General features: G+C 64.7%; 61 protein-coding genes (2 of these 61 running past the window's edge). 35 read left to right on the top strand and 26 right to left on the bottom strand.

What is annotated here, in order from left to right:
• The 11 genes from lptB to ACODSD_RS05315 form a co-directional block, all read left to right on the top strand.
• Positions 1–77, top strand: the 3' portion of a protein-coding gene (gene lptB / locus ACODSD_RS05265; RefSeq protein ID WP_227107056.1) for an LPS export ABC transporter ATP-binding protein. Its footprint begins 652 nt before the window's first position; 77 of the gene's 729 nt are visible here — the last part of the coding sequence; the start codon falls outside the window, past its left edge; it ends in the stop codon at positions 75–77.
• A 3-nt stretch (positions 78–80) separates the two neighbouring features.
• The gene (locus tag ACODSD_RS05270; RefSeq protein ID WP_235084266.1) at positions 81–1,502 is read left to right on the top strand and encodes an RNA polymerase factor sigma-54; all 1,422 of its coding nucleotides are present in this window, start codon (positions 81–83) and stop codon (positions 1,500–1,502) included.
• 67 nt (positions 1,503–1,569) lie between these two features.
• Positions 1,570–1,884: a ribosome hibernation-promoting factor, HPF/YfiA family gene (gene hpf / locus ACODSD_RS05275; protein WP_019104259.1), complete on the top strand. Its 315-nt coding sequence runs from the start codon at positions 1,570–1,572 to the stop codon at positions 1,882–1,884.
• Positions 1,885–2,005: 121 nt separating this feature from the next.
• Positions 2,006–2,467: a PTS IIA-like nitrogen regulatory protein PtsN gene (ptsN, locus tag ACODSD_RS05280; protein ID WP_107798242.1), complete on the top strand. Its 462-nt coding sequence runs from the start codon at positions 2,006–2,008 to the stop codon at positions 2,465–2,467.
• Complete coding sequence (gene hprK, locus ACODSD_RS05285) at positions 2,460–3,416, top strand: HPr(Ser) kinase/phosphatase (RefSeq protein WP_019104261.1); 957 nt, start codon at positions 2,460–2,462, stop codon at positions 3,414–3,416. Before ptsN ends, hprK begins: the two co-directional genes overlap by 8 nt.
• Positions 3,397–4,239, top strand: a complete 843-nt coding sequence (rapZ, locus tag ACODSD_RS05290) for an RNase adapter RapZ (protein ID WP_488876929.1) — start codon at positions 3,397–3,399, stop codon at positions 4,237–4,239. Before hprK ends, rapZ begins: the two co-directional genes overlap by 20 nt.
• A 34-nt stretch (positions 4,240–4,273) precedes the next feature.
• Complete coding sequence (locus tag ACODSD_RS05295) at positions 4,274–4,909, top strand: flavin prenyltransferase UbiX (RefSeq protein ID WP_107798240.1); 636 nt, start codon at positions 4,274–4,276, stop codon at positions 4,907–4,909.
• A gap of 45 nt (positions 4,910–4,954) precedes the next feature.
• Positions 4,955–6,445 (top strand): NAD(P)H-hydrate dehydratase, encoded by a 1,491-nt coding sequence (locus ACODSD_RS05300; RefSeq protein ID WP_107798239.1) that lies wholly within the window; start codon positions 4,955–4,957, stop codon positions 6,443–6,445.
• A gap of 115 nt (positions 6,446–6,560) precedes the next feature.
• Positions 6,561–7,478, top strand: coding sequence for a DMT family transporter (locus ACODSD_RS05305; protein ID WP_488876930.1), 918 nt, complete (start codon positions 6,561–6,563; stop codon positions 7,476–7,478).
• Positions 7,479–7,555: 77 nt separating this feature from the next.
• Positions 7,556–9,100, top strand: coding sequence for a sensor histidine kinase (locus ACODSD_RS05310; RefSeq protein WP_107798237.1), 1,545 nt, complete (start codon positions 7,556–7,558; stop codon positions 9,098–9,100).
• On the top strand, positions 9,097–10,695 hold the full coding sequence (locus ACODSD_RS05315; protein ID WP_107798236.1) for a DUF3369 domain-containing protein: 1,599 nt from the start codon (positions 9,097–9,099) through the stop codon (positions 10,693–10,695). The genes ACODSD_RS05310 and ACODSD_RS05315 overlap by 4 nt, the downstream gene beginning before the upstream one ends.
• A 108-nt stretch (positions 10,696–10,803) precedes the next feature.
• Here ACODSD_RS05315 and trhA read toward each other — a convergent pair whose 3' ends face one another.
• From trhA to ACODSD_RS05350, 7 genes are all read right to left on the bottom strand, one after another.
• A complete protein-coding gene (gene trhA, locus ACODSD_RS05320) occupies positions 10,804–11,421 on the bottom strand; it encodes a PAQR family membrane homeostasis protein TrhA (RefSeq protein WP_019100472.1) in 618 nt (205 codons plus the stop codon).
• A 181-nt stretch (positions 11,422–11,602) separates the two neighbouring features.
• On the bottom strand, positions 11,603–12,259 hold the full coding sequence (gene adk, locus ACODSD_RS05325) for an adenylate kinase (RefSeq protein WP_107798235.1): 657 nt from the start codon (positions 12,257–12,259) through the stop codon (positions 11,603–11,605).
• A 70-nt stretch (positions 12,260–12,329) separates the two neighbouring features.
• Entirely contained in the window at positions 12,330–13,103 is a 774-nt protein-coding gene (kdsB, locus tag ACODSD_RS05330) for a 3-deoxy-manno-octulosonate cytidylyltransferase (protein ID WP_486636578.1), read from the bottom strand.
• Positions 13,100–13,282 carry a Trm112 family protein gene (locus ACODSD_RS05335; protein WP_048408720.1) on the bottom strand — a complete coding sequence of 61 codons (183 nt, stop codon included), beginning with the start codon at positions 13,280–13,282 and terminating at the stop codon, positions 13,100–13,102. Before ACODSD_RS05335 ends, kdsB begins: the two co-directional genes overlap by 4 nt.
• Complete coding sequence (gene lpxK / locus ACODSD_RS05340) at positions 13,272–14,294, bottom strand: tetraacyldisaccharide 4'-kinase (RefSeq protein ID WP_488876931.1); 1,023 nt, start codon at positions 14,292–14,294, stop codon at positions 13,272–13,274. The genes ACODSD_RS05335 and lpxK overlap by 11 nt, the downstream gene beginning before the upstream one ends.
• Positions 14,295–14,298: 4 nt before the next feature.
• Entirely contained in the window at positions 14,299–14,712 is a 414-nt protein-coding gene (locus ACODSD_RS05345) for an ExbD/TolR family protein (RefSeq protein ID WP_107798232.1), read from the bottom strand.
• A 2-nt stretch (positions 14,713–14,714) separates the two neighbouring features.
• Positions 14,715–15,329 carry a MotA/TolQ/ExbB proton channel family protein gene (locus tag ACODSD_RS05350; RefSeq protein ID WP_107798231.1) on the bottom strand — a complete coding sequence of 205 codons (615 nt, stop codon included), beginning with the start codon at positions 15,327–15,329 and terminating at the stop codon, positions 14,715–14,717.
• Between ACODSD_RS05350 and ACODSD_RS05355 the strand changes: the two genes are divergently transcribed.
• Positions 15,316–15,627: a hypothetical protein gene (locus ACODSD_RS05355; RefSeq protein WP_488876932.1), complete on the top strand. Its 312-nt coding sequence runs from the start codon at positions 15,316–15,318 to the stop codon at positions 15,625–15,627. The genes ACODSD_RS05350 and ACODSD_RS05355 overlap by 14 nt on opposite strands.
• Before the next feature lie 89 nt (positions 15,628–15,716).
• Here the strand turns inward: ACODSD_RS05355 and ACODSD_RS05360 are convergent, their stop codons facing one another.
• The 3 genes from ACODSD_RS05360 to ACODSD_RS05370 are packed head-to-tail and all read right to left on the bottom strand — an operon-like array spanning position 15,717 to position 18,182.
• Positions 15,717–16,406 carry a histidinol-phosphatase gene (locus ACODSD_RS05360; RefSeq protein WP_107798230.1) on the bottom strand — a complete coding sequence of 230 codons (690 nt, stop codon included), beginning with the start codon at positions 16,404–16,406 and terminating at the stop codon, positions 15,717–15,719.
• Positions 16,403–17,077: a DnaA regulatory inactivator Hda gene (gene hda / locus ACODSD_RS05365; protein WP_043591991.1), complete on the bottom strand. Its 675-nt coding sequence runs from the start codon at positions 17,075–17,077 to the stop codon at positions 16,403–16,405. Before hda ends, ACODSD_RS05360 begins: the two co-directional genes overlap by 4 nt.
• 10 nt (positions 17,078–17,087) lie before the next feature.
• Positions 17,088–18,182: an AI-2E family transporter gene (locus ACODSD_RS05370; RefSeq protein ID WP_107798229.1), complete on the bottom strand. Its 1,095-nt coding sequence runs from the start codon at positions 18,180–18,182 to the stop codon at positions 17,088–17,090.
• 86 nt (positions 18,183–18,268) lie between these two features.
• Here ACODSD_RS05370 and purM point away from each other — a divergent pair, with 86 nt between their 5' ends.
• The 11 genes from purM to ACODSD_RS05425 all read left to right on the top strand — a co-directional run bounded on the left by purM (position 18,269) and on the right by ACODSD_RS05425 (position 27,973).
• Positions 18,269–19,306, top strand: a complete 1,038-nt coding sequence (gene purM / locus ACODSD_RS05375) for a phosphoribosylformylglycinamidine cyclo-ligase (protein ID WP_107798228.1) — start codon at positions 18,269–18,271, stop codon at positions 19,304–19,306.
• A complete protein-coding gene (locus tag ACODSD_RS05380; protein WP_146176566.1) occupies positions 19,275–19,502 on the top strand; it encodes a hypothetical protein in 228 nt (75 codons plus the stop codon). Before purM ends, ACODSD_RS05380 begins: the two co-directional genes overlap by 32 nt.
• Positions 19,499–20,128, top strand: a complete 630-nt coding sequence (gene purN / locus ACODSD_RS05385; RefSeq protein WP_488876933.1) for a phosphoribosylglycinamide formyltransferase — start codon at positions 19,499–19,501, stop codon at positions 20,126–20,128. Before ACODSD_RS05380 ends, purN begins: the two co-directional genes overlap by 4 nt.
• 4 nt (positions 20,129–20,132) lie before the next feature.
• On the top strand, positions 20,133–21,299 hold the full coding sequence (locus ACODSD_RS05390) for a DUF3108 domain-containing protein (RefSeq protein WP_488876934.1): 1,167 nt from the start codon (positions 20,133–20,135) through the stop codon (positions 21,297–21,299).
• Positions 21,295–22,545, top strand: a complete 1,251-nt coding sequence (locus tag ACODSD_RS05395) for an RsmB/NOP family class I SAM-dependent RNA methyltransferase (protein WP_370646610.1) — start codon at positions 21,295–21,297, stop codon at positions 22,543–22,545. The genes ACODSD_RS05390 and ACODSD_RS05395 overlap by 5 nt, the downstream gene beginning before the upstream one ends.
• Before the next feature lie 111 nt (positions 22,546–22,656).
• Complete coding sequence (locus ACODSD_RS05400) at positions 22,657–24,039, top strand: chloride channel protein (RefSeq protein ID WP_107798223.1); 1,383 nt, start codon at positions 22,657–22,659, stop codon at positions 24,037–24,039.
• Positions 24,040–24,118: 79 nt separating this feature from the next.
• Complete coding sequence (gene grxD, locus ACODSD_RS05405; protein ID WP_107798222.1) at positions 24,119–24,430, top strand: Grx4 family monothiol glutaredoxin; 312 nt, start codon at positions 24,119–24,121, stop codon at positions 24,428–24,430.
• Positions 24,431–24,554: 124 nt separating this feature from the next.
• Positions 24,555–25,367, top strand: a complete 813-nt coding sequence (locus ACODSD_RS05410; RefSeq protein ID WP_107798221.1) for an EAL domain-containing protein — start codon at positions 24,555–24,557, stop codon at positions 25,365–25,367.
• 137 nt (positions 25,368–25,504) lie between these two features.
• The gene (gene upp / locus ACODSD_RS05415; RefSeq protein WP_227107045.1) at positions 25,505–26,137 is read left to right on the top strand and encodes a uracil phosphoribosyltransferase; all 633 of its coding nucleotides are present in this window, start codon (positions 25,505–25,507) and stop codon (positions 26,135–26,137) included.
• A 74-nt stretch (positions 26,138–26,211) separates the two neighbouring features.
• Positions 26,212–26,724, top strand: a complete 513-nt coding sequence (locus ACODSD_RS05420) for a GNAT family N-acetyltransferase (protein WP_158274227.1) — start codon at positions 26,212–26,214, stop codon at positions 26,722–26,724.
• A 4-nt stretch (positions 26,725–26,728) separates the two neighbouring features.
• Entirely contained in the window at positions 26,729–27,973 is a 1,245-nt protein-coding gene (locus tag ACODSD_RS05425; RefSeq protein WP_107798218.1) for a uracil-xanthine permease family protein, read from the top strand.
• Positions 27,974–28,174: 201 nt separating this feature from the next.
• Here ACODSD_RS05425 and ACODSD_RS05430 read toward each other — a convergent pair whose 3' ends face one another.
• On the bottom strand, positions 28,175–29,074 hold the full coding sequence (locus ACODSD_RS05430) for a LysR family transcriptional regulator (protein WP_107798217.1): 900 nt from the start codon (positions 29,072–29,074) through the stop codon (positions 28,175–28,177).
• A 194-nt stretch (positions 29,075–29,268) separates the two neighbouring features.
• On the opposite strand from ACODSD_RS05430, the gene ACODSD_RS05435 reads away from it, so the two are divergent.
• From ACODSD_RS05435 to ACODSD_RS05450, 4 genes are all read left to right on the top strand, one after another.
• Positions 29,269–29,436, top strand: coding sequence for a hypothetical protein (locus tag ACODSD_RS05435; protein WP_199225799.1), 168 nt, complete (start codon positions 29,269–29,271; stop codon positions 29,434–29,436).
• Positions 29,437–29,468: 32 nt separating this feature from the next.
• The gene (locus tag ACODSD_RS05440; RefSeq protein ID WP_488876935.1) at positions 29,469–29,627 is read left to right on the top strand and encodes a hypothetical protein; all 159 of its coding nucleotides are present in this window, start codon (positions 29,469–29,471) and stop codon (positions 29,625–29,627) included.
• Between the two features lie 152 nt (positions 29,628–29,779).
• Positions 29,780–29,965 (top strand): hypothetical protein, encoded by a 186-nt coding sequence (locus ACODSD_RS05445; protein WP_227107036.1) that lies wholly within the window; start codon positions 29,780–29,782, stop codon positions 29,963–29,965.
• Between the two features lie 243 nt (positions 29,966–30,208).
• Positions 30,209–30,373 (top strand): hypothetical protein, encoded by a 165-nt coding sequence (locus tag ACODSD_RS05450; RefSeq protein ID WP_199225797.1) that lies wholly within the window; start codon positions 30,209–30,211, stop codon positions 30,371–30,373.
• A gap of 40 nt (positions 30,374–30,413) precedes the next feature.
• On the opposite strand, the gene ACODSD_RS05455 is transcribed toward ACODSD_RS05450, so the two are convergent.
• Positions 30,414–30,917 carry a GNAT family N-acetyltransferase gene (locus tag ACODSD_RS05455; RefSeq protein WP_488876936.1) on the bottom strand — a complete coding sequence of 168 codons (504 nt, stop codon included), beginning with the start codon at positions 30,915–30,917 and terminating at the stop codon, positions 30,414–30,416.
• Positions 30,918–31,087: 170 nt separating this feature from the next.
• On the opposite strand from ACODSD_RS05455, the gene ACODSD_RS05460 reads away from it, so the two are divergent.
• Complete coding sequence (locus ACODSD_RS05460) at positions 31,088–31,639, top strand: hydrolase (RefSeq protein ID WP_488876937.1); 552 nt, start codon at positions 31,088–31,090, stop codon at positions 31,637–31,639.
• Between the two features lie 464 nt (positions 31,640–32,103).
• A complete protein-coding gene (locus tag ACODSD_RS05465; RefSeq protein WP_488876938.1) occupies positions 32,104–32,439 on the top strand; it encodes a DUF2322 family protein in 336 nt (111 codons plus the stop codon).
• Between the two features lie 80 nt (positions 32,440–32,519).
• Here the strand turns inward: ACODSD_RS05465 and rplI are convergent, their stop codons facing one another.
• From rplI to ACODSD_RS05510, 9 genes are all read right to left on the bottom strand, one after another.
• Complete coding sequence (gene rplI, locus ACODSD_RS05470) at positions 32,520–32,969, bottom strand: 50S ribosomal protein L9 (protein WP_048410928.1); 450 nt, start codon at positions 32,967–32,969, stop codon at positions 32,520–32,522.
• 22 nt (positions 32,970–32,991) lie between these two features.
• Positions 32,992–33,219, bottom strand: a complete 228-nt coding sequence (gene rpsR, locus ACODSD_RS05475) for a 30S ribosomal protein S18 (RefSeq protein ID WP_011137185.1) — start codon at positions 33,217–33,219, stop codon at positions 32,992–32,994.
• Positions 33,220–33,224: 5 nt separating this feature from the next.
• A complete protein-coding gene (gene priB, locus ACODSD_RS05480) occupies positions 33,225–33,524 on the bottom strand; it encodes a primosomal replication protein N (RefSeq protein ID WP_048415985.1) in 300 nt (99 codons plus the stop codon).
• Positions 33,525–33,541: 17 nt separating this feature from the next.
• Positions 33,542–33,919 carry a 30S ribosomal protein S6 gene (gene rpsF, locus ACODSD_RS05485; RefSeq protein ID WP_048410930.1) on the bottom strand — a complete coding sequence of 126 codons (378 nt, stop codon included), beginning with the start codon at positions 33,917–33,919 and terminating at the stop codon, positions 33,542–33,544.
• A 314-nt stretch (positions 33,920–34,233) separates the two neighbouring features.
• Positions 34,234–34,536: a hypothetical protein gene (locus ACODSD_RS05490; RefSeq protein ID WP_048415984.1), complete on the bottom strand. Its 303-nt coding sequence runs from the start codon at positions 34,534–34,536 to the stop codon at positions 34,234–34,236.
• Between the two features lie 25 nt (positions 34,537–34,561).
• Positions 34,562–34,888: a metal-sensitive transcriptional regulator gene (locus ACODSD_RS05495; protein WP_043632821.1), complete on the bottom strand. Its 327-nt coding sequence runs from the start codon at positions 34,886–34,888 to the stop codon at positions 34,562–34,564.
• Positions 34,889–34,979: 91 nt separating this feature from the next.
• Positions 34,980–36,482: a multicopper oxidase family protein gene (locus tag ACODSD_RS05500; RefSeq protein ID WP_488876939.1), complete on the bottom strand. Its 1,503-nt coding sequence runs from the start codon at positions 36,480–36,482 to the stop codon at positions 34,980–34,982.
• Between the two features lie 178 nt (positions 36,483–36,660).
• Positions 36,661–37,416: a 23S rRNA (guanosine(2251)-2'-O)-methyltransferase RlmB gene (gene rlmB, locus ACODSD_RS05505; RefSeq protein WP_107798213.1), complete on the bottom strand. Its 756-nt coding sequence runs from the start codon at positions 37,414–37,416 to the stop codon at positions 36,661–36,663.
• Positions 37,417–37,484: 68 nt separating this feature from the next.
• Positions 37,485–40,697: a sensor domain-containing protein gene (locus ACODSD_RS05510; RefSeq protein WP_227107029.1), complete on the bottom strand. Its 3,213-nt coding sequence runs from the start codon at positions 40,695–40,697 to the stop codon at positions 37,485–37,487.
• A gap of 363 nt (positions 40,698–41,060) precedes the next feature.
• Between ACODSD_RS05510 and mfd the strand changes: the two genes are divergently transcribed.
• On the top strand, positions 41,061–44,465 hold the full coding sequence (mfd, locus tag ACODSD_RS05515; RefSeq protein ID WP_235084306.1) for a transcription-repair coupling factor: 3,405 nt from the start codon (positions 41,061–41,063) through the stop codon (positions 44,463–44,465).
• Between the two features lie 87 nt (positions 44,466–44,552).
• Here the strand turns inward: mfd and ACODSD_RS05520 are convergent, their stop codons facing one another.
• Positions 44,553–44,849, bottom strand: a complete 297-nt coding sequence (locus tag ACODSD_RS05520) for a hypothetical protein (protein ID WP_488876940.1) — start codon at positions 44,847–44,849, stop codon at positions 44,553–44,555.
• A gap of 166 nt (positions 44,850–45,015) precedes the next feature.
• Here ACODSD_RS05520 and xseA point away from each other — a divergent pair, with 166 nt between their 5' ends.
• Positions 45,016–46,368: an exodeoxyribonuclease VII large subunit gene (gene xseA, locus ACODSD_RS05525; protein WP_107798211.1), complete on the top strand. Its 1,353-nt coding sequence runs from the start codon at positions 45,016–45,018 to the stop codon at positions 46,366–46,368.
• A gap of 80 nt (positions 46,369–46,448) precedes the next feature.
• On the opposite strand, the gene ACODSD_RS05530 is transcribed toward xseA, so the two are convergent.
• Positions 46,449–47,006, bottom strand: coding sequence for a GNAT family N-acetyltransferase (locus tag ACODSD_RS05530; RefSeq protein WP_107798210.1), 558 nt, complete (start codon positions 47,004–47,006; stop codon positions 46,449–46,451).
• A gap of 151 nt (positions 47,007–47,157) precedes the next feature.
• On the opposite strand from ACODSD_RS05530, the gene ACODSD_RS05535 reads away from it, so the two are divergent.
• Positions 47,158–47,925, top strand: a complete 768-nt coding sequence (locus ACODSD_RS05535; protein WP_474455717.1) for a hypothetical protein — start codon at positions 47,158–47,160, stop codon at positions 47,923–47,925.
• A 42-nt stretch (positions 47,926–47,967) separates the two neighbouring features.
• Positions 47,968–48,309, top strand: a complete 342-nt coding sequence (locus ACODSD_RS05540) for a hypothetical protein (RefSeq protein ID WP_488876941.1) — start codon at positions 47,968–47,970, stop codon at positions 48,307–48,309.
• A gap of 88 nt (positions 48,310–48,397) precedes the next feature.
• Here the strand turns inward: ACODSD_RS05540 and ACODSD_RS05545 are convergent, their stop codons facing one another.
• The gene (locus ACODSD_RS05545; protein ID WP_227107020.1) at positions 48,398–48,739 is read right to left on the bottom strand and encodes a DUF6616 family protein; all 342 of its coding nucleotides are present in this window, start codon (positions 48,737–48,739) and stop codon (positions 48,398–48,400) included.
• Positions 48,740–49,159: 420 nt separating this feature from the next.
• On the opposite strand from ACODSD_RS05545, the gene ACODSD_RS05550 reads away from it, so the two are divergent.
• Positions 49,160–49,603, top strand: a complete 444-nt coding sequence (locus tag ACODSD_RS05550) for a hypothetical protein (RefSeq protein WP_227107018.1) — start codon at positions 49,160–49,162, stop codon at positions 49,601–49,603.
• Between the two features lie 53 nt (positions 49,604–49,656).
• Here ACODSD_RS05550 and ACODSD_RS05555 read toward each other — a convergent pair whose 3' ends face one another.
• Positions 49,657–51,054 carry an amino acid permease gene (locus tag ACODSD_RS05555; protein WP_227107016.1) on the bottom strand — a complete coding sequence of 466 codons (1,398 nt, stop codon included), beginning with the start codon at positions 51,052–51,054 and terminating at the stop codon, positions 49,657–49,659.
• A 484-nt stretch (positions 51,055–51,538) separates the two neighbouring features.
• On the opposite strand from ACODSD_RS05555, the gene ACODSD_RS05560 reads away from it, so the two are divergent.
• The gene (locus ACODSD_RS05560) at positions 51,539–52,936 is read left to right on the top strand and encodes a methyl-accepting chemotaxis protein (RefSeq protein ID WP_227107014.1); all 1,398 of its coding nucleotides are present in this window, start codon (positions 51,539–51,541) and stop codon (positions 52,934–52,936) included.
• Between the two features lie 60 nt (positions 52,937–52,996).
• Here the strand turns inward: ACODSD_RS05560 and adhE are convergent, their stop codons facing one another.
• Positions 52,997–54,762 carry the 3' portion of a bifunctional acetaldehyde-CoA/alcohol dehydrogenase gene (adhE, locus tag ACODSD_RS05565; protein ID WP_107798203.1) on the bottom strand. It continues 904 nt past the right edge of the window, so 1,766 of the gene's 2,670 nt are visible here — the last part of the coding sequence; its start codon lies off the right edge, out of view; its stop codon occupies positions 52,997–52,999.

Genomic DNA, 54,762 nt, shown 5'->3' on the forward strand with positions numbered 1-54,762 from the left:
CCTCCGGCGAGCCGGAAGAACTGGTCAACAACGAGAAGGTGCGCGAAGTTTACCTTGGCGAACACTTCCACCTGTAAGCGATGAAACAGACACTTCAGCTCAAGGTATCGCAGCAGCTGACCCTGACGCCGCAACTGCAGCAATCGATCAAGCTGCTGCAGATGTCCACCCTCGACCTGCAGACCGAAGTCGAGCGCTTCTTGCTGGACAATCCCTTGCTGGAGCGCGGCGACGAAGCGCCGCAGGGCGAGGCGCCGGACGCCGCCGCCCAGGAACCGGAGGCCCCGGCGGAAAGCCGCGACGACGCCTCCGGCGACGACGGCGAACGCGGCGCGGAGACCGGCGAACTGAGCGACTGGGGCAGCGGCGGACGCCGCGGCGACGGCGACGACGAGCTGGACCCGATGCTGAACGTGCCCTGTCCTATCAGCCTGCGCGAGCACCTGCTGGCGCAGTTGGGCGAAGTGGCGCTGCCTACGCGCGATCAGGCCATCGTCCAGCTGCTGATTGAAGAGCTGGACGACGACGGCTATCTGGGCCAGACGCTGGAAGACATCGCCAGCCACCTGCCGCTGGAACTGGAAATCGAGGCCGACGAGCTGATGATAGGCCTGCGCCTGCTGCAGCAGTTCGACCCGCCCGGCGTCGGCGCGCGCTCCTTGCCGGAAGCGCTGGCGCTGCAATTGCAGCGGCTGGACCCGGACGAGCCGCAGCGCGGCTTGGCGCTGGCCATCGTCCGCGACCACCTGGCCCTGCTGGGCAACCGCGACTACACCCGGCTGAAAAAACAGCTGGGCGTGGACGACGCCGCGCTGCGCGCCGCCCAGGCGCTGATCGCCCGCCTCAACCCCCGCCCCACCGCCGGTTTCGGCGCCAGCGACACCCAGTACGTGATCCCCGACGTCTCGGTCAGAAAACGCAAGGGACGCTGGGTGGCCGCCCTCAACGGCGGTGCCGTGCCTCGCTTGCGCGTCAACCAGATGTACGCGCGGCTGCTGGCGGAAAACCGCGGCGGCAACGGCGAAATGTCCTCGCGGCTGCAGGAGGCCAAATGGCTGGTGAAGAACATCCAGCAGCGATTTGACACTATCCTGAAAGTGGCGGAAGCTATCGTTGAACGGCAGCAATCGTTCTTTGAACACGGCGAAGTGGCCATGCGCCCGCTGATTCTGCGCGACATCGCGGACGAGCTGGGCCTGCATGAATCCACGGTGTCCCGGGTCACCACCCAGAAATACCTGCTCTGCCCGCGCGGCCTGTTCGAGCTCAAGTATTTCTTCGGCAGCGCGCTGGAAACCGACAGCGGCGGCGAGTGCTCCGCCACCGCGATCAAGGCCCACATCCGCAGCCTGATCGACGCCGAATCGCCGAGCAAACCGCTGTCCGACAGCGCCCTGGTCGAAGCGCTGGCCAAACAGGGAATACAAGTTGCCAGACGCACGATAGCCAAGTATCGTGAAGCCATGCAGATACCGCCGGTCAACCAGCGCAAGACGCTGTGACCCAGGCGGCGGAATACAGCGATCCGGCCGACCCGACCGGACTGTCAACACCAGAAGGAGCTAGGGTATGAACCTCAAAGTAACTGGACTGCATCTGGAAGTAACTCCCGCCCTGCGCGAATACGTTGAAACCAAAATGGAGCGCGTTACTCGACATGTCGACCATGTGATCGACATTTCCGTTACTCTGTCTGTTGATAAACTGGTGCAAAAGGCCGAAGTCAACGTGCATCTGTCCGGCAAGGACATCCACGTGGAAGCCACCGAATCCGATATGTACGCCGCCATCGATCTGCTGATCGACAAGCTGGACCGTCAAGTGCTGAAACACAAGGAAAAGCAGTCTGAACACCGTGCTCCGGCGCCTGAAGCCAGCCTGTAATCCCTTGAATTGGAAGGCGGGGGCCTGCGGGTTCCCGCTTTTCTTTGCACTTGCCCGTTTTCAGTACTATCAAGGCAACGTAGAATTGCCGGGTTTTTCTCAGCCGCATGCATAATCCAATATGAACCTCATCGGCAAAATCCTGACACCCGAACACGTCCTGCTGGATCTGGACGTCGCCAGCAAGAAGCGCGTGTTCGAGCAAGTCGGCCTCTTGGTTGAAAATACCCGGGGCATCGCGCGCAGCGAAATCTTCGATTGCCTGTTCGCCCGCGAAAAGCTCGGCTCCACCGGCCTTGGCCAGGGAGTGGCGATTCCGCACGGCCGCGCGCGCGGCCTCAAGGACGCGATGGGCGTGTTCATCCGTCTGAAGACCCCGATTCCCTTCGACGCGCCCGACGGCAAGCCGGTGCAGTGCCTGTTCGTGCTGCTGGTGCCGGAACAGGCCACGGACCTGCACCTGCAAGTGCTGTCCGAACTGGCGCAGCTATTCTCCAGCCGCCAGATGCGCGAGCAGATGCTGGGCATCCCCCTGCGCGACGAGCTCTATCAGCTGCTCAATAATTGGGTGCCCAATGCCTAGCATCAGCGTCCGCCGGCTGTACCAGGAAAACCAGCAGAAGCTCAACCTGACCTGGGTCGCAGGCACCGGCGGCGCCGACAATATGATAGGCAACGACGAACAGCGCCCCACGCAGGCGCTGGTCGGCCACCTCAATTTCATCCACCCCAACCGGGTCCAGGTGCTGGGCCTCGCCGAGGTGGACTACCTGAACCGGCTGGAGCAGTCCGCCGCCAAGACCGCGCTGGACCAGCTGTTCCACAAGAGCATGTCGGTGGTGATGGTGGCCAACGACCAGCCGGTGCCCAAGCTGCTGCGCGACTACTGCCACACCCACAACGTCCCGCTGATGACCACCAAGCTGGAAAGCCCCTACCTGATGGATGTGCTGCGCATCTATCTGGCGCGGGCGCTGGCGGTGTCCACCGTGCTGCACGGCGTCTTCCTCGACGTGTTCGAGATCGGCGTGCTGATCATGGGCGATTCGGCGATGGGCAAGAGCGAGCTGGCGCTGGAACTGATTTCCCGCGGCCACGGCATGGTGGCCGACGACGCGGTGGAGCTGTACCGCATCGGCCCCGACACGCTGGAAGGCCGCTGCCCGCCCTTGCTGCGCGACTTCCTGGAAGTGCGCGGCCTGGGCATCCTCAACATCCGCACCATCTTCGGCGAAACCGCCGTGCGGCCGAAGAAGGTGCTGCGGCTGATCATCCACCTGGTCAAGGCCAACGACCAGGCGATGCAGGCGCTGGACCGCCTCAACATCCAGTCGGAAACCCAGGACATCATCGGCGTCACCATCCGCAAAGTGGTGCTGCCGGTGGCCGCCGGCCGCAACCTGGCGGTGCTGGTGGAAGCCGCGGTGCGCAACTACATCCTGCAGCTGCGCGGCATAGACAGCACCCGCGAATTCATCGAACGCCACACCAACTTCCTCAGAGACCAGGAAAATGCGCCTGATATTGATTAGCGGCCTGTCCGGTTCCGGCAAGTCGGTGGCGCTGCGCGCGCTGGAAGACGCCGGCTTCTACTGCGTGGACAATCTGCCGGCCACCATGCTGCACGAGGCGATGTCGCTGTACGCCGACTACGGCTATGAACAGATCGCCATCAGCGTGGACACCCGCTCCGGCCCGTCGCTGGGCGCCTTGCCGGCGGAAATGGAAAAGCTGCGGGCCCAACATGTGGACGTGCGCCTGCTGTTCCTGGAAGCCACGCCCGCCACCCTGGTCAAGCGCTTCTCCGAAACCCGCCGCCGCCACCCGCTGTCCGGCGCCGACGTCACGGTGGAGGAAAGCATTCTGCTGGAACAGGACATGCTGGCCGAGATCATGGAGCTGGGCACCCGCATCGACACCAGCGAGCTGTCCGCCAACGCGCTGCGCAGCTGGGTGCGCGAGCTGGTGGACGCCGACAGCAGCCGGCTGACCCTGATCTTCGAATCCTTCGGCTTCAAGCACGGCCTGCCGCGGGACGCCGACTTCGTTTTCGACGTCCGCTGCCTGCCCAATCCCTATTACGACCCGCAGCTGCGCCCGTTCACCGGCCGCGACCAGCCCATCATCGACTTCTTCCAGCAAACGCCGGAAGTGCAGCAGATGGTGGACGACATCCAGCAGATGGTCAGCAAATGGCTGCCCTGTTTCAGCATGGAAAACCGCAGCTATCTGACCGTCGCCGTCGGCTGTACCGGCGGTCAGCACCGCTCGGTCTACATCACGGAACGCCTTGCCCGCCTGTTCGCCGCCGAACAGGTGCTGGTGCGCCATCGCCAGCTCTACCGCCAGAACTGAACGCATTCGGGCCGCCCGCCTACAGGAGACATTCATGCGCCCGATCCAAACCGTCACCGTCGCCCTGACCGGCGCCTCCGGACTGCCCTACGGCCTGCGGCTGATCGATTGCCTGATCGCCGCCGGCGTCCGCGTCTGGGTGCTGTATTCGCAGGCCGCGCAAGTGGTGGCCAAACAGGAAATGGACCTGACCCTGCCCTCGCGCCCGGCCGAAGCCCGGCAATGGCTGATGCAACGCAGCGGCGCGCGCGACGGCCAGCTGGCAGTCTTCGGCCGCGAAGAGTGGTTCGCGCCGGTGGCCTCAGGCTCCAACCCGGCCGACGCCATGGTGGTCTGCCCGTGCTCGATGGGCACGCTGGCCGCCATCGCCCAGGGCAGCAGCGACAATCTGATCGAACGCGCCGCCGACGTCAGCATCAAGGAACAGCGCAAGCTGGTGCTGGTGCCGCGCGAGGCGCCGTTCTCCGCCATCCATCTGGAAAACATGCTCAAGCTGGCTCGTCTCGGCGTTGTCATCCTGCCGCCGTCTCCGGGGTTCTATACTCATCCCAAGACCGTGGACGATATGATCGACTTCGTGGTGGCGCGAATTCTGGATCAGCTCCGCATCGACAATCAATTGACGCCGCGCTGGGGCGAGCCCGCCCCGGACCGCCCCGCGGCCCCCTAGCCAGCCGCCGCGCCGCTTGCGGCCCGGTCAAAGAGGAATCTTGGGATGCCGACACAAGACCAAAGCATTCTCAGCCTGGACGCCTTGCGCCAACTGGAGCGCCAAGCCACCGACGCCGGCTACAACCTGATGCAGCGCGCGGCGATGGCCACCGCGGACTGGGTCAGCCACCACCTGCCCAGCGCGTCCCGGCTGTTGATTTGCGCCGGCCCCGGCAATAACGGCGGCGACGCGCTGTACGCGGCGCTGGAACTGATGCGCCGTCGTTTCCGCGTCGACGTGCTGGTGCCCACCCAGCCCACTAGCCCCGCCACCTCGGAAGCCCTGCATGAGCTGGAGCAGGCCCAGGGCCATGTGATGTTCGATCTGCCGCGCGACTACCGCGCGCCGCAACTGGTCATAGACGGCCTGTTCGGCGTGGGCCTGAGCCGGGACTTCGACCTGGAATGGACCACGTTGATCGACCGCATCAACCAGCTGGGCAGCCCCATCCTGGCGCTGGACTGCCCCAGCGGCCTGGACGCCTATACCGGCGTGCCGGCCAACACCGCGATCCAGGCCAGCCACACCCTGACCTTTTTGTGCCAGAAGCCCGGTCTGTTCAGCGCCTCCGGCGCCGATCTGGCCGGCAATGTGGAACTGGAACTGCTGGACTGCCCGCCCAGGCTGATCCCCGCGGCGGACGGCAGCATCAACCAGCCGGACGTCCGCGCGCTGCTGCGGCCGCGCAACAGCCACAAGGGCCTGTTCGGCACCGTCTGCGTGATAGGCGGCGCACCGGGCATGCTGGGCGCGGCGCTGCTGGCCGGGCGCAGCGCCTTAGCCTGCGGCGCCGGCAAAGTCCATGTCTGCCCGCTTGACGACCGGCTGCCGGTGGACCCGGTGGTGCCGGAACTGATGATTTCCGCGCTGGACGAAGCGGCCGGCCTGCCCGACGCCGACGTGCTGGCCGTCGGCCCCGGCCTGGGCCAGCAAGAACGGGCCGGCCGCCTGCTGGACCAAGTCATCCAGCTGCCGCAGGCGCTGGTATTGGACGCCGACGCGCTGAACCTGCTGGCCAACGACCACGCCGCCGCCGCCCTGATCGCCAAACGCCAGGCCGGCACCGTGCTGACCCCGCATCCGGCGGAAGCCGCGCGCCTGCTGGGACAAAGCACCGAGACGGTGCAAAAGGACAGGCTGATGGCCGCGCGCCGGCTGGCCAACCACTTCAACTGCGTGGTGGTGCTCAAGGGCGCCGGCAGCCTGATCGTCGGCCCGGACGGCTTCTACCATCTGAACACCAGCGGCGGCCCGGCGCTGGCGGTGGCCGGCCAGGGCGACGTCCTGACCGGCATCATCGCCGCGCTGCTGGCCCAGCGCATGGAGCCGTTCGAAGCCGCCAGCCTGGCCGTGCACATCCATGGCCTGGCCGGCGACGATTTCGAAATGGAAACCGGCGGCCCCATCGGTCTGTCCGCCTCCGACACCGCCTGGCGCGCCAGCCTGATGCTGAACCGCCTGATCCAGGAACGCGCGCAGGAACAGGCCACCTAGATCCAAGACCCTGCAAGCCCCCGGGGAAATCCATTTGCATTAGAATGGGTCATCGGCGCGCGGGCCGGCGGCATGGCCGTCCCGCGGCCCCTCATCCGTCACCCTGGGGATTACCTTGCAGTCACAATCTAAAGCTTACGCCTACGGACTCGCCGCCGTCCTGGCCTGGTCCACGGTGGCCAGCGCCTTCAAGATCAGTCTCGCCCACCTTAGCCCGGCCCAGCTGGTGCTCTACGCCAGCGCCGCCTCTCTCTTCTGCCTGCTGGGCTTGCTCGCCGTCCAGGGCAGGCTGCCGGAGCTCGCCCCGGCCCTGCGCCGCCACTGGCGCGCCTCCCTGATCTTCGGCGCGGTCAATCCGGCGCTGTATTATCTGATCCTGTTCCAGGCCTACGCGCTGCTGCCGGCGCAGGAAGCCCAGGCCATCAACTACACTTGGGCCTTGACCATGAGCTTGCTGGCGGTGCCGCTGCTCAAACAAAAGCTGCAACGCTGCGACATCGCCGCCGCGCTGGTCTGCTATCTGGGCGTGCTGGTGATCGGCACCCGCGGCCAGGTGCTGGAACTGCGCTTTTCCGACTCGCTGGGCGTGGCGCTGGCGCTGGCCTCCACCCTGCTGTGGGCCGGCTACTGGATTTTCAACGCCCGCGACGCGCGCGAGCCGGTGATAGGCCTGACGCTCAATTTCGCCTTCTCGCTGCCGCTGAGCCTGGCCTGGTGCGCCTATACCGGACAGCTGGGCCCGGTGGCCTGGCAGGGCCTGGCCGGCGCCGCCTATGTCGGCGCCTTCGAGATGGGCTTCACCTTTGTTCTGTGGCTGACGGCGATGAAGCTGACGCCGAGCACCGCCCGCATCGCCAACCTGATTTTCCTGTCGCCGCTGCTGTCGCTGGCGCTGATTCATTTCCTGATCGGAGAGGCCATCCTGCCCTCCACCCTGGTCGGTCTGGGCCTGATCCTGAGCGGGCTGGCGCTGCAAAAACTGGCCCCGCGCGCCAAGCCCGCCGCGGCGCTGAGCGCCGACGGCGGCGGCTAGCTCCGCGCGCATCCGGATTTGGTATTCGCGCCAGAACTGCCTAGGATTCAGTGTGGGCACTTGGAACTGTGAACATAATGAAAAGCATAAAAACCAAATTGATGTTCTGGTTGATGGCCTGGATCACCGCCATTCTGGGGACGACGGGCCTGTTTTCCTATTTGCACAACCAGGAACGCAATGAGGCCGATTACCAATCCCAACGCGCCGCGGTCAAAGCCCGCCTGGCGATGTCGCTGCCGCACAGCGTCTGGCAGCTGGACGATGAAAACGTCAGGCTGACGCTGGACAGCGAGCTGAGCTGGCCATCCATCATCGCCATCAGCGTCAAGGGGGAGTCCGGGCTCAGCCTGGGCCGCAGCCATGACAGCGACGGCAGCATCCGCGACATGCCGCCGTCGGAGGAGCCGCGTTCCGACGACATGCTCAACATTCCCATCGTCTACCAGGGCAAGGAGCACTTGGGCAACGCCACCGTCTATCTGTCGCGCCAGGCGCTGGCCAAGCATCAGCGCGACCAGTTGATCGAACTGTCCGCCCAGATCCTGCTGCTGGACGTGATGATCTTCATGATCATGTCCTTCAATCTGCAACGCTTCCTGTTCCAGCCGCTGGCGCGGCTGCAGCAGGCCTTGAACACCGCCATCCGCGCGCCGGACGCCAGCGGCGCCCAAGTCACCCACGTCGCCGACGACGAGATCGGCGGCATCGTCAACGGCTTCAACCGCATCGTGGCCCGCACCGCCGGCGATCTGGCCAAGCGCACCGAGGCCGAAGCGGTGGCCCGCGCCGAGCGCGACCGCGCGGAAGAAGCTTACCGCCAGTTGATGGAAGCGCAGCAAACCCTGGTGGAAACCGAGAAGATGGCTTCGCTGGGCAGCCTGGTGGCCGGCGTCGCCCACGAGATCAACACCCCGGTGGGCATCACGCTGACCACCGCTTCCCATCTGGGCACCGCCACCAGCCACATCATAGAAAAGGTGGACGGCGGCACCGTCAAGAAAAGCGACTTCCAGGCTTATCTGGACACCGCCAAGGAATGCAGCGATCTGATCCTGTCCAACGCCGAGCGCGCGGCCAACCTGATCCACAGCTTCAAGCAGGTGGCGGTGGATCAGACCAGCGAGGCGCGGCGCAGCTTCCAGTTGCAGGATTATCTGAACGAGGTGATCACCAGCCTGAAGCCGCGCTTCAAGCACGCCAACACCACCATCAGCGTGCAGTGCGAGGAAGACATCCTGCTGGACAGCTATCCGGGCTCCTTCGCCCAGGTGGTCACCAATCTGATGGTCAACTCCCTGGTGCACGGCTTTGAAAACCGCAGCAGCGGCAAAATCCTGATCGAGGCCAGGCGCAACAATCCGCATTACATCACGCTGACGCTCAGCGACGACGGCAAGGGCATTCCGCCGGAAAACCTGAGCCGCGTGTTCGACCCCTTCTTCACCACCCGCCGCGGCAGCGGCGGCAGCGGTCTTGGGCTCAACATCGTCTACAACATCGTACGGCAACGCCTGGGCGGGTCGATCGAGGTGCACAGCGAAGTGAATAAAGGCACCACCTTCACCATCACCATGCCCTGCTCCGCCCCGGTCAATCAGAGCAAGGAGAACATAGCATGAGCGACATCACCAACCAGGAAGACGACTGGCTGCTGGACGATGATGACGCTCCGTCTGCGTCCTCCCCAGCCTCCGCCGCCGGCGACGGCCGCCACCCGTGGAAAATCCTGATCGTCGACGATGAGAAGGACGTGCACACCGCCACCCGCATCGCGCTGCGCAACATCCGCTACAAAGAACGGCCGCTGGAACTGCTCAGCGCCCACTCCGGCAAGGAAGCCTACGAAGTGGTGCGCCAGCATCCGGACATCGCGCTGATCATGCTGGACGTGGTGATGGAGAGCGAAGACGCCGGCCTGAAGCTGGTGCACCAGATCCGCCAGGACCTGAAGAACGGCCTGGTGCGCATCGTGCTGCGCACCGGCCAGCCCGGACAGGCGCCGGAGCAGGAAGTCATCCTCAACTACGATATCAACGACTACAAGACCAAGACCGAGCTGACGGTGCAAAAGCTGTTCACCACCATCATCTCCTCGCTGCGCGCCTACGAAAACCTGCTGTCGCTGGAGAAGAACCGCCAAGGCCTGTCCAAGATCCTGGAAAGCGCGTCCGACCTGTACCAGCTGTATTCGCTGCGCGAGTTCGCCTCCGGCGTGCTGCGCCAGATCAGCGCGCTGCTGGACATCGGCAGCGACGGCATCCTCTGCGTGCGCAACGACAGCAGCAACGGCCGGCCGGAACTGGAAATCCTGGCCGCCTCCGGCAATTACGAACCTCTGGGGCAAAGCGGCGACCTGAGCCCCTTCCCCGAGCTGGAGCAGGTGATCCTGCGCTCCTTCGCCGAGAAGCGCAGCATCTACCAACACCCCTACGACGTGCTCTACATCACCTCGCGCAACGGCCGCGAGTTCATCATCCACTTCACCCCGCAATGGCCGCTGGAAGAAGTGGAGCGCGATCTGCTCGACGTGTTCTGCCAACGCATTTCCGCCGCTTACGACAATCTCTACCTCTACAGCCAGCTGCGCAGCGCGCAGGAGGCCACGGTGGTGGCGCTGGCGGATCTGGCGGAATTCCGCGACACCGACACCGGCAACCACGTGCTGCGCGTGCAGCGGCTGACCGACGCCATCGCCGGGCAGATGCGGGACAACGGCGCTTATCCGGAACTGATGGGCAAGGAGTTCATGGACATGGTGGGCATGGCCAGCATCCTGCACGATGTCGGCAAGGTAGGCACGCCGGACCACATCCTGTTCAAGCCGGGCAAGCTGGACCCGGACGAGCGGGTGATCATGGAGCAGCACGCCACCATAGGCGCGCAGATTCTGGCCAGATCGGCCAGCATGGTGGAGGGGATGAGTTATCTGTCGCTGGGCTCGGAAATCGCCGGCGGCCACCACGAGCACTTCGATGGCAACGGCTACCCCAGGAAGCAGAAAGCGCACGAAATCCCGCTGTCGGCGCGCATCGTCGCGGTGGTGGACGTATTCGACGCCCTGCTCAACAAACGGCCCTACAAGGAGCCGTGGACGCTGCACGACACCATGGAATACATTTCCGGCCGCTCCGGCAGCCAGTTCGATCCGGAAGTGGTGCGCGCGCTGGAAACCCTGGTCAAGGAGCGCCGGCTGCAGGACTTGCCGGACGCCTGAGCGAACGCCAGCGTCCACGCCGCAATAAAACAGGGCGAAAGCAGCGTTTGCGCTGGTTTCGCCCTTCTTCTTCGTCCCGCCGCGGCGCGGAGGACTTCAAGCCTCGGCTCAGGCCACGTAGAACAAGACGCTGACAAACTGGCAGACGCTGCCGCCCAGCACGAACAAATGCCAGATGCCGTGGCCGTGGCGGATTTTCTCGTCGTTGAGAAACCAATAGATGCCGACACTGTACAGAATCCCGCCCAAGGCCAGCCAGAACAGGCCGCCGCTGGGCAAGGACTCGATCAAGGGCGGCAAGGCCACCAGCACCAGCCAGCCCATCACCACGTAAAGAATCATCGACAGCAAACGGGTGCGCCGGCCCAGGGTCAGTTCCTGGATGATGCCGAACACGGCCAGGCCCCAGCTGACGCCGAACAGGCTCCAGCCCCAGGCGCCGCGCAAAGTCACCAGCGCGAACGGCGTGTAGCTGCCGGCGATCAGCAGATAGATCGCCGAATGGTCGCACTTCTGCAGTACCGCCTTGGCGCGGCCGCGGAAGCTGTGATACAGCGTGGAAATCAGATACAAGGCCACCAGCGTGGCGCCGTACAGGCTGAAGCTGACCACCTTCCAGGGGTCGCCCTCGCGCGCGGCCATGGTCACCAGCACCACCAGGCCGGTAATGGCCAGCAAAGTGCCGATCAAATGGGAAATCCCGTTGAAACGTTCCCCGTGATACATAGGTATTATCCTTGCGCCGGCATCGCGCCGGCTTGACGCACAAAAACTTTTGGAGCCGCTCGCGGGCTCCGGGTTCAATTGTCCGCCTGTTGCCGCCGCCGCGCCAGCCCTTTCTCTACACGTCAAAAGACAAGCGGGCCATAAGGCCCGCTTGTCTTCTTGGAGAACCCGGAACAGGTTCTCAGGCGCCCAGCGCCTTCAGCACCTCGTCGCGCACCACTTCCACCGCGCGGGTGCCGTCGATCTTGACGTATTTCGGCGCCTTGGCGTCGCCGCTGGCGGCGCGCTCGCCGTAGAAGCCCACCAGCACCGCGGTCTGTTCGTGGTAAACCGACAAACGCTTCTTCACGGTTTCTTCGCGGTCGTCGTCGCGCTGGACCAGCTCTTCGCCGGTCACATCGTCCTTGCCGGCCACTTTGGGCGGATTGAAGCTGATGTGGTAGGTGCGGCCGGAGGCCATATGCACGCGGCGGCCGGCCATGCGCTCGACGATGGCCGCGTCCGGCACGTCGATCTCCACCACGTAATCGATGTCCACGCCGGCGGCGATCATCGCCTCGGCTTGCGGAATGGTGCGCGGGAAGCCGTCGAACAGGAAACCGTTGGCGCAATCCGCGTCGGCGATGCGCTCCTTGACCAGGCCGATGATGATGTCATCACGCACCAGGCCGCCGGCGTCCATGATCGCCTTGGCTTCCAGGCCCAGCGGCGTGCCGGCCTTGACCGCGGCGCGCAGCATGTCGCCGGTGGAGATTTGCGGGATGCCGAATTTTTCCTTGATGAAATTGGCCTGGGTGCCTTTGCCGGCGCCAGGCGCCCCCAACAGGATCAGTCGCATGAAGATCGCTCCGTCAATTTGAATAAGATGATTTGATATCGAAATCCGGGCCGCGCCGACGCGGCCCGGCTTATGAGTTCCGTCCGGCGCCCAGCAAGCGGCGCACCCGCTCCAGGTCCTCCGGCGTGTCCACGCCGGCCGGCGGCGCGGACTCGACCACCGCCACCTTGATAGCGAAGCCGTGCCACAACACCCGCAACTGCTCCAGCGCTTCGAAACGCTCCAGCGGCGCCGGTTCCAAACGGTTATAGGTCTTCAGAAAACCCGCCTGATAGGCGTACATGCCGATATGCCGCAGCACCGGTAGGTCCGCGGGCAGCGCGCTCGCATCCTGTGCGAAGGCGTCGCGGGCATAGGGAATCGGCGCGCGGCTGAAATACAATGCGCGGCCGGCGTGGTCCAGCACCGTCTTGACCACATTGGGATTGAACATGTCGGCGGCGTCGCGGAACGGATGCGCCAGCGTCGCCACCGGCGCGTCGCCGGCGGCCAGGAGCGCCGCCAGCTGATCGATCAGCGCCGGATCGATCAGCGGCTCGTCGCCCTGGACATTGACCACGATCTCATCGTCGGCCAGGTTCAAGGCCTGCGCCACTTCGGCCAGCCGGTCCGTGCCGCTGGCGTGGTCGGCGCGCGTCATCAACGCCTCGACGCCGTGAGCGCGACAGGCGTCCAGCACATCGGCGTGGTCGGTGGCCACGATCACCCGCGTCGCGCCGCTCTTGGCCGCCTGCTCGGCGACCCGCGCCACCATGGGCTTGCCGGCGAGATCGGCCAGCGGCTTGCCCGGCAAGCGGCTGGACGCCAAACGCGCCGGGATCACCACGCAAAAGCCGCGGCTCATTTTATTTCTTCTTCCGGCGCCAGCTCGCGGGCTTCGGCTTCCAGCATCATCGGGATGCCGTCCTTGATCGGGTAAGCCAGTCGGTCGCCCTTGCAGACCAGTTCCTGCTTGGCCTTGTCGAAAACCAGCGGGCCCTTGCACAGCGGGCACACCAGAATATCCAGGAATTTAGCATCCATGTTTTATCTTCAGTCGATCCAGAATCCAAGCGCTCAGATCAGGCTCCAACTCCGCCTGAACCGGCAAAACCCATAGTCTAGCACGCTGCGCTGCATCATGAATCACCCGCCGCAGCTTGACCGCGTCCTTGCTGGTGACGATCACCGCGTCCATGTCGGCCGGCAGGTCCGCCGCGGCGAATTGATGATGGTCGGGCCAGGCCAGGCAAAGCTCAGGCCGCAGGCCCAGGCCGGCCAGCGTGTCGAAGAAGCGCTGCGGGTGGCCGATGCCGGCCATCGCCGCCAGCCGCAAGCCGGCGAAATCCGCCGCCGCCCGCGTCTCCTCGGGCCGGTCCAGCCGCTGCAGCGCGGCCGGACGCAAACGCATGGCAAAACGCCGCGGCCCGGCCGGCAAGGCCAGGCCGGCGGCGTCCCCGCCGTTGATCACCACCGCGCCGACGGAGCACAGCCGAGACCACGGCTCGCGCAGGGGACCGGCCGGCAGCAGCCGCCCGTTGCCGCCGCCGCGCGCGCCGTCCAGCACCACGATCTCCAGATCGCGGCTTAAGCGGTAATGCTGCAGACCGTCGTCGGTCAGTATCAATTCCAAATCGGGATGCAGCGCCAGCAGATGACGGCCGGCGGCGACCCGGTCGCGCCCCACCACCACCGGCGCACCGGCGGCGGCCAGCAAGAGCGGCTCGTCGCCCACTTCTTCCGGCGAGCTGTCCGGCCGCACCAGCGTGGGCTGGCGGTGGCTGCCGCCGTAACCGCGACTGATCACCCCCGCCTTGACGCCGCCTTGTTGCAAATCGCGCAACAGGGCCAGGGTCAGCGGCGTCTTGCCGACGCCGCCCACATTGATGTTGCCGATCACCGCCACCGGCGCGGCCAGGCGCTCCGCGCGCAGCCAGCCGCGGCGGTAAGCCAGCCGCCTGGTCGCCGCCGACAGGGCAAACAGCCCTTCCAGCGGAGCCAGAAGGGCCGTCAGCCACCAGCGCGGCCGATACCATTGCCGTTCTATCCAATGCATGCGGCTACTGCGAACGGGTGGCGAAGGTCAACTGGTTCAGACCGGCCTCGCGCGCCGCCTCCATCACCGTCACCACCGATTGGTGGGTGGCTTTGGCGTCGGCGTTGACGATGACGATCACATCGCTCTTGCCCGCGGCGTCGTCCTTCAGCTTGCTCAACAGCGCCGCCTTGTCGCCGGCGGCCAACTTGGCCTCGCCCACCGCCATTTCGCCGTTGGCGGCCACCGCCACGGTGATTTCCGACGACTTGGTCTTGGCCTGCTCGCCCTGGGCGGCCGGCAGATTGATCTTGAGTTCGGCGAACTTGGAATAAGTGGTGGTGACCATCAGGAAGATCAGGATCACCAGCAGCACGTCGATCAGGGGAATGAAGTTGATCTCGGGCTCTTCGCGGCTGCGGCCTCGGCGGAAATTCATGCTCAACCCCCGTTTTTACGCTCGCCGTGCAGCACTTCCACCAGCTTGACCGCTTGCGACTCCATCTCCACCAGCAGGCCGTCCACCTTGGAGCGGAAATGGCGATAGAACATCATGCTGGGAATGGCGACGATCAGGCCGAAGGCGGTGTTGTACAGCGCGATGGAAATGCCGTGCGCCAATGCTTGCGGGTTGTTGCCCGCCGGCGACTGCGAACCGAAGATCTCGATCATGCCGATCACCGTGCCCAGCAGGCCCAGCAAGGGCGCCATCGCGGCGATGGTGCCCAGCGTGGTCAGCAAGCGCTCCAGTTGATGCGCCACCACACGGCCCTCGTCCTCGATCGCTTCCTTCATCACTTCGCGATTGCCGCCGACATTGCGCAGGCCGGCGCAGAACAGGCGGCCCAGCGGCGAATGCTCCTGCAGCTTGCGCAACAGCTCCTCGCTGGCGCCGGCGCGGCGGTACTCCTGCAAAGCCTGCCCCAGCAGGCCCTCCGGCGCCACGCTGCTCTTCCTCAGGCTGAACAGGCGTTCAAAGATAATCGCCAGCGACACGACCGAGGCGGCGATGATGGTCCAGATCGGCCAGCCGGCCGCTTCAATGATTGACCACACGAGGAGGTTCTCCGAAAAACGATTGCAAACGCTGAACTTTAGCGGCATCCATGCCGGTTCAGCAACCGGCTCCGCTACGCGCCGCCGCCGCCGCGCCCTCAAACAGGCGCTTAGCGGCGAAAACTACGCAGAGTTGTCAACAAAGCCGTCTAAACCCATCTTTTATAAAGGCTTTCGAATGCTGGCCCCATTTCATCGGCGCCGCTCGAAACTCAAGCCGGCGAAAGCCGCGCCAGGCAAGGCTTTCAACCCAGACTATCAAGATCCGCGCCATGATTGGAGGCTGCCGCTTTTTTAACCTTTGCCAGCAAAAGCCAAGCCCTGGCAAGCGATCCACACAGTTATCCACAAGGTTATTCAGCCGCCGCTGTGGATAATTTCCGCGCCTCAATCGCGCAGCGAAATCACCCGCCAGCCCTCTTGCTCGGCGTGGGCGCGCAGGGTGTCGTCCGGGTCCACCGCCACTGGATGATCCACCAGCTTCAGCAAGGGCAGATCGTTGTGCGAGTCGCTGTAGAAAAAACTCTGGCCGTAGCTGTCCATGCTCAGGCCGCGCTCGTCCAGCCACTGCTGCAAACGGGTGATCTTGCCCTGCTGAAAGCTGGGCACGCCGCTGACGCGGCCGGTGAAGCGGCCCTGCTCGTCTTCCTCCAGCTCGATGGCGATCAGATGCTCCACGCCCAGCTCGCGGGCGATAGGCCCGGTAATGAAGCGGTTGGTGGCGGTGATGATGATGATCTCGTCGCCCTGGGCCGCGTGCGCGGCCAGCAAATCGCGCGCCTTGCGGGTGATGATGGGCTTGATGTGTTGTTCCAGGTAGTCCGCATGCAAGGCGTCCAGTTCGGCGCGGCTGAAACGCTTCAAGGGCTCCAGCGCGAACACCAGGTATTCGTGGATGTCCAGCGTGCCCTGCTGATACTGCCGGTAGAAATAATTGTTGCGCTCGTCGTAATGCGCCTGCTCCAGAATGCCGCGCTGGATCAGGAAGCGCGGCCATTCGAAATCGGAATCGCCGGCGATCAGGGTGTGGTCTAGGTCGAACAGCGCCAGATTGCGCAATGCAGAAGTGTCGGTCATGGTTCCGGGCTTGCGGTTTGCAAAACGTTTTTCACCAGCGGCACGGTGATCGGCCGCCTCATGGCCAGAGAATAGCGGTCCAATATGTCAATCATGCCGATCAGGCTGGACAGGTCGCGCCGCCAATGGGTCAGCAGGTAGCGGTAGACATCGTCCGGAATCGACAGCTGGCGGCTGGCGGCGTGGCTGCGCAAGGCGGCCAGCTTGTCCTCGTCCGACAGCGCCTTGACTTCGAACACCAGGCCCCAGCCCAGGCGGGTGCGCAGATCGTCGCGCACCGCCAAGGCCATCGGCGGCTGGCGGCCGGCCATCAACAGCCGCGACTCCCCGCTCTCTTTCAGCGAGTTGTAGAAGGAAAACAGAGTGATCTGGTCGTCCGGCGCCAGGTCGTCGACATGGTCGACGGCGATGAAGCTGGCTTCGCGCGCGAAGTCCGGCAGATGCTCGGTCTTGCCGTCCAGATAGATGGAGGCGCGCCCCAGCCGCTCGGCGTGGGCGATCCAGGCCTGCAACAGATGCGTCTTGCCGCAGCCGGGCTCGCCCCACAGATAGATGAAGCGCTCGCCGGCCTCGGCCGTCAGCGCGGTAATCACCTCGCGGTTGCGTTCGGCCAGGAAATTGTCGAAGGCCGGCAAGGGGGTGGGCGTCAAATCAAGTATTAACTGGTCCAAGTGAAGGCGATCAAACTAGGTTTTGATGTCTATTCCTGATTTTACGCTGATAAAAGCGTGTGTTGAAATAAGCGCGCGCCAGAAAGCGGCAGATCACCAAGGTGGCGGCCGCCATCGGCAAGGCCAGCAGCAGGCCGGCGAAGCCCAATAACTGCCCGAAGGCGAGCAGGGAAAAGATCACCGCCACCGGCGACAGGCCGATGCGCTCGCCCACCAACCAAGGCGTGATCAGCAGGCTTTCCAGCAATTGTCCGGCGCCGAACACGCCCAGCACCAGCAGCACCTCGCCGGCGGAATCGAACTGCAGCGCGGCGGCCAGGCCCGCCAGCGCGAAACCGAGAAAAGTGCCCAGATAGGGAATGAACACCAGCAGGCCGGCCACCACGCCGATGGCGATGCCGGACTCCAGGCCCAGCAAGGCCAGGCTGGACGCGAAGATCACCGCCATGATCAGCATCACCGACAGCTGGCCGCGCAGGAATTCGCCCAGCACCCTATCCAGCTCCCGCGCCAGGGCCGTCACCTCGTCCGCCCAGCGCCGCGGCACCAGCGTGGCCAGCGTCGCCGCCATCCGCGGCCCGTCCTGCAGGAAATAAAACAGCAGCACCGGCAGCAACAAGAGATTGAACAACAGGCCGGCCAGCATGAAACCGCTCTGGGTGGCGCGCAGGGCCACCGCCGACAGCGCGCTCTTCAAGGCGCCGGCGTTGGCGGCCAGCACCCGCTTCCAGCCGGCGGCGTCCAGCTCCAGCTGGATGGCGAACTCGGCGCGCAGCCAGGGCAGCACCCGGCCCTGGGCGAAATCCACCAAGACCGGCAGGCGGTCGATCAGGCCCTGGGTCTGCTTGAACAGCATGGGCGCCACCACCAGCAGCAAGGCGAAGGTGGCGGCCATGCCGGCCAGCGTCACCAAGCCGGCGGCCAGCGGCCGCGGCAGGCCTTTGCCGGCCAGATAGCGCATCGCGGGATTGAGCACATAGGCCAGCACCGCGGCCACCGCGAACGGCGTCAGCGCGGCCGCCAACTGCTGCAACAGCCAGCCGGCGAACAGCAGGGCTGTTGCGCCGATGACCCAGGGAATCAGACGGTTTTGGGAGCGTTTCATCGCGACTTCAGTTAAAATGTGCTGCTTTCGCGTCGGCGAAAGCTTGATGTAAAAATACTTCAAGATTTGCAGAAAGCGAGTTTACCTTGAACACCACTTCCCTCAGTTACCGTGATGCCGGCGTCGACATTGATGCCGGCGACGCGCTGGTCGAGAACATCAAGCCTTATGCCAAGCGCACCATGCGCCCGGAGGTGATCGGCGGCATCGGCGGTTTCGGCGCACTGGTGGAGATTTCCAAGAAATACAAGGAACCGGTGCTGGTTTCCGGCACCGACGGCGTCGGCACCAAGCTGAAACTGGCCTTCGACTGGAATCGTCACGATACCGTGGGCATCGACCTGGTGGCAATGAGCGTCAACGACATCCTGGTGCAAGGAGCGGAACCGCTGTTCTTCCTCGACTATTTCGCCTGCGGCAAACTGGACGTGCCCCAAGCCACCGACGTGATCAAGGGCATCGCCGCCGGTTGCGAACAGGCCGGCTGCGCGCTGATCGGCGGCGAGACCGCGGAAATGCCCGGCATGTACCCGACAGGCGAATACGATCTGGCGGGCTTCGCCGTCGGCGTGGTGGAGAAGAGCGCCGTGATCAGCGGCCGCGACATCGCCCCGGGCGACGTGGTGCTGGGCCTGAAATCCAACGGCGTGCACTCCAACGGCTACTCGCTGGTGCGCAAGATCATCGACCGCGCCCAGCCGGACCTGGACGCGCCGTTCGAGGACGGCCGCAGCCTGCGCGACGCCATCATCGCCCCCACCCGCATCTATGTGAAGCCTCTGCTCAAGCTGATGCAGGCGCTGCCGGTCAAAGGCATGGCCCACATCACCGGCGGCGGCATCACCGAGAACACGCCGCGCGTGCTGCCGGAACATGTCGTCGCCCAGATCGACGCCGCGGCCTGGCCCCAGCCCAAGCTGTTCCAGTGGCTGCAACAGGAAGGCAAGGTCGATAGCCAGGAAATGTACCGAACCTTCAACTGCGGCATCGGCATGGTGGTGATCGTGGCGGCGGAACAGGCGGAACAGGCCGTCGCCCTGCTGCAGGCCGAAGGCGAGACCGCGTACCGGATCGGCGCGGTGCGCGCCCGCAATGGAGACGAACATCAAACTCAGATCGCCTAAAGCGCTGCGTTGGATGCTACTGGCGCCGCTGGCCCTGCTGGCGGCGTTTGTCATTTATCGCGAGGCCGCCATCCTGGCCGACCTCGATCGCTGCCTGGACCTGGGCGGCGGCTGGCACGAACAAGAGTTGCGCTGCATCACCGATGCCGCCGACTGGGAACACTATCTGGCAAAGTCTCCGTCGATTCCATCATGAAGAATATCGTCATCCTGATTTCAGGCCGCGGCTCCAATATGCAGGCCATCGTCGACGCCAAGATCGCCGGCGCGCGCATCGCCGCGGTGATCTCCAACCGACCCGACGCCGCCGGCCTCGCCTGGGCGGCCGAGCGCGGCATCGCCACCGCGGCGCTGGACCATAAAGCCTTCGCCAGCCGCGAAGACTTCGACACCGCGCTGGCGCAGCTGATAGACGGCCACCAGCCGGACCTGGTGGTGTTGGCCGGCTTCATGCGCATTCTCAGCGCCGGCTTCACCCGCCGCTACGAAGGCCGCATGCTGAACGTGCACCCCTCGCTGCTGCCGGCCTTCACCGGCCTCAACACTCACCAGCGCGCGCTGGAAATGGGCTGCAAGGTGGCCGGCTGCACTGTGCACTTCGTCACCGCCGAGCTGGACCACGGCCCCATCGTCGCCCAGGGCGTGGTGGAAGTGCTGGACGGCGACAGCGCCGACACGCTGGCCCAACGCGTGCTGCAACTGGAACACCAACTCTACCCGGCCGCGGTGCGCCGCTTCGTCGCCGGCGAGCTGAACATCGTCGCCGGCAAGATCGCCAGCCGCGCCGCGCTTGCCGGCAGCCTGATGGCGCCCGCGCCCTGAACCCATGAAAAGCCGTCGCCTGATCCTGCTGGCCCTGGCCCTGTCGCTCGCCCTGCATCTGGGCGTGCTGGGCTCCGGCCTGCTGCCGGAAGCGGCTTTGGAACTGCCCCCGGATCAGGACTTGCGCAGCATCAGCGTCAAGATGCAGGCGCTGGACGCCGATGAGCCGGCGGCCAAGCCGGCGCCGCAAGGCGCGGTCGCCCAATTGCGGCCGGCCGCGCCCAAACCGGCGCCGGCCAAGCCCAAGCCCGCCGCCAAAAAGGCGGAAGCCTCGGCGCCGCAAGCGGCGTCGGAGCCCATCCTCGCCCAGGCGCAGCCAAGCAAGGACAGCAGCGCGCCGCAAGCGGAGGCCAAGTCCGACGCCTCCATGCCCGACGCGGAGAACAAACTCGCTTCGTCGGCGCCGGTCGCGGACAATATAGCGGCGAACGACAAGGACGAGGCCAGCGCGCCGGCGGCCGAAACCGCCGCCGATGACGGCTACATTCACCCCAAGGGCGCGCTGCGCGGCTTTCCGCGCCAGGCCACACTGGGCTACCAAGTGTTCTGGGGTTCGGTCATGGCCGGCACCGGCACGCTGGAATGGAGCCGCGGCAACGGCGGCTACCGCCTGGACATCAGCGCCAATCCCTTTATCGGCCCGAAGCTGCGCTATCTTTCCGAGGGTGGCTTCCAGCTAAAAAACGGGTTGCGGCCGGACAGCCTGCAGGCCTGGCGCGGCGAGCAAGCCAAAGAGTCCGCGCATTTCGACTACAATGCGGGTCAGCTGCGCTACGGCGACCAGGGCGACAAACTGCTGGACCTGAAGCCCGGCGCGCAGGACGTATTCAGCCTGGCTTTCCAACTGGGGCTGAAAGGCGGCGAACTGGGACCGGAAGCGATCCAGATCACCACCGGCAAAAAAGTGTACGAGTACCCGATGCGCCCCAGCGGCGAAGCCGTTTACGACACCGGCGCGGGCAAGATCCGGGTCATCGTGTTCCGCGCCCAGGGCGACGGCGACATTAATGAATTCTGGCTGGCGCCGGAATTCTCCAATCTGCCGGTGCGCATCAAGCGCATCGACAAGGATAAGCGGATCGACCTCAGAGCCGTCCGCATCGACGTGAACGGCGCGCCGCAATGGAAGCTGCCGCCGCAACCCACGAGAAAACACAAGAATGACTATTAATCACCATCAACTGAAACATATCGAAACCGTCATCGGCCAGATGATCCGCTTCGACCGCCCGGCCGACGCGGTGCTGTCGGCCTATTTCCGCGAACACAGCAAACTGGGCGCCAACGACCGCCACATCATCGCCGAAACCGCCTTCGGCGCGCTGCGCCGCCTCTTGCAGCTGCGCGCGCTGATCGCGCCGGACAAGGCCACCCCGCGCCGGCTGGCCCTGGTGGCCCTGCTGAAAATCCACAGGCTCAACGTCAAGGAGCTGGGCGACGCCGCCAGCGCCGGCGAAAAGGAATGGCTGGGCCAGATCAAGGGCAAGGCGCTGCCGGCCAGCCTGGAAGTGGACGCCGAACTGCCGCAGTGGGTGATCGAGCGCCTGGGCGAACAGACGCCGGAACAGGTGATCGCGCTGGGCAAGGGCCTGGCCGAAGGTGCGCCGCTGGATCTGCGCGTCAACACCATGAAGATGAAGCGCGACGAATTGCTGGGCCGGCTGCAGGCCGACGGCCTCGAGTGCGAAGCCACGCCCTACTCTCCGCTGGGCATCCGTCTCAAAACCAAGCCCTCGCTGGCCAAGCACGAGCTGTTCAAGGCCGGCGTGTTCGAGGTGCAGGACGAGGGCAGCCAGCTGCTGGGCCTGATCACCGGCGCGCGCCGCGGCGAAATGGTCGTCGACTTCTGCGCCGGCGCCGGCGGCAAGACCTTGCTGCTGGGCGCGCAAATGGCCTCCAGCGGCCGCTTGTACGCCTTCGACGTTTCGGAAAAGCGCTTGGCCAAGCTGAAGCCGCGCCAGGCGCGTTCCGGCCTGTCCAATGTCCATCCGCAGCTGCTGGCCTCGGAAAACGACACCAAGGTCAAGCGCCTGGCCGGCAAGGCCGACCGCGTGCTGGTGGACGCGCCCTGCTCCGGCCTGGGCACGCTGCGCCGCAACCCGGACCTGAAATTCCGCCAGAGCCCGGACAGCGTGGCCGAGCTGAACGCCAAACAGGCGTCCATCCTGGCCTCCGCCGCCCGCCTGGTGCGCGCCGGCGGCCGCCTGGTCTACGCCACCTGCAGCCTGTTGCCGCAGGAGAATCAGGACATCGTCGCCGCCTTCCTGGCCGATCACCCCGAGTTCAAGCTGGTGAAAATGGACGAGGTGCTGGCGGAGCAGAAGATCTCGCTGCAAATGGGCGATTATCTGGAACTGAAACCGCAGTTGCACAATACCGACGGCTTCTTCGCCGCGGTGCTGGAAAAAAACGCCTGAGCATGCTCAAACCCCGGCCCTTGATGCGGCCGGGGTTTGTCATTCCGGGCAATACGCCTTACCATTGAATATTAGAAAAATCTCACATATTCATTCGCAAAGGCCGGCTCCATGCCAGACACCCCCACTGCCAGACAAGTCCGCAGCCGCGTCCAGCGCCGCCTGCGTTACCTCTACTTGTCCGCAGTCCTGTGGCGCCGCCACATCCCGATCTGGACCGCCGCCATTCTGATTGGCCTGATGGCCAGCGTCTTCGCCAACGGCAGCCATCTGTCGCACGCCATCTTCACCCGCATCTACGACAACTCGCCGTACTGGAGCCTGCTGATCACTCCGGCCGGCCTCGCCTTGGCCATCTGGCTGATGCGCCATTACTTTCCCGGCTCCGCCGGCGGCGGCATCCCGCAGTCCATCGCCGCGCTGGAAGGCGGCATGCAGGCGCTGCGCGAGCGCATCCTGACCATACGCGCCGCCATCGGCAAAATGCTGCTGACCCTGATCGGCATCAGCTCCGGCGCCACCTTCGGCTATGAAGGCCCCATCGTGCAGGTGGGCGCGGCCATCAAATACTCGCTGAACCGCCACGCGGCGCTGCGCCACGAGGGCGCGGCGCGCAGCTTCATCCTGGCCGGCGGCGCCGCCGGCGTGGCCGCCGCCTTCAACGCGCCGCTGGCCGGCATCGTGTTCGCCATCGAGGAAATGGGCCGCACCTTCGATTTGCGCGCCAGTTCCACCATCCTGCTGTCCGTGATCGTCTCCGGCCTGACCGCCACCGCCATCCTCGGCAATTACAGCTATTTCGGCATGGTGTCGGTGAATATGGAACTGGAGCAGTCCTGGCTGGCCATCCCGGTCTGCGGCATCATCGGCGGCCTGCTCGGTGGCGTCTGCTGCCGCATCATGCTGGCGCTGACCCAGCGCCTGCCCGGCCCGCTGCACGGGTGGCGGCTGCAAAAACCGGTGCTGTTCGCCGCCGGCTGCGGTCTGGCGCTGGCGGTGATCGGCATCGCCAGCGACGGCGTCACCTTCGGCACCGGCTATTTCCGCGCCCGCGAAATCATCGAGGGCAGCGGCGCCGGCATGCAGGGCTACGGCCTGCTCAAACTGCTCAGCATGTTCATCAGCTTCATCAGCGCGGTGCCCGGCGGCATGTTCGCGCCGTCGCTGGCGGTGGGCGCCGGCTTCGGCCTGAACATGGCCAATCTGCTGCCCTTCCTGCCGCAGACCCTGATCGTGCTCTTGGGCATGGTGGGCTTCTTCGCCGGCATGACCCGCGCGCCGATGACCGGCTTCATCATCGTGATGGAGATGACCGACTCCTCGGCGATGATCATCCCCTTGATGGCCACCGCGCTGCTGGCGTCCAATGTGTCGCGGCTGATTACCCGCCGCGCGCTCTACGACGGCCAGGTGCACATCTTTCTGCGGCAATGGCACGCCGCGCAGGCGGCGCCCGCTGCGAAGCAAATTGACCCGCGGGCGGCCGAAAAGTAAAATAACCCATTGAAACGCTCGGGTATTTCGCCGCAGGCGGCCCCGCAGCCACATTGACGATCCAAGCAAGGACCACTGAATGAGCGCGCAACAAACCATCCAGCAAACCGTGACCGACAACCCGGTAGTGCTGTTCATGAAGGGCTCGGCCCAATTCCCGCAATGCGGCTTCTCCTCCCGCGCGGTGCAAATCCTCAAGGCCTGTGGCCTTGAACAGTTCGCAACCGTGGACGTGCTGCAAGACGCCGACATCCGCCAGGGCATCAAGGACTTCTCCAACTGGCCGACCATTCCGCAGCTCTACGTCAAAGGCGAGTTCGTCGGCGGCTCCGACATCATGTATGAAATGTTCCAAAACGGTGAATTGCAAGAGCTGCTGAAAGACCTGTAAGCTCCTCTCCCAGGTCCCGGCCATGGCCGGGACCTTTGTTTTTGAAGCGGAATTTAGCGTTTCGAAAACACCCGCCATGTCATACAATCAGGGTGACATCCGCTTGCCCGACCCAAATCGCCCCATGCCGACACATCAGGAAACCAAAGCCGCCCTCAGCCCCGCCAGCGCCATGCCCATCGAAGAGATCTGGCGCGCCTTGGTCAACGATCAGCTCATTCCCTGGTTTCAGCCGATAGTCGAAATCTCCAGCCGCAAGGTGATCGCCGCCGAGGCGCTGGCGCGCTGGCAGCACCCGGCGCTTGGCGTGCTGTCTCCGGTCAGCTTCGTGCCGGCAATGGAAGAGCGCGGCATGATTCGCGAACTCACTGAACTGATCCTGGAAAAATCGCTGTACGCCTGCAGCGACTGGCAGGAGCGCGGCCACGACATTCCGGTCACCATCAACCTGACCTCGATGTCGCTGGACGATGAAAGCCTGTGCGAGCAATTGCTGCAGAAAGTGCGCATCCTGGGCCTGGAGCCTGCCAAGCTGACGCTGGAATTCTCCGAATCCACGCTGCGCCAGCACTGGCAGAAGGCCGACGCGCAGCTGTCCCAGTTGCGCGCCGCCGGCTTCGGCATCGGCATAGACGAGTTCGGCATCGGCGTCACCCTGACCGACAAGCTGTTGATCAGCCATTTCAGCCTGCTGAAAGTGGACCGCGCCTTCGTGCAGGGCGTCAGCTCCAATCAGCATCTGCAAGCCATCCTGCGCGAAGACATCGGCCTGGCCAAGGCCTCCGGCCTCACCACGGTAGCCATCGGCGTGGAGGACAGCGCCGACTTGGCCACGCTGGCCGAGCTGGGCTGCGACGCGGTGCAAGGCTATATCTGCAGCCCGCCGCGGGCCGCCGCCGAATTCTTGCAGTGGATTTCGGAATGGGAAAAGGGGTAAAATACCGCCCCATACCAAATACCCCGCACCGGCAGCCCGGGATCATCGAAGGCTGCCGGCTTCATAATTAATACCAAGAGCTGCTTTTGGCGCGCCCGCGCCGAAAGCAGCTCTTTGCCAAGGTATGGGAACGTCTCATGAACATCACCGTCGTCCAGCATCCGCTGGTGCAACACAAGCTCGGCCTGCTGCGCGAAGCCGACACCAGCACCATGAAATTCCGTCAGCTGACCCAAGAGCTGGCGCGCCTGCTCGCCTATGAAGCCACCCGCGACTTCGAACTGGAAAGCGTCACCATAGACGGCTGGTGCGGCAAGATCGACGTCCAGCAGATCAAGGGCAAGAAGGTCACCGTGGTGCCCATCCTGCGCGCCGGCATCGGCATGCTGGACGGCGTGCTGGACCTGGTGCCCTCGGCCAAGATCAGCGTGGTCGGCCTGGCCCGCAACGAAGAAACGCTGGAACCGGTGTCCTATTTCGAGAAGTTCGTCGGCAACCTGGACGAGCGCATCGCCATCATCATCGACCCGATGCTGGCCACCGGCGGCTCCCTGGTCGCCACCATAGACCTGCTCAAGCGCAACGGCTGCAGACAGATCAAGGCCGTGGTGATGGTGGCCGCGCCCGAAGGCGTGAAGATCGTCAACGACGCCCACCCGGACGTGCAGATCTACGCCGCCTCGCTCGACAGCCACCTGAACGAGCACGGCTACATCATCCCCGGCCTGGGCGACGCCGGCGACAAGATCTTCGGCACCAAGCAAGCCTGATCATGAGCCCGTCCAGCGCCGCTGCTCCCACTCCGGAAGCGGCGCTTTTTTGCGCGCCCAGCCCGGCCCCAAGCATGAAAATACGTCCCGCTGCCGCAAGCGACCTCGCGGCGATCTGCCGCCTGGCCGACGAGATCAACCTGCAGCACCATCGCGCGCTGCCGCACATCTTCGCCGCCAACGGCGCCGCCGACCGCGACCGCGCGTTCTGGGCCGGCCTGCTGGACGCGCCCGGCGGCGCGCTGCTGCTGGCGGAATCCGGCGGAGAGGTCAGCGCTTTCATCGCCCTGTCCCTGCTGGAACTCACCCTGCCCTTCCTGCGGCCGCGCCGCATCTGCCGCGTCACCACCCTGGTGGTGACGGCGGCTGAGCGCGGGCAAGGCCAAGGCAGCGCGCTGCTGGCGGCGGCCGAAGACTGGGCGCGGCGGCATTCGGCCGACGAGATCCGCCTGGAGGTGAAGGACTTCAATCAGGCCGCGCTGAATTTCTACCTGCGTCGCGGCCTGGAACCGCAGTCGCGCATTCTGGGCAAGCGGCTGGACCAGGCCCCCGCCCCCCATTCAGACCAAGACGAGCCAAAAGGTTAAAACCATGTTCCAACAACTCAAGCTGGCCGTGTCCGGCGCCCAGATCCTGTTCGTCGCCTTCGGCGCGCTGGTGCTGGTGCCGCTGCTGACCGGCCTCAATCCGGCGATGGCGCTGCTGGGTGCCGGCGTCGGCACCCTGCTGTTCCAGCTGTACACCGGGCGCCAGGTGCCGATCTTCCTCGGCTCCTCCTTCGCCTTCATCGGCCCCATCATTTATTCCATGCACACCTGGGGCCAGGGCGCGACGCAGTTCGGCCTGTTCTGCGCCGGCTTCATGTACTTCCTGTTTTCCGCCGTGGTCCGCTGGCGCGGCATGGCCTTCGTCAACCGGCTGCTGCCCCCGGTGGTGATCGGCCCGGTGATCATGATCATCGGCCTGTCGGTGGCCTCCGCGGCCTCCGGCATGGCGATGGGCGTCGCCGGCGGCAAGCAGGTGACGCCTTACGCGGTGTCCATGCTGCTGGCGGCGATCTCGCTGGCCACCACCGTCATCGTGTCCATCTACGCGCGCGGCCTGTTCAAGCTGGTGCCCATTCTGGCCGGCGTCATCGTCGGCTACATCGCCGCCGCCCTGCTCGGCGTGGTGGATTTCGCCAAGCTGGCCGCCGCGCCGTGGTTCGCGATGCCCGCCTTCCACAGCCCGGAAGTCAATTGGGCCGCCGCGCTGTTCATGCTGCCGGTGGCGATTGCGCCGGCCATCGAGCACATCGGCGGCGTGATGGCGATAGGCGGCGTCACCGGCAAGGACTACACCAAGTCGCCCGGTCTGCACCGCACCCTGTCCGGCGACGGCCTGGGCGTCTGCGTGGCCGGCCTGATCGGCGGCCCGCCGGTCACCACCTACGCCGAAGTCACCGGCGCGGTGATGATCACCCGCAACTTCAACCCGGTCACCATGACCTGGGCCGCGCTGTTCGCCATCGCCATGGCCTTCTTCGGCAAGTTCAACGCGCTGCTGCAGTCCATCCCGCTGCCGGTGATGGGCGGCATCATGGTGCTCTTGTTCGGCACCATCGCCTCCATCGGCCTGAAGACCCTGATCGAGGCCAAGGTGGACCTGATGGAACCGCGCAATCTGGTGATCATCTCGGTGGTGCTGACCTCCGGCATCGGCGGCCTCAGTCTGAAGCTGGGGGATTTCGAGCTGGCCGGCGTCGGCCTGTGCTCGCTGCTGGCCATCGTGCTGAACCTCTTGCTGCCCAAGCGCGCCGCCAGCCATGACGGCATCGTCGAGGGCCAGGACGTGTAAGAAGCTGTTTACGATCTGCTGCGTGTCGAGAGACGTGGCACGGTGAGTACGCCTTCGAAATGCTCATATACCACGTGTACATTCCGCTTTCTCAGCCGTTTTCGCCTTGTCTCGCCTTAGCTCGCGGGATCGTAAACACGCTCTAAGCACCCCCACGCAATTGAGCCTATCCGGCCGGCCTCCTCGCGGACGCCGGCTTTTTCACGGCCGCAGCTCGCCCGCCTCCACCGCCTGCTCCAGCCGCTGGATGAACCACTGCAAAGCCTTGCCCGGCTGCGCCTGCTTCCAGGCGAAACACATCTGGTGGTCCGGGCTGTCCTCGGCCACCTCCTTGGCCACCAAGTCCCCGCTGGCCAGATAAGACCCCACCATGGAGCGCGGCAGATAACCGCTGCCCAGGCCGGCCAGGATCACGTCCAGCTTGGCGCGGCTGCTGTGCACGGTCAGCACGTCCTGGCCGTCCAGCAAACCGCCGGTGCGCGGCTGCAAGCGCCGCGAGGTGTCGCCTATCGCCACCGCGCGGTGCTGGCGCAACACATGCGGCGGCAGCGGCTTGTCCTCCGCCGCCAGCGGGTGGCCGGCGGCCACCACCAAGACGAAATCGTAACTGCCTATGGTGCGAGTGAAATAATCCCCGGGCGGCGGCATATTGGGCGCGCCTATCACCAGATCGGCTCGGTCGTCGTACAGCGCGTCCCAGGTGCCGCCGAAAATCTCGCTGCGGAAAATCAGCCGCGTAGCCGAGGCCAGTTGATCGAATTCCGCGATCAAGGGAATCACCTGGGCGAAATCCACCAGGTCTCCGATCACGATGCGCAACTGGTGTTCCCAGCCCTGAGCCTGCTTGCTGACCCGCAGCTCCAGCTGACGCGCCGCGTCCAACAGATGCCGGCCGTCCTTGAGCAGGCGCTCGCCGGCCGGCGTCAGCCGGGCGCGGTGGCCACTGCGGTCGTAGATCTGCACGCCCAGACTCTGCTCCAGTTTCTGCACGGTATAGGTGACCGCGGACGGCACCCGGAACAGGGCGTCCGCGGCGGCGGCGAAGCTGCCGTGATTATCGATGGCGTCCAGCACCAGCAAAGCGTCGAGAGATAGTTTCATATTCAAATTTACTGATGGTTCAGTGCAAATCATTCCGCTATCTGCGGCGAAAAAACATCCTTAATATTCAGTCACTAAGTCGCACAGCCCGCCAGAGCAGGCTAAGCGACTCCTTAGCGGAGCGCCGGATCGATTCTAGCATTTTGAACATCCTCGCCGCCGCCAAGCCACTCAATCACACAAGGATTTTGACCATGTTGAAGCAAACTCTTATCGCCGCCCTGTCTCTGATCGTTCTGTCCGGCGCCGCCGCCGCCGGCGGCGAGGGCGCCGGCAACGCTCGTGAAATGCGCGAACGCATGCAAGCCCAGATCGACGCCAAGCAGGCCCAAACCCCGGCCCAGGCTCCGCAAGCCAAATAAGCGCCCATCCCACACTTTACAAGGAATTCACCATGTTGAAACACAGCCTTATCGCAGCCCTGTCCCTGATCGTTCTGTCCGGCGCCGCCACGGCCGGCGGCGAAGGCGCCGGCAACGCCCGTGAAATGCGCGAACGCATGAACGCCCAGATCGCCCCGACAGCGCCTCAAACCAGCCAGGCCGGCCGATAATCCGGCTTTGTAAACGCCGTCAAAACTCATTAGCACACGCTCACAATCGTTTACCGCACTGCGGCAAAGCCCGCCATAGAATGTCGACTCAAGCCCTGCCGCCGGACGCAGCAAGTCCGGCCCCGGCAAGATCGCAATGAAAGGAAATCATCATGAAAAAGACCGTACTCACCGCGCTGTCCCTGATCATTCTGTCCGGCGCCGCCATGGCCGGCGGCGAAGGCGCCAGCAACGCCCGTGAAATGCGCGAGCGCATGGAGGCCCAGATCGCCGCCAAGCAAACCGCCGCCCAGCCAAGCGCGGCAGCCGGCGCTCAGACCAGCCAATCCGCCAGCTAAGATGGCGAACCGCCCCCTCCCGCCCGCGCTCCGCGGCGGGAGGCCAGGCCCCGCGAAACGCGATTCACACTCGTTTGCAAATTGATCACCGCCATGGCCGGACAAAGTCCCTGCCTTCACTAGAATTCAATGGCGATGCAGGCCGCCCAAACAGCGACAGGCTTCGCCAGGCCCGCAGCCGACCTCCGTCGACGCCCTGCGCCGAGCCGGTCGACCGGTCGATTTGCCATGAAAGGAAACATCATGCTGAAGAAAACCGTACTGACCACCCTGTCCCTGATCCTGCTGTCCGGCGCCGCGATGGCCGGCGAAGGATTGTCCAATATGTGGGAAATGCGCGCGCGCATGGACGCTCAGCTGCAAACGCAGCAGCCGGCGCCGCAAGCACAGGACGCCGCAGCCAAATAAGCGCGCAGCCGCGCCAGCGCCCGCCCACGCGGGCGCTTCGTCATTCCGGCCGGCGCAAACGCGCCATGATCAAGGTGTCTTCATAACGGCCGGCGCGCAGTTGTTCCATCCGCCGCCTCCCTTCCAGTTCGAAACCGAATTTGCGATACAGGGCGATCGCCGGCTCGTTGTCGTGCACCACCGCCAGCTCCACCCGCAACAATCCCAACCAGTTGTCGGCCAGCTCCAGCAGCGCCCGCAACAAGGCGGAGCCCACGCCGCGGCCGTGCCAATCCGGATGCACGACGATGAACAGGCTGGCCGCGTGCCGGATGCGCGGACGCTCGTCGCCTATCAGGCCGGCATTGCCTACCACCCGCCCTTCGGCGTTGCAGGCCACCAGGGAATGCACATGCGGCGGCGTGTGCGCCAGCTTCCGCCGCCAGTCCTCAACCGATTGGTAGGGCAGTTGCAAAGTATTGGCCACCACCTCCTCCAACACCATCATCGCCGCCAAGACGGGCGCGTCTTCCGGCTCCACCTTGCGGATATGCAGTCCATCCACGATTCACCTCCTGTCGATTATTGCGATTCGGCCTTTGAGTCATCATCAACGGAACGGGATGAGGCCGGCAAGCGAAAATGACAAAAGGATTTCGGCGCGGCGCAAGCCCGCGTCAAAACAGGTATCCTGAATGCTGCGACAAACCCCTCACACGCCCCAAGGAGCGCATTATGCTGATGCACAAGGAGTTGGCCAGCCTGCTGGTGGTGGACGTCCAGGAAAAACTCGCGCCGGCGGTCGTCGACGCGGCCGGCATGGCGGCGCGCTGCCGCTGGCTGATCAGCGTGGCCGGCGACCACGGCCTGCCGGTGGTGTTTTCGGAGCAATATCCGCGCGGCCTGGGCCACACCCTGCCCGAGCTGCTCGCCCAGGCGCCGGAACCCAAGGTGGTCGAGAAGACCCATTTTTCCTGCATCGCCGCCCACTGTCTGCCGGACGCCGTGCTGGCCCGGCCGCAAGTCATCGTCTGCGGCATGGAAACGCATGTTTGCGTGCTGCAAACCGTGCTGGAACTGCTGGAGCTGGATAAGCGGGTCTTCGTGGTGGCGGACGCGGTGTCCAGCCGCAAGGCGTCCGACATTGAACTGGGCTTGCAAAGGATGCGCGACGCCGGAGCCGTCATCGTCAGCAAGGAGATGGTGCTGTTCGAATGCTTGCGCCAGGCCGGCAGCGAGCACTTCAAGCGGATGAGCCAGCGCTATCTGGTGGGCGAGCAGCCCTGATGCGCTGAAAATGAAACGGGGTCGCCGGCTTCGCCGATCGACCCCGATCCAAGGCGGCTTTGCCGCTCTCTTATCCCCTTTGGAGACTGGCGCGAGACGCCGGGCCATGCCCTGACGTCACCAGATCGCTTTATAGTTAGCAATTGCCGTGCCAAGTTAACAATCACAGGCCAAGCCTTTGATTCATTAACAAATTCGCAACACAAAATCATCCAAAGCATGGTGTAATGAAGAGCTGTCGGCATACATTGCACCAAATCAAGGCAAGACGGCCGAGCGGCCGCACCAAAAATGTGCAACGCGCGGCAGCCGGCTGAACTTTCTCAGCCGGCCCGCCGCCTAATACCCGGCTACACTGGAACGGTCTTGCATCCGGCCCGGCCCAACGCCGCGGCCCATGCGCAACGCCCCCTCAACGGGCCGCCCCGGCGGCCCGCCACGATAACGACAATAGGAAACACATCATGCAAGCAAGCGCTTTCAAGGACATCCTCAACACCCTGCCCGCCGTCGACGACATTCGCGCCATCGTGCTGCTGAACGCCAGCGGCGAGCCGGTCGGCCGGCTGGACAATCAGCCCGGCACCGCCGGCTCGGTGCGCGTCTACCACGCCCTGATCAAGACCCACGGCCATATCGACCGCAAGGCCGCGCGCGAGGGACTGGCGCTTTACGCCGAACACACGCCGGACGCGCGCGCCAATCCGGGCAAACACCCCAATATCGACCGCCTGCTGTCCATCGCCGAGGCCGACGCGCCCGGCTTGCGCGCGCGCCTGGTGCTGAGCCAGGACGATTGATCCGCGCCCCGGCGCGCGCCCAAACAAAAAGCCCGCTCGAATGAGCGGGCTTTTTGATAAAGCGTTCCTGAAAACAGGAATTAAGCTTCGGCAACCACCACGATCTTGATCGGGGTCACGACGTCGTGATGCAGAGCGATCTCGATGTCGTACTCGCCGATGGCCTTGAACGGGCCGTTCGGCAGGCGAACTTCGGTGCGCTTAACCGCAACGCCGAAGGCGGTCACGGCTTCAGCCACGTCGGCGTTGGTCACGGAACCGAACAGACGGCCGTCAACGCCGGCTTTCTGAGCGATGGTGACAACGGCTTCGTTCAGCTTCTCGGCGCGGACCTTGGCGTCGGCCAGGATCTCGGCTTGCTTGGCTTCCAGTTCGGCGCGACGAGCTTCGAACTGTTTCAGGTTGGCTTCGGTAGCGCGCTTGGCTTTGCCTTGCGGGATCAGGAAGTTACGACCGTAACCATCCTTGACTTTAACCACATCACCCAGTTGACCCAGGTTGGCAACTTTTTCGAGCAGAATGATTTGCATCTTTTAAGTTCCTTTTCCCGGCTTAGTGCTGGTCGGTGTACGGCAGGAAGGCCAGGAAGCGAGCACGCTTGATAGCGGTGGTCAGCTGACGCTGGTAGCGGGCCTTGGTGCCGGTGATGCGAGCCGGAATGATTTTGCCGTTTTCGGCGATGAAGTCTTTCAGGAGATCAACGGATTTGTAGTCGATTTCCTTGATGCCTTCTGCCGTGAAGCGGCAGAACTTCTTGCGCTTGAAGAGTTGACGAGCCATTTTGACTAACCTTTTACAAATTCAACATATTCGATATTGAGCACTAACCGCGGATTCCTGAGGCTGCGCTGGGACAGGAAGCCGGTGAGATTCACCGTGTTTCCCGCCAGTTTCCCGGAAAACTTCCGGGCGTCTTCGCCTATCAGCACGGCCTGTATTTCGCAGGCCACATCCCGATCAAAACCGTGAGCTGTCTGTCTGGACTGATGCTTGAGCCACATTTCCAACACCGGCAAGCCGGCGGGCGTGTATCTCAGCGCATCCTCTCGGTCGACCGTGGCGGTCAGCGCCAGACGGTTCTGCAAGACTTTGCTCCGGCCAATTAGGCGGAAGCTTCAGCCTCGGCTGCCGGCTGCTGGGCGTCCAGCAGGTTCTTGGCCTTTTCGTCCTTCATCATCGGGGACGCTTCGGTAACCGCGCGCTCCAGCTTGATGGTCAGGTGACGCAGAACAGCGTCGTTGAACTTGAAGGCGTGTTCGATTTCGGCCAGGGTCTCGGACTGGCACTCTACGTTCATCAGAACGTAGTGAGCCTTGTGCAGCTTCTGGATCGGGTAAGCCAGTTGACGGCGGCCCCAGTCTTCCAGACGGTGGATCTTGCCCTCAGCGGCCAGAACCATGCCCTTGTAGCGCTCGATCATGGCCGGAACCTGTTCGCTCTGGTCCGGGTGGACGATGAACACGATTTCGTAATGACGCATGTTAACTCCTTGTGGCTATTGAAGCCTTTTGCCATGCAGTTGCAAAAGGCAAGGGGTTGAAACCGCAGCATTCTACGCGCTAAGCCGGCGGCAGGCAAATAAATCAGTGGCTTCCGCGCGGAACGGCGGCAAGGCTGTGGCGAAGACGGGATTCGGAATCCGCCCCAAGTCGCGATTCAAAGCCTCTCAAGCGAGGGCGAGGCAAGGCGAAAACGAGCGAAAAAGCGGAATGTACGAGGGGGGGTACATGAGCATCCTGAGCTCGTACTCGCCGTACAACGCTTCACGACGCGCAGCAGACTTTGAACAGGTTCTCAGAGCTTTTTGTCGCGGGAGATATCCACCACCACCCCATTGCTCAGCGTCACCGTGGTGGTATAGGGCACGGCGTCGTTGGCGAGCCAGGACAGCGAGCGGGTGCTGGTTTCCACCACCGCGTTGGCGTCCTTGGTTTTGACCGTGGGGCCGTTGCTGCTGTAATCGGGCGCGCCGGCCTGGGACACCAGTTCGGCCTCGGACATGCCCTTGTGCAGCTTGATGTAGACCTCGAACGGAATCGGCCCCGCCGCGGCCAGCGCGGAAGCGAGGGACAACAGGACGGCGAGCGGGGTTTTCATGTGCATTCCTTTGCGGCGACGCGGCTCAGCGCACTTTTTTGACCACGTCTATCAGTTCGGTGACCATGCCGGTGGCGTCGCCCTGATGCAGCGCGCGCGCCACGCAGCCTTTCATGTGATTTTCCAGCAATTGCATCGACACCGCGTCCAGCGCCGACTTGACCGCGGCCACCTGGGTCAGGATGTCCACGCAATAACGGTCCGCCTCCACCATGCCGCTGATGCCGCGCACCTGACCCTCGATGCGCGCCAAACGCTTGATCAGCGCGCTCTTGCCCGGCTGCACCACGGTTTTGTCGGAAAGCGGGGCCGCTGCGTCGCAACAGCCGTCCTGCGGTTTTTCTTGCGTCATGTCCATCCTAATCCAAGCGGGTTCAAAACGAGCCCGGCCGCCGTCCGGCGGGCCGGGCTGCGGCCATTGTGACGCAGTTGCGCGCGGCCGCCTAGGCCTCCACCCGCAGCATGCCCATCATCCCCGCGTCTTCGTGCTCGAGGATGTGACAATGGAACATGCGCAGGCCCGGCATGTCCTGGCGGAAACGCAGCCGCAGCGTCTCGCCGGCGGAGACGTTGGCCACGTCGCGCCAGGCCAGGAACGGTTCTTCGCGCCAGACGCCGTCCTTGCGGCGCGCCAGCGCCTGGAACTGGGTGCCGTGAATGTGGAAGGGGTGGTCCATATCGGCCTCGTTCACGATCTCCCACTCCTCCACCGCCCCCACCTTGCCCAGGAAGTCCGCCCGCTCCATGTCGAAGGTCTTGCCGTTGATCAGGAACATCGCGGCGGGATTGGCCATGTCTTCGGACAGCACCACCCTGCGCCGCACCGCCGGCGCGCCCAGGGGCTGGATTTCGCGCAGCCGCTCAGGCAGCGGCGCCGTGGCTTTGGCGACGGCGCCCCGGTGCAGCTCCAGCAGCGTCAGGCTCGCGTCCTGCTCGGCCGACATCATCTTGCCGCGCCGATACGGCAGGGCCAGCAGGCCGGCGCCGTGGCCGGGCGCGAAGCGTCCGGTCACCACCAGCTCGGCGCGGGCGCCGGGCGGCAGCGTCAGGCTGTCGATGCGTCGCGGCCGCTGCAGCAGGCCGCCGTCGCTGCCCACCAGTTCCAGTTCGTGGCCGGGCAGGGCCAGCTTGAGCACGCGCGCGCTGCTGGCGTTCCAGACTCGCCAGCGCTGGCGCTCGCCGACGCCCAGCGTCAGATGCGGCCGCCAGGCGCCGTTGACCAGCAGGAACTGGCCTTCGCGGCCGTCCATGCGATCGGCTTCGCTATTGGCCGCGATCTTGCCGTCGGCGTCCAGCTTCAGGTCCGACAACACCAGTCTTTGCTCCGGCAGATGCGCCAGCGGATCGCTGCGGCTCTTGACCACGAACACGCCGGCCAGCCCCCTATACACCTGCTCGGCGGTATGTCCGTGCGGGTGCGGGTGATACCAGTAACTGCCGGCGCAGCCCTGCGGCAAGGTAAAGCGGTATTCGCGGCTCCCTCCCGGCGGTACCGGGTCTTGCGGATTGCCATCCTGGTCAGCCGGAATCGGCAGGCCGTGCCAATGAATGGTGGTGGGCTGGGACAGGCGGTTTTCGAAATGCAGCCGCAATTCGTCGCCTTCGAACACTTCTATCGTCGGCCCCGGCACCTGGCCGTTATAGCTCCAGAACACGGTGGCGGGCTTGCCGGGCAACAGCGGCAGCGCCTGCGCGCCGGCGCTGAGCGCCGCGCTGAACACGCCGGGCAAGGCGCTCTGGTTTCGCAACAGCGGCAGGGCCGGCAAAGCCAGGCCCGCCGGCAGGCCCAAAGCGGCCGCGGCCGGCATTGTCTCCGCCGCCGCGCCCATGCCGCCATGTCCCATCGCCGCGTGATCGACGGCGGGCGGCTGCGCCGCCCAGGCCTGCCGCAACAACGGAACCAGAGCCAACGCCGCGCCGGCGCAGATGAATCCACGTCTATCCATCACTGCACTCCCCTCTCGCAAATAGGATACCCAGGTAAGGTATCAACAAGACTGCGGCGGCGCCAGATCGGTTCCTTATTCTGTCTACTTTTTTAGGCTCGCATCTGATCACAGTCAAACCCCGCACCCAAGAAAAAGCCCCCGAGGACGGGGGCTTTGCGGTGCGGGTGGCCAGGGCTCAATCGGCCTTGGCCTGCGCCAGCGTGCGCTGGCGGCGGCTTTCCGACAGCACCATGCCGGCGGACACCGACACGTTCAGGCTTTCCACCGTGCCGAACATCGGGATGGACACCAGCACGTCGCAGTGCTCGCGGGTCAAGCGGCGCATGCCCTCGCCTTCCGAGCCCATCACCCAGGCCAGCGGGCCGGCGGCGTCGCAGTGGTAGAGGTCGGTATCCGCTTCCATGGTGGTGCCGGCGATCCAGATCCCGGCGTCTTTCAAGTCGCGCAGCGTGCGCGCCAGATTGGTGACCGTGAGATAGGGAATCACCTCGGCGGCGCCGCACGCCACCTTGGACACGGTGGCGTTGAGGCCGGCGGAACGGTCCTTGGGCGCGATCACCGCGTGCGCGCCCATCGCGTCCGCCACCCGCAGGCAGGCGCCCAGATTGTGCGGATCGGTGACGCCGTCCAGGATCAGCAACAAGGGCGGTTCGCTCAGATTGTCCAGCACGTCGTCCAGGTGCACGAAGTTGCGGCTGGCGTCTATCATCGCCGCCACGCCCTGGTGACGGGCGTTGCCGCTCATGCTGTCCAGGCGTTCCTTGTCGACGATGTGCAGCTTGATGCCCTCCTCGGCGGCCTTGTCCAGCACCGCCTTGGCGCGGGCGTCGTGGCGGCCGCCGGCCAGCCAGACTTCCAGCAGGCTCTTGGGGTTCTGCCACAGACGGGCATTGATGGCGTGAAAGCCGTGGATCAGGCGTTTGTTGCTCATGGCGATTCTCTAATGACAATCCCGCCATTTTAGAGCGCGCGGCGGTTCAGGGCAAAACCGGCTTGCGTTCAGCTGCCCAGCACCTCCACGCCGGACATCAGCCCGAGCTGCCGCTGCTCGCCCACGGCGACGATGCCGGCCAGCAAGGCGGGCAATTCCGCCGCCGGCACCGGGCGGCCGAAGTGATAGCCCTGCAGCAAGGCGCAGCCCTTGCTGGTGAGGAATTGCGCCTGGCGCTCGCTCTCCACGCCCTCCGCCACCACCTGGAACTGCAGCTTGCGCGCCATCGCCAGAATGGCTTCGGCGATGGCGGCGTTGTCGCCGTCGTCCGGCAGGCCTTCGACGAAGGATTGATCGATCTTCAAGGTATCCAGCGGAAAACGCTTCAGATGGGACAGCGAGGAGTAACCGGTGCCGAAATCGTCGATGGACAGCCCCACGCCCAGCGCCTTCAATTCGCCCAGCTGGCGCACCGCCTCGCCGGGGTTGAGCATGATCATGCTTTCGGTGATTTCCAGCTCCAGCCGCGCCGCGGACAGGCCCGCCGCCCGCAACGCCTCCGCCACCTTGAGCGGCAGCAGCTGCTGTTCGAACTGGCGCGCGGACAAATTCACCGCCAGCCGCGGCACCGCCACGCCCTGACGGTCCCAGACCGCCAATTGGCGGCAGGCTTCCTGCAGCACCCAGTCGCCTATGGGCTTGATCAGGCCGGTTTCCTCCGCCAGCGGGATGAAGCGGCCCGGCGGCACCAGGCCCAGTTGCGGATGGCGCCAGCGGATCAGCGCTTCCGCGCCCAGCACCCGGCGGCTGACCGCGTCCACCTGCGGCTGGTAATGCAGTTCCAGCTCGCCGCGCTCCAGCGCCAGCCTCAGGCCGTTTTCCAGCAATAGGCGTTCGAAGGTCTGGGTGTTCATTTCCGCGGCGAAGAACTGGTAAGTGTTCTTGCCTGCTTCCTTGGCGCGGTACATCGCCACGTCGGCGTTCTTGAGCAGGGTCTGAGCGTCGGTGCCGTCATTGGGGTAGACGCTGATGCCTATGCTGCCGGTGACGTAGACCTCGTGGTTTTCCAGCCGCAGCGGCTGGCCCAGCGCCGCCAGCGTGTCCTCGGCGGCGGTCACCAGCGCGGCGGCGTCCTTGAAGCCGGTCATCACCAGGGTGAACTCGTCGCCGCCCAGCCGCGCCAGCAGGCCGCGCGCCCCCACCGCCCGCTGCAGACGCAGCGCCGTCTCCCGCAACAACTCGTCGCCGGCCTGATGGCCGAAGGAGTCGTTGATCAGTTTGAAACGGTCCAGGTCGATGAACATCACCGCCAGCGAGCCGCTGGCGCAATCCAGGCTGATGATGGCCTCGTCCAGACGCGTGGTCAGGCTGCTGCGGTTGGGCAGCTGCGTCAGCGGATCGTGATTGGCCAGAAACTGCAGACGTTCCTCGGACTGCTTGCGCAGGGTGATGTCGGAGAACACCGCCACGTAATTGCTGAGCGCGCCGCCTGCGTCGCGCACCGCCGAGATCGCCAGCTCGGCCGGATACCACTCGCCGCTCTTGCGGCGGTCCAGCATCTCGCCCTGCCAATGGCCGCCGCCCGCCAACGCCTCCAGCATCGCCTGCCGGCTCAGCTGTTTCTGATCGCCAAAAATGCGCGACACCTTGCCCAGCGCCTCCGCCTCGGCGTAACCGGTAATGCCGCTGAAGGCGTGGTTGACCGCGATGATGCGCGCCTCGGCGTCCATCAGCAGAATGCCTTCCGCCGAGTTTTCGAACACCTTGGCCGCCAGCCGCAGATTGGCGTCCGCCGCCAGCCGTTCGGAAACATCCATCACCACGCCGATGATGGCTTTCTTGCCCTCGTAGTCGAACAGCCTGCTGTGGATTTCCACGTCCACCACCACGCCGTCCTGGCGCACCGCGCGGGTGCCGTATTGCAGCACCGCGATGTTCTCGCGGTAGCGCTTGACGATTTGCTGACGGATGCGCGCGGCCTCGCCCGGCACCAGCAGTTGCTCCAGACCCATGCCCTCCATTTCCTTGGGCTGATAACCAATGATGGCGGCCAGCTTGGGGTTGGCGTAGATCAGCTTCTCGTCCTGCAGGATGTAGATGCCCACCAGCGATTGCTCCACCAGCGCGCGGTAACGCTCCTCCGTTTCGCGCTTGGCTTTCTGCTCCTGACGGGTTTGGGTGATGTCGGTGTCCACGCTGCCCACCCCGGCCGGGCGGCCATGGGCGTCGAACAAGGGAAACTTGGTGACCAGCAAATGGCTGAGCACGCCGTTGAACAGAAAGCTCTCCTCGAACTGGCGCGGCTCCAGGCAGGACAGCACCACCGCGTCCTGCTCGCGGATCTGGGCGGCGTCCTGCTCGTCGAACAGCTCCTCCACCGTTAGCCCCTGCATGCCCTGAGGCGCGCGCCCCACCCGGCGCGCATAGGCGGCGTTGGCCAGCAGAAACCGGCCGTCCAACCCCTTAAGCGACATCATATTGGGACTGTTGTTGACCAGGGACTCCACCCGCGCGCGAAACTCGCGCAGCGCGCTCTCGTTCTGACGATGGCCGTCGGCCAAGACCGATACCAGCAGGGTGGCGCAACTCAAGGCCAGGGTCAGCGCCACCTCGCTGGCGCCGTTGAGCACGCTGGCGTGCATGGTCAGCTCCGGCGCCAGCACGTATAGCGACAGCAGGCCGAGCACCCAGGCCCCCACCAGCGCCGCGCCGCGGAAACCGACGCGGAAAGCCGCCCACAGCATCAGCGGGAAAAACAGCAATTGGCAGGGCAGCGAATAGGCGACGCTGCTGCCCAGCAGGCTGAACCACATCACGCTGGCCAGGGCCAGGATCAGGGCGGTTTCCAAGACCTGGCGCCGCGTCGGCGGCGCGCCGGACGCGTACAAGGCCGGCGGCGCGCACAAGGACAGGGCAAGGCCGGACACGCCCCAGGCCTGCGCCGCCCACGACCACAAGCCCTCCATGCCGAACCAGCGCCAGCCGGCACCGGCGGCCAGGCCGGCCAAAAGCACCGAGGGATAGCAGGCGAGCCGCAGCAGCAGCCGCAGCAAGTCCGCCGGCTGACGCACCGCCAGCCCCCCACGCAGGCCGGCCGCGTACAGGCCGGGCGCCAGCGCGTACAGGCTGATCAGCAGCAGGGCCGCCCATTGCGGCGGCGACCATTGCGCCGCCAGCGCGGCGGCGGCCAGCGGCCACCACCAGGACTGGCGCCAGCCGCGACGCAAAAAACGATAGCTCCATACACCGTGGGCGAGGAAGGCCGCCAGCGAAAATCCCAATACCGGCTCGCGCGGCCAAAAAGCCGTGCACGCCAAAAACCCCAGAAACACCGCCGCGTCCCGGCAAGCCGATCCGACTGTCACGCCACCCCGCCCCCATTCGCGCCGGCGCCCCGCCGCGCGCCGAAATTAATTTTGCATTAACAAATCAAGCGCATATATGCCAAACGAAAAACAAAATCACCCGGCTGACATACAATATATGCAATTGCCGGATGCAGCCAGACAATGACGATGAAAATATTCACCCCGCTGGACACAAGCGACGCCCGCCCAGCGCAAGCCGGGTAAACGGCGCGCGCCGGACGGCTGCTATAATCCCGAAACCGCCAAGCCCGAAACCGCCAAAACTAGTGAAGCAGCATGCTGGATAACCTCCCGCGGATCCCTCCCGCCAGTCAGAAAACTCGTCACGGACGCCTGCCCGCCGGGCTGGACGCCAACATCGTCGCCCGCCTCGCCGCAGAGCGGCGTCCGCTGCTCATCCTCGCCGCCGACGCGCAATCGGCGCAGCGCCTGCAAGCCGAAGCTCCGTTCTTCGCGCCCTCGCTGCGCGTGGCGCTGCTGCCGGACTGGGAGACCCTGCCCTACGACCATTTCTCCCCGCACGGCGAACTGGTCAGCGAGCGGCTGGCCACCTTGTGGCAGATCCATCAGCGCGAATGCGATGTGATCATCGCCCCGGTCAGCACCGCGATGACGCGGCTGGCGCCGATCGGCTATCTGCTGGGACGCACCTTCTTCCTGCAGGCCAAGCAGCGGCTGGACGTGGAGCAGCTGCGCGCCAATATGGTCACCGCCGGCTACCACCACGTCACTCAGGTGATGGCCCCGGGAGAATTCTCCATCCGCGGCGGTCTGATCGACCTCTTCCCGATGGGATCGGCGCTGCCCTACCGCATCGATCTGTTCGACGACGAAATCGACAGCCTGCGCACCTTCGACCCGGACAATCAGCGCACCCTATACCCGGTGCCGGAAATCCGCCTGCTGCCGGCGCGGGAATACCCGGCGGATGAAAGCGGGGTCACCGCCTTCCGCCAGCGCTACCGTGAGCGCATCGAAGGCGACCCCAGCAAGAGCCGCATTTACAAAGACGTCTCCCAGGGCCTGTGGCCGGCCGGCATCGAATACTTCCTGCCGCTGTTCTTCGACGACACCGCGACGCTGTTCGACTACCTGGGCGAAGACGCGCTGATCGTGTTGCACCACGATGTGCAACAGGCCGCCCAGGTCTTCTGGCAAGACGTGGAAAGCCGCTACGACATGGCGCGCGGCGACACCGAGCGCCCGGTGCTGCCGCCGGCCGACATCTTCCTGCGCCCGGACGAACTGATGGCGCGGCTCAAGCCTTACGCCCGCGTGGAACTGGCCGGCGACGGCGAACTGGCGGAAGGCTGCGCCCCGCTGCCGGAACTGGCGGTGGAGCGCCGCGCCGAACAACCGCTGCACAAGCTGGACGCCTTCATCCGCAGCGGCGGGCAACGCATCCTGATCACCGTGGAAAGCCTGGGCCGCCGCGAAACCGTCCACCAGTTCCTGCAAGAGCACGGCATCAAGCCGCGCCCGGTGGACGGCTGGGCCGAGTTCATCGCCGGCGACATGCCGCTGGCGCTGAGCGTGGCCCCGCTCTATACCGGCTTCGCCCTGCCCGGCGCCGGCATCGCCGTGGTCACTGAATCCGAGCTCTACCAGCATGTGGCCCGCAGCCACACCCGCCGCAAAAGCGCGCGCGCCGGCTCCGACTCCATGCTGCGCGACCTGGCCGAGGTCAAGGCCGGCGACCCGGTGGTGCACGAACAGCACGGCATCGGCCGCTACGTCGGCCTGGTGTCCATGGACCTGGGCGAAGGCGAAACCGAGCTGATGCAGCTGGAGTACGCCGACAGCGCCACCCTCTACGTGCCGGTCAGCCAGCTGCATCTGATTTCCCGTTACGCCGGCGGCGCGGCGGACCAGATCCACCTGCACAAGCTGGGCAATCCGGCCTGGGAGAAAGCCAAGAAGCGCGCCGCGGAAAAAGCCCGCGACACCGCCGCCGAGCTGCTCAACCTCTACGCCCAACGCGCCGCGCGCGAAGGCCACAGCTTCAGCCTGTCCCACCACGACTACGAAGCCTTCGCCGCCGGCTTCGGCTTCGAGGAAACCCCGGACCAGGCCAGCGCCATCGAAGCCGTGGTGCAGGACATGTGCTCCGGCAAGCCGATGGACCGCCTGGTCTGCGGCGACGTCGGCTTCGGCAAGACCGAAGTCGCGCTGCGCGCCGCCTTCGTCGCCGTCCTCGGCGGCAAACAGGTGGCGGTGCTGGTGCCCACCACCTTGCTGGCGGAACAGCACTTCCAGAACTTCTCCGACCGCTTCGCCGACTGGCCGGTGAAAATCGCCGAACTGTCCCGCTTCCGCAGCGCCAAGGAAAGCAAGGCCGCGCTGGCCGGCCTGGCCGACGGCGGCGTGGACATCGTCATCGGCACCCACAAGCTGGTGCAGCCGGACATCCAGTTCAAGAACCTGGGCCTGGTCATCATCGACGAGGAACACCGTTTCGGCGTGCGCCAGAAAGAGCAACTGAAACGGCTGCGCGCCAATGTGGACGTGCTGACGCTGACCGCGACGCCGATTCCGCGCACGCTGTCGATGGCGCTGGAAGGCCTGCGCGACTTCTCCGTCATCGCCACCGCCCCCAGCCGCCGGCTGGCGGTGAAAACCTTCGTCAGCCCGATGGCCAACGGCGTGATCCGCGAAGCGGTGCTGCGCGAACTCAAACGCGGCGGCCAGGTGTTCTTCCTGCACAACGAGGTGGACACCATAGAAAACATGCGGGAAAAGCTGGCGGAGCTGGTGCCGGAAGCCCGCATCGGCGTGGCCCACGGCCAGCTGCGCGAACGCGAGCTGGAACAAGTGATGCGCGACTTCCTGCAGCAGCGCTTCAATGTGCTGCTGTGCTCCACCATTATTGAAACCGGCATCGACATCCCCAACGCCAACACTATCCTGATCAACCGCGCCGATAAGTTCGGCCTGGCCCAGCTGCACCAGCTGCGCGGCCGCGTAGGCCGCAGCCACCATCAGGCCTACGCCTATCTGCTGACGCCGGACGGCATCACCAAGGACGCGATGAAACGGCTGGAAGCCATCCAGATGTCCGAGGAACTGGGCGCAGGCTTCTACCTGGCGATGCACGATCTGGAAATCCGCGGCGCCGGCGAAGTGCTGGGCGAAGGCCAGTCCGGCGAGATGCAGGAAGTGGGCTTCTCCCTGTTCACCGAAATGCTCAAGCAGGCGGTGCGCGATCTCAAGAAAGGCCGCACCCCGGACCTGGACGCGCCGCTGGGCGTCACCACCGAAATCAATATGCACAGCCCGGCCCTGCTGCCGGACGGCTATTGCCCCGACGTGCACGAGCGGCTGGTGCTCTACAAGCGGCTGGCCACTTGCGAGAGCGAACAGGAAATCGACGATATCCACGAAGAGCTGATAGACCGCTTCGGCCTGCCGCCGCAAACCGTCAAGACCCTGATAGACAGCCACCGCCTGCGTCTGCTGGCCAAGCCCTTGGGCGTGCAAAAGCTGGACGCCAGCGAAGTGGCCATCCAGGTCCACTTCGCCAAGAACCCGCCGATAGACCCGATGAAAATCATCCAGCTGCTGCAAACCAAGCGCAACTACAGGCTGGCGGGACAGGACAAGCTGCGCGTGGAGGCCGATATTCAGGATGTGGCGCTGCGCGTGGTCAGGGTCAAGGAACTGTTGAAGGAGTTGAGCTCCTAAAGTCTGTCGCGCGGCCTCGCGCAACGGCGAGGGCCGGGCAATGCCCATGCGCCAAACACGCATGCCGCTTTCCCGGTCCCGGCGCCTTTATCGCTCAGGCTCGCAAGAGGCGACACCCGCTTTGGGATGGCAAACGCCCGGCTCAGCCAGGCGGCCGGCAAGCCAATCCAAAGGCATAATGAAGCGACAATGCCAAGCCTTCGGCATGGCCTGCGGACGAAAGAAGAAAGCGCTTACTTGAGCAACATCAAGATAAACGAGGACAGCGACTCTGAGACAAAAAGCCTTGCCCCTTGTTTTTACAGGAAAAAATAGCGTCACAGGATTGAAACCGAAAACCCTGTGGATAACTTTGTTGATAAAACTGTGCAAATATGCTCTCAAGCCAAGCGCCAAGCCGTTTTGAGCTGAAAGCCGTCCTGGATAAGAAAACAATCAAGTTATTGATTTTATTGATTTTTTTAGAGATATCAAACGCTACGCAAGCCAAGTTGCAACTCGCTTTAGCTGAAAATATTTTCCACCCACCGCTGTGGATCACTTGACAATCATGTTTTTTACCGCACCCCAGAACGACGTCATCAGCGTCTCCTCCCTCAACCGCATGGCGCGCGATCTGCTGGAAAGCGGACTGCCGCCGATGTGGATAGGCGGCGAAATTTCCAACCTCACCCTGGCCGCGTCCGGGCACGCCTATTTCTCCCTGAAAGACGGCGGCGCCCAAGTGCGCTGCGTGATGTTCCGCGGCAAAGTGTCGCAACTGCCCTTCCGCCCGGCGGAAGGCATGCAGGTGGAACTCAAGGGCACCGTCACCCTGTACGAGGCCCGCGGCGACTTCCAGATCAACGTCGACCAGATGCGCTCCGCCGGCCTGGGCCGTTTGTACGAGGCCTTTGAAAAACTCAAGGCCAAGCTGCAGGCGGAAGGCTTGTTCAACCCGGCGGGCAAACGTCCGCTGCCGGTCCACCCCGCCGCCATCGGCATCGTCACCTCGCCCGCCGCCGCCGCGCTGCGCGACGTGGTCAGCACGCTGCGCCGGCGCATGCCCTCCATCCCGCTGATTCTCTACCCGGCCCAGGTGCAGGGCGAAGGCTCGGCCCAGCAGGTGGCCGACGCCATCCGCCGCGCCGGCGAACGGCGCGAGGTGGACGTGCTCATCGTCTGCCGCGGCGGCGGCAGCATCGAGGACTTGTGGTCGTTCAACGAGGAAATCGTCGCCCGCGCGGTGGCCGCCAGCCCCATTCCCACCGTCAGCGGCGTCGGCCACGAAACCGACTTCACCATCTGCGACTTCGTCGCCGACAAACGCGCACCCACGCCCACCGCCGCCGCGGAACTGGTGTCCCCCAGCCGCGAGCACCTGAACGCTCAGCTCGAAACCGCCAAGCGCGGCCTGGAGCGCGCGCTCGGCCGCCTGCTGACCGACAAATCCCAGCAGCTGGACTATCTGGCGCGCCGGCTGGCCCACCCCGGCGAAAAGCTGCAACGCCAGCGCGAAGCGCTGCAGCGCCAGCAAGAGCGGCTGCAACGCCGGCTGGGCAGCCTGTTCGAACAACGGCGTTGGGCGCTGCAACTGGCGGACAGCAAGCTGCAGCGCCGTCGGCCGGACCTGGCCCAAACCGCGCAAACGCTGGACCGGCTGCAAACCCGGCTGCAGCGCGCGCGTCGGGATCTGCTCAACCGGCAGGCCCAGAAACTGGACACCCTGGCCGCCACCCTGCTGGCGCTCAATCCGGAAGCGGTGCTGGCCCGCGGCTACGCCATCGTGCAAAAACAGGACGGCACCGCGGTCAAATCCCCGGCGGAACTGCGCGACCGCGAACGCGTCAGCCTACGCCTGGCCGAAGGCAGCACCGAGGCCGTGATCGACCATCCGCAAGGCGCGCAGCCCAGCTTGTTCTGACGCCGCCGGCGCCCGCGCAGGCCGGCGCCGGCGCAGGCCGGCGCCGGCGGAAAACCGCACGCCCCCATTGCCACTTCCGATCAGAAATATCCAAGAGGACGCTCAGCCAGCGCCAGCATGGCGTCCTCCCACAGCTCCGGCGCGCATAGCATCATCCCCAGCGCATCGCCGCGCGCTTGCGAAGCCTCAGGCAAGACTCGGAAGCCAAAGCGTCGATAAAACTCGCAGTGGATATCGGCGTACAGCAAAAACACCTCCGCCAAACTTTGTTCTCGGTAGGCGCTCAACACTTCCTTCAAAAATAGGCTGGCAAAGCCCTGACCACGCCTGGCGGGCGCCGTGGCGATCGAACCGATGCCAACTGCCTCCCGTTCCGCCAGCGACGGCAAGCGATAGGCAATCGCCGAACACAGCAAGCTTCCATCCGTATCCGCCAACACATGCCAGCTGCCGCGTCGATACTTATGCGAATCCCGGCAGATTCGCAAATACTCGGCCTCGGAGCAGCCCTCGCCCCAAACATCCCGGCCCATCAGATAAACCGCCTCCATCTCCTCCGCAACCGCCGCCCGCAAGAGCAGACCGTTGCCATGCCGGGCCGGCAATGCCGGCGCCGGGCTTAAAGCTTCAAGCGCCATCCTCTCCCCCAATCAATGCTGGCCGGACATGACCAAAGTCTCGCAGGCCCAAGCAATTTATGCGCTTGGACTCAAGCTATGCTAGCATCCGGCCCCTAGCGCGGCCCGCGCCCGCAACCATCCCCCCTCCAGCCACCGCCAGGGAAGCCCCATGTCGCCAGTACACAAATGGGAAATCACCGTCGCCGCCGGCGGCTACTATCCCGATCTCGCTCATCATTTCTTCGGCAACGACATCGATCTGGGCTACGAGAACGACCACATCGGCATGCAGTTCTACGCCTATTCGCGCCACATCGACGAACTGGACGATCCCGATCACGTATCCGAACGCCTCTACAGCCTGCAACTGCTGCTCAACGGCGCCTTGCGCGCCGCCGCCGGCTGCGTGAGCAGCATGCCCATCCAGTTTCTGGGCTTCAGCGCTTATGAGAACGGCTGCAGCTATCCCGTCAGCGCGCACCGGATCGAAGAAGACCCGTTCAGCCGCAACCCCAGGATCGACCAGATCCACACCCGTTACGAAGATCCGCGCCAGCGCTACCCGTCCTACCTGCTCTACCTGGCCAAGCGCGACCCCTGTCTGCGCGATCTGCTCTTCCTGCTGGGCCTGATTTCCACCAACACCACGCTGGAAAAAGTGCTGGCCTGGAGCACGCTGTACAAGATACTGGACAGCGTCAAACACTACGCCAAGGAGATCGACGCCGGCATCGACGCCTTCGCGGATCCGGAACAGCTCAGCCTGTTCACCGCCGCCTGCAACAACACCAGCATCCTGGGCATCTACGCCCGCCACGGCGCGTCGGAAAACCCGCCGCCCAAGCGCGCGCTCACCGATATCGACGACGCCAGCGCGCTGATCGCGGGCATGACCGCCCGCTTCTGCCGCTGCTATATCGCCGCCAAATATCCCTGAGCCGCGCAAGCCGCGCGCCATGCCCGCCGCCCGCGGCCGCAGGTGCGCGACGACGCCGATCCCCATGAGGATATCGCTTACCAGATCCACCTGAACGACGTGTCGGTCAGCGCTGACATCTCGCCCAATGAACCACGGTCTATTCCGCTGATTGAAAACGGCAAGGGCATCGCCACCTTCGCCGGCCTGCTGCCCGGCGGCACATGGTCGGTGGCCGTAGCTGGCGGCGAGCGGCCTAAACCGCTGCAAGAAGGCATGACCGTCACCATCGCCGGCACCAATGTCGCCACCGGCAAGCCCTTCCACATTCCGGCGGTCTTCGAGACCAAGGAAACCGGCGATCCCGCCGAGTTCGTGGAGTGGCGCGTGCTGCGGGAACGGTAAGCGGAACGGCCGGCTGTCCGCCGGCCGCCCTTGACGTCTCTTTGCGGACGACAGCCCAAGCTGCCGTCCGCAACGGTTTCCAAAGCGCTTACTTGACTTGCAGCAGGTCCGCCAGATGCACGTCCACGCCGCCGGCCGCGCCCACCGCGTTGACGTGATCGAAATAATCGTACCAGCCGCTGGCGCGGATGCCGGCCAGCATCCCCTCACAGGCCTCTTGGTCAGGCAGGCTCCACACGCCCAGGAAGCGATAGGGCGCCGCCTGATCGGCGTCGGCCGCGATCTGGCTCAAGGTCAGCAGTTGAATGCCCAGGCCGGGCAGCGCCTCGATATTGCTTTTGACCTGATCCAGGAAGTCGGTGCGGTGCAAAAAACTCAAGGCCAGCCAAGCCGGCTTCGGGCTGTACAATTCCACCAGATAATGCGCCATAGAAAATCTCCGTGAGTGTGAACGGCCTAAGAACCGGTTTACGATCTGCTGCGCGTCGTGGAGCCTTACACGGCGAGCACACCTTCGAAATGCTCATGTACCACGTGTACATTCCGCTTTCTCAGCCGTTTTCGCCTTGCCTCGCCTTAGCTCGCGAGATCGTAAACAGGTTCTAAGCCGCGGCCTGCTGATTAAGCCGCGCGCCGCTTCGCCTGTCATTGCATCTTATTGCCAGCTGAAAAACTTTAATGTTATAAAAAGCATCCGCCCGCTCCCATTGAAATTTACAGGAGCGGCGTTCAGCCACCGCGGCCACGGCCGCGCCAGCCAATTCCCCCAACAAGAGCATTCCGCGCGCCCCTCCCTGCCTGGCAGCAGCCGGGCGCCAGCGGCATTGCCACCGCAGGACAAAGATCCATCATGCAGTGTAGACACGCCCTATTGCTGTCGCTGGCCGCCTTGAGCGCGAGCCTGGCGGCGGCGCCTCTGCCTTCTTACGACTTCGCCGTCAAAGACCCTTGGGAGACGCGCGCCAAGCCGTCGATGAAGGCGAAGGACAAAACCGATAAAGCGCTCAAGTACAAGGGCGCGGTGCAATTGAAGAACCTGGACGCCGGTCCGGATTTCTCGGTCAAGGCCGAAATACGCAGCCCCAGCCTGCTGGAGCGGCGGCAAAGAGAGCAAATGCAGCATTGCGTCGGCGTCAACCCGCCGCCGGGCTGCCCCGGCTTCAACCCGCTGCCGCGCTGCTTCGGCCAGAGCGACTGCGGGCAGCACGCGCCGCCGCCGGCCCATCCGCTCAGCGGCCCCACGCGGCAGCAAGCCGGCGATTACTCGTTGAGCGGCAGCTGGCTGCCGCGTTAAGACGCAAAAAAGCCCGCTCCAAAAGAGCGGGCTGACAAGACGGCGGCGCGCGCTCAGCGAGCGTTCTGCGCCAGCCGCGCCACTTCCTCGGCGCTGCGCTTGTTGTAGCCCAACAGATAATAGGCCACCACCAGGAAGGCCAGCCAACCCGGGCCGATGATCAAGGCGATGCGGGTATCCGGGAAATAGGCCATCAAGCCCACCACCAGGATCAGGAAGCCCATGGCGATGTAGGAGCCATACGGCCATAACGGCATCTTGTAGGCCAGCGCCGCCAGCTGCTCGCGGCTCAAGGTGCGGCGGAAGCGCAGCTGGGCCAGCAGGATGATCACCCAGGTCCAGATCGCGCCGAAGGTGGAGATCGCGGTCAGCCAGGTGAACACTTCCTTGGGCGCCAGATAGTTGAGCAGCACGCCCACCAACAGCGCGAACACCGACATCAGCAAGGCGAACACCGGCACGCCCTGACGCGACACTTTGGCGAAGATGGGCAGCGCCTGCTGTTGCTGGGCCAGGTTGTACAACATGCGGCCGGTGCTGAAAATGCCGCTATTGCACGAGGACAGCGCGGCGGTGAGCACCACGAAGTTGATGATGCCGGCGGCGGCGGGGATGCCCAGCTGCTCGAAAGTGAGCACGAAGGGGCTGCCGCGGGTGCCCAGCTCGTTCCACGGATAAATCGCCAGGATCACGAACAGCGCGCCGATGTAGAAAATCAGGATGCGCCAGAACACCGAATCCACGGCGCGGGCCAGCGCTTTCTTCGGGTTCTTGGCTTCGCCAGCGGTCAGGCCCAGCATTTCCACGCCCAGGTAGGCGAACATCACCATTTGCAGCGACATCAGCACGCCGCCAAAGCCGTTGGGCATGAAGCCGCCGTGGCTCCACAGATTGGAGATGCCGGTGGCCACGCCGCCGTGTCCCAGGCCGAACACGATCATGCCCAGGCCGCCGATGATCATCAGCACGATGGTGACGATCTTGATCAGCGCGAACCAGAACTCGAATTCGCCATAAGCCTTGACCGCGATGAAGTTGACGCCGCCCATGGCCACCAGCGCGGCCAGCGCCCAGTACCAGGCCGGAATGTCCGGGAACCAGATGCCCATATAGACGCCGACGGCGGTGATTTCCGCCATGCAGGTCACCAGCCACAGAAACCAGTAATTCCAGCCGGTCAGGTAGCCGGCCAAGGGGCCGAGGTAATCCAGCGCGTAGCGGCTGAATGAGCCGGCCACCGGATTGTGGATGGCCATTTCGCCCAGCGCGCGCATGATGAGGAAGATGGCGAAACCGCCCAGGGCGTAAGCCAGCATGATGGCGGGGCCGGCCATCTTGATGGCGGTGGCCGATCCCAGAAACAGGCCGACGCCGATGGTGGCGCCCAAGGCCATGAGGTTGATATGCCGCTCTTCCAAACCCCGGTGCAGGGTGTCTTGAGCAGGTTGCATAGTTGCTCCTTTAACTGTCTTTGTATTGCGTAAGGGTTGTGGCCTTGGCGCTTAAGGCCTGTTCAAAGCGTCGCGTGCAAGAGCGAGACAAGGCGAAAACGGCTGAGAAAGCGCACGGCGCACAAGGCACATCGGCGTTTCGCAGCGGTACTCGCCGCGCCGGCTTTCACGAAGCGCAGCAAACTTTGAACAGGTAAACGGCAGCGCCGCCGCCGGTGCTATGGCTTTGGATTGTCGTTATGGCCCATAACACATGGGGGTCGAGATTACCTCAAGACCCTTGTCATGTCATGTTTCAGAATATACATGCGCGCAAAAGGCATAAACGCGACGCTTTGTGATCAAGCGTCCCCGCTTAATGCCATAAGGATTTAACGCAAGCCCCGCCGCCGTTTCCGCCGCCGGCATCCGGCGGCCCGGCCCAAGCCGACAGGTGCTATCAATAAAGCGTTGAATCGGTTTATCGAGCCGGGAGCATGCACCCATGCGGCACCACAGCATCAGCCTGAAGCTCAACCTGGCCTTCATGCTCATCATGTCCGCCCTGCTGGCGGCCTTCGGCGCGCTGGACTATTGGCGCACCCAACAGGAACTGCGTCAGGAACTGGACGGAGAAATCGCCGCGATCAGCGCGCGGCTGGCGGCGAATCTGGCCGGACCCATGTGGAATTTCGACAGCGCCCAAGGCTTGCGGGTGCTGGAGGCTGAGATGGGCAAACGCGCGCTCCGCGGCGTGTTCGTCCGCGACGCCAACGGCGTTCCCTTCGCCGGCTACCGCCGCGAGGCCGACGGCTCGCTGCTACGCGGCGCCGCTCCGGCGCCGGACGCGGACCTGACGCGCGAACGCGCCGTGGTCTTTCACGACGGCGCGACCGCGCGCGTCGTCGGCAAGCTGAGCCTGCAAGTGTCCACGGAAGAAATCCGCGAGAAACTGCGCGCGGTGCTGTGGCGGGTGACGGCGGAAATCCTGCTGCTGGACCTGGTCACCGTCCTGGTGCTGTCCCTGCTGGTGCGCCGCCTGCTGCACCGGCCCATCCGCGAGGTGAGCCAGGCGCTGCACGCCATCGCCGACGGCGATCTGACCGCGCCGCCGCGCTACGCCAGCCAGGACGAACTGGGCGATCTGGCCGAATCCACTCGCCGGCTGGTCGCCAAGCTGGCCGGCATTCTGGCGCATATCGACGCTTTTTCCTCGGACCTGGCCAACGCCGCGCGCCAGATCAGCCAGGCGGTGGACACCCTGAGCCAGCAAGCGTCGGAGCAGGCCAACAACATCGACAAGAACAGCGCCAGCCTGGAACAGATTTCCGCCTTCGTGTGGAAGAACCGGGACGACGCCCGCACCACGGATCAGATGGCCAGCGACAGCAGCAGGCACGCGGCGGCCGGCGGCCAGGCGGTGGACGAGACCATCGCCGCGATGTGGGACATCGCCAACAAGGTGCTGATCATCGACGACATCGCCTACCAGACCAATCTGCTGGCGCTGAACGCGGCGATCGAGGCGGCGCGCGCCGGCGAACACGGCCGCGGCTTCGCAGTGGTGGCCGGCGAAGTGCGCAAGCTGGCGGCGCGCAGCCAGCAGGCGGCCAAGGAAATCAGCCAGCTGACGCAAAGCAGCGTGCGCCGCGCCGAACACGCGGGCGAACTGTTCAATCAGATGTTGCCGACGATACAGAGCACCGCCAGCTTCGTGCAGGAAATCAATCAGTCCTCCAACCAGCAGGCGCAGCGGGTGGAGCAGATCAATCAGGGCGTCAGCGAAATCAGCCGTTCCATGCAGGCCAACGCCGCGGCGTCGGAACAGCTGACCGCCACCGCGCGCGGCATGAGCGAGCAGGCGGTGGAGCTGGCGCAGACCATAGGTTATTTCAAATACTGAGCCGCGCCGTGAAAAAGCCGCCGGGCTGAGGCGCGGCGGCTTGGCGGACGGCGGCGGGACTCACACCGCCTTGAGCTTGCCCTTGGCCGGGCGCGCCTCGGACTTGGCTTCGGCGCCGGCTTCGCGCTCCCAGCTTTCCTTGTAGGCGCGGCCGTAATAGCTGTCCAACAGCAGCTGCTTCAGTTCGCTGATCAGCGGATAGCGCGGGTTGGCGCCGGTGCACTGGTCGTCAAAGGCCGCCTCCGCCAGCAAGTCCACCTTGGCCAGGAAATCCGCCTCGGCCACGCCGGCGGCCTGGATGGACGCCGGAATGTCCAGCGTGCGCTTGAGCTCGTCCACCCACTCGATCAACTTCTCCACCCGCTCGTGGTCGCGGCTGGCTTCCAGGCCCAGATGGCGGGCGATTTCAGCGTAGCGCGCCACGCTCTTGGGCCGGTCGTACTGGCTGAAGGCGGTCTGCTTGGTCGGCACATCGGCCGCGTTGTAGCGGATCACATTGCTGATCAAGAGCGCGTTGGCCAGACCGTGGGCCAGGCCGAACTCGGCGCCTATCTTGTGCGCCATCGAGTGGCAGACGCCGAGGAAGGCGTTGGCGAAGGCGATGCCGGCGATGGTGGCGGCATTGTGCACCTGCTCGCGCGCCTTGGGGTCTCCGGCGCCGTTGCGGTAGGCGGACGGCAGATAGTCCTTGAGCATCTTCAAGGCCTGCAAGGCCTGAGGGTCGGAATACTCGTTGGCCATCACCGAGGCGTAGGCCTCCAGCGCGTGGGTCACCGCGTCGATGCCGCCGAAGGCGGTCAGCGACTTGGGCATATTCATCACCAGATTGGCGTCGACAATCGCCATGTTCGGCGTCAGCTCGTAGTCGGCGATCGGGTATTTGACCCCGGTGTTCTCGTCGGTGACCACGGCGAACGGCGTCACTTCCGAACCGGTGCCGGAGGTGGTGGGCACGGCCACCAACTCCGCCTTGCGTCCCAGTTTGGGGAACTGGTAAATCCGTTTGCGGATGTCCATGAAACGCAGCGCGAGGTCTTCGAAATGCACTTCCGGGTGTTCGTACATCACCCAGATGATCTTGGCCGCGTCCATGGGCGAACCGCCGCCCAAGGCCATGATCACGTCCGGCTTGAAGGCGTGGGCCAGGTCCGCGCCCTTGCGCACCACCGCCAGCGTGGGATCGGCCGGCACCTCGAAGAACACTTCCACCTCCAGACCCATTTTCTTCAGCAGGCGGATGGGCTCGTCGACGAAGCCGTTGTCGAACAGATACTGGCCGGTGACGATCAGACAGCGGCGTTTGCCGGACAGATCCTCCAAGGCCACCGGCAGGCAGCCGCGGCGGAAGTAAATCGACTTGGGCAGCTTATGCCACAACATGTTCTCCGCCCTCTTGGCCACGGTTTTCTTGTTGATCAGGTGTTTGGGCCCGACGTTCTCCGAGATCGAGTTGCCGCCCCAGGAGCCGCAGCCCAGCGTCAACGACGGCGCCAGGCTGAAGTTGTAGAGGTCGCCGATGCCGCCTTGGGACGACGGCGTGTTGATCAGGATGCGCGCGGTCTTCATCTTGTCGCCGAAGTAGCGGATGCGCTCGCCTTGCAGATCCTGGTCGGTGTACAGCGCCGAGGTGTGGCCGATGCCGCCCATCGCCACCAGCGCCGCGGCCTTGTCGCAAGCGTCGATGAAATCGCCGGCGCGGTACATCGCCAGCGTCGGCGACAGCTTTTCATGCGCAAAGGCCTCGGCGGCGGACACATCGCTGACTTCGCCGATCAGCACCTTGGTGGCCGGCGGCGCTTCGATGCCGGCCATCGCGGCGATCTTGG

It is taken from the genome of Chromobacterium sp. FG22, assembly GCF_057809415.1.

What these genes read in the sequence shown, in the direction of transcription:
- ACODSD_RS05270 (WP_235084266.1), top strand. Translation starts at nt 81, where the DNA reads ATGAAACAGACACTTCAGCTCAAGGTATCGCAGCAGCTGACCCTGACG.
- hpf (WP_019104259.1), top strand. Translation starts at nt 1,570, where the DNA reads ATGAACCTCAAAGTAACTGGACTGCATCTGGAAGTAACTCCCGCCCTG.
- ptsN (WP_107798242.1), top strand. Translation starts at nt 2,006, where the DNA reads ATGAACCTCATCGGCAAAATCCTGACACCCGAACACGTCCTGCTGGAT.
- hprK (WP_019104261.1), top strand. Translation starts at nt 2,460, where the DNA reads ATGCCTAGCATCAGCGTCCGCCGGCTGTACCAGGAAAACCAGCAGAAG.
- rapZ (WP_488876929.1), top strand. Translation starts at nt 3,397, where the DNA reads ATGCGCCTGATATTGATTAGCGGCCTGTCCGGTTCCGGCAAGTCGGTG.
- ACODSD_RS05295 (WP_107798240.1), top strand. Translation starts at nt 4,274, where the DNA reads ATGCGCCCGATCCAAACCGTCACCGTCGCCCTGACCGGCGCCTCCGGA.
- ACODSD_RS05300 (WP_107798239.1), top strand. Translation starts at nt 4,955, where the DNA reads ATGCCGACACAAGACCAAAGCATTCTCAGCCTGGACGCCTTGCGCCAA.
- ACODSD_RS05310 (WP_107798237.1), top strand. Translation starts at nt 7,556, where the DNA reads ATGAAAAGCATAAAAACCAAATTGATGTTCTGGTTGATGGCCTGGATC.
- ACODSD_RS05315 (WP_107798236.1), top strand. Translation starts at nt 9,097, where the DNA reads ATGAGCGACATCACCAACCAGGAAGACGACTGGCTGCTGGACGATGAT.
- trhA (WP_019100472.1), bottom strand. Translation starts at nt 11,421, where the DNA reads ATGTATCACGGGGAACGTTTCAACGGGATTTCCCATTTGATCGGCACT.
- adk (WP_107798235.1), bottom strand. Translation starts at nt 12,259, where the DNA reads ATGCGACTGATCCTGTTGGGGGCGCCTGGCGCCGGCAAAGGCACCCAG.
- kdsB (WP_486636578.1), bottom strand. Translation starts at nt 13,103, where the DNA reads ATGAGCCGCGGCTTTTGCGTGGTGATCCCGGCGCGTTTGGCGTCCAGC.
- ACODSD_RS05335 (WP_048408720.1), bottom strand. Translation starts at nt 13,282, where the DNA reads ATGGATGCTAAATTCCTGGATATTCTGGTGTGCCCGCTGTGCAAGGGC.
- lpxK (WP_488876931.1), bottom strand. Translation starts at nt 14,294, where the DNA reads ATGCATTGGATAGAACGGCAATGGTATCGGCCGCGCTGGTGGCTGACG.
- ACODSD_RS05345 (WP_107798232.1), bottom strand. Translation starts at nt 14,712, where the DNA reads ATGAATTTCCGCCGAGGCCGCAGCCGCGAAGAGCCCGAGATCAACTTC.
- ACODSD_RS05355 (WP_488876932.1), top strand. Translation starts at nt 15,316, where the DNA reads ATGATTGACCACACGAGGAGGTTCTCCGAAAAACGATTGCAAACGCTG.
- ACODSD_RS05360 (WP_107798230.1), bottom strand. Translation starts at nt 16,406, where the DNA reads ATGACCGACACTTCTGCATTGCGCAATCTGGCGCTGTTCGACCTAGAC.
- ACODSD_RS05370 (WP_107798229.1), bottom strand. Translation starts at nt 18,182, where the DNA reads ATGAAACGCTCCCAAAACCGTCTGATTCCCTGGGTCATCGGCGCAACA.
- ACODSD_RS05380 (WP_146176566.1), top strand. Translation starts at nt 19,275, where the DNA reads ATGGAGACGAACATCAAACTCAGATCGCCTAAAGCGCTGCGTTGGATG.
- purN (WP_488876933.1), top strand. Translation starts at nt 19,499, where the DNA reads ATGAAGAATATCGTCATCCTGATTTCAGGCCGCGGCTCCAATATGCAG.
- ACODSD_RS05390 (WP_488876934.1), top strand. Translation starts at nt 20,133, where the DNA reads ATGAAAAGCCGTCGCCTGATCCTGCTGGCCCTGGCCCTGTCGCTCGCC.
- ACODSD_RS05400 (WP_107798223.1), top strand. Translation starts at nt 22,657, where the DNA reads ATGCCAGACACCCCCACTGCCAGACAAGTCCGCAGCCGCGTCCAGCGC.
- grxD (WP_107798222.1), top strand. Translation starts at nt 24,119, where the DNA reads ATGAGCGCGCAACAAACCATCCAGCAAACCGTGACCGACAACCCGGTA.
- ACODSD_RS05410 (WP_107798221.1), top strand. Translation starts at nt 24,555, where the DNA reads ATGCCGACACATCAGGAAACCAAAGCCGCCCTCAGCCCCGCCAGCGCC.
- upp (WP_227107045.1), top strand. Translation starts at nt 25,505, where the DNA reads ATGAACATCACCGTCGTCCAGCATCCGCTGGTGCAACACAAGCTCGGC.
- ACODSD_RS05420 (WP_158274227.1), top strand. Translation starts at nt 26,212, where the DNA reads ATGAAAATACGTCCCGCTGCCGCAAGCGACCTCGCGGCGATCTGCCGC.
- ACODSD_RS05425 (WP_107798218.1), top strand. Translation starts at nt 26,729, where the DNA reads ATGTTCCAACAACTCAAGCTGGCCGTGTCCGGCGCCCAGATCCTGTTC.
- ACODSD_RS05430 (WP_107798217.1), bottom strand. Translation starts at nt 29,074, where the DNA reads ATGAAACTATCTCTCGACGCTTTGCTGGTGCTGGACGCCATCGATAAT.
- ACODSD_RS05435 (WP_199225799.1), top strand. Translation starts at nt 29,269, where the DNA reads ATGTTGAAGCAAACTCTTATCGCCGCCCTGTCTCTGATCGTTCTGTCC.
- ACODSD_RS05440 (WP_488876935.1), top strand. Translation starts at nt 29,469, where the DNA reads ATGTTGAAACACAGCCTTATCGCAGCCCTGTCCCTGATCGTTCTGTCC.
- ACODSD_RS05445 (WP_227107036.1), top strand. Translation starts at nt 29,780, where the DNA reads ATGAAAAAGACCGTACTCACCGCGCTGTCCCTGATCATTCTGTCCGGC.
- ACODSD_RS05450 (WP_199225797.1), top strand. Translation starts at nt 30,209, where the DNA reads ATGCTGAAGAAAACCGTACTGACCACCCTGTCCCTGATCCTGCTGTCC.
- ACODSD_RS05460 (WP_488876937.1), top strand. Translation starts at nt 31,088, where the DNA reads ATGCTGATGCACAAGGAGTTGGCCAGCCTGCTGGTGGTGGACGTCCAG.
- ACODSD_RS05465 (WP_488876938.1), top strand. Translation starts at nt 32,104, where the DNA reads ATGCAAGCAAGCGCTTTCAAGGACATCCTCAACACCCTGCCCGCCGTC.
- rplI (WP_048410928.1), bottom strand. Translation starts at nt 32,969, where the DNA reads ATGCAAATCATTCTGCTCGAAAAAGTTGCCAACCTGGGTCAACTGGGT.
- rpsR (WP_011137185.1), bottom strand. Translation starts at nt 33,219, where the DNA reads ATGGCTCGTCAACTCTTCAAGCGCAAGAAGTTCTGCCGCTTCACGGCA.
- rpsF (WP_048410930.1), bottom strand. Translation starts at nt 33,919, where the DNA reads ATGCGTCATTACGAAATCGTGTTCATCGTCCACCCGGACCAGAGCGAA.
- ACODSD_RS05490 (WP_048415984.1), bottom strand. Translation starts at nt 34,536, where the DNA reads ATGAAAACCCCGCTCGCCGTCCTGTTGTCCCTCGCTTCCGCGCTGGCC.
- ACODSD_RS05495 (WP_043632821.1), bottom strand. Translation starts at nt 34,888, where the DNA reads ATGACGCAAGAAAAACCGCAGGACGGCTGTTGCGACGCAGCGGCCCCG.
- ACODSD_RS05500 (WP_488876939.1), bottom strand. Translation starts at nt 36,482, where the DNA reads ATGGATAGACGTGGATTCATCTGCGCCGGCGCGGCGTTGGCTCTGGTT.
- rlmB (WP_107798213.1), bottom strand. Translation starts at nt 37,416, where the DNA reads ATGAGCAACAAACGCCTGATCCACGGCTTTCACGCCATCAATGCCCGT.
- mfd (WP_235084306.1), top strand. Translation starts at nt 41,061, where the DNA reads ATGCTGGATAACCTCCCGCGGATCCCTCCCGCCAGTCAGAAAACTCGT.
- xseA (WP_107798211.1), top strand. Translation starts at nt 45,016, where the DNA reads ATGTTTTTTACCGCACCCCAGAACGACGTCATCAGCGTCTCCTCCCTC.
- ACODSD_RS05530 (WP_107798210.1), bottom strand. Translation starts at nt 47,006, where the DNA reads ATGGCGCTTGAAGCTTTAAGCCCGGCGCCGGCATTGCCGGCCCGGCAT.
- ACODSD_RS05535 (WP_474455717.1), top strand. Translation starts at nt 47,158, where the DNA reads ATGTCGCCAGTACACAAATGGGAAATCACCGTCGCCGCCGGCGGCTAC.
- ACODSD_RS05545 (WP_227107020.1), bottom strand. Translation starts at nt 48,739, where the DNA reads ATGGCGCATTATCTGGTGGAATTGTACAGCCCGAAGCCGGCTTGGCTG.
- ACODSD_RS05550 (WP_227107018.1), top strand. Translation starts at nt 49,160, where the DNA reads ATGCAGTGTAGACACGCCCTATTGCTGTCGCTGGCCGCCTTGAGCGCG.
- ACODSD_RS05555 (WP_227107016.1), bottom strand. Translation starts at nt 51,054, where the DNA reads ATGCAACCTGCTCAAGACACCCTGCACCGGGGTTTGGAAGAGCGGCAT.
- ACODSD_RS05560 (WP_227107014.1), top strand. Translation starts at nt 51,539, where the DNA reads ATGCGGCACCACAGCATCAGCCTGAAGCTCAACCTGGCCTTCATGCTC.